Origin of the sequence: Mesorhizobium sp. M0663 (genome assembly GCF_040320585.1) — a bacterium.
In the GTDB taxonomy this organism is placed as follows: domain Bacteria; phylum Pseudomonadota; class Alphaproteobacteria; order Rhizobiales; family Rhizobiaceae; genus Mesorhizobium.
Genome location: NZ_JAMYPX010000020.1, coordinates 57672 through 114559, shown reverse-complemented (window position 1 = coordinate 114559; position 56888 = coordinate 57672). Strand labels below are relative to the sequence as shown.

The 56888-nt window shown below is 60.3% G+C and carries 50 protein-coding genes and 4 pseudogenes (1 of these 54 only partly in view); 35 read left to right on the top strand and 19 right to left on the bottom strand.

Annotated elements, in window-relative coordinates:
* From NKI54_RS26480 to NKI54_RS26465, 4 genes and pseudogenes are all read left to right on the top strand, one after another.
* A pseudogene (locus tag NKI54_RS26480) lies at nt 1-791 on the top strand (zinc-binding alcohol dehydrogenase family protein) (it extends 233 nt beyond the left edge of the window).
* A gap of 99 nt (nt 792-890) precedes the next feature.
* A pseudogene (locus tag NKI54_RS26475) lies at nt 891-991 on the top strand (EamA family transporter); the annotation flags it as partial.
* 133 nt (nt 992-1124) lie between these two features.
* The gene (locus NKI54_RS26470) at nt 1125-1352 is read left to right on the top strand and encodes a CopG family transcriptional regulator (RefSeq protein WP_352458399.1); all 228 of its coding nucleotides are present in this window, start codon (nt 1125-1127) and stop codon (nt 1350-1352) included.
* Nucleotides 1349-1786, top strand: coding sequence for a TA system VapC family ribonuclease toxin (locus tag NKI54_RS26465; protein WP_352692704.1), 438 nt, complete (start codon nt 1349-1351; stop codon nt 1784-1786). Before NKI54_RS26470 ends, NKI54_RS26465 begins: the two co-directional genes overlap by 4 nt.
* Nucleotides 1787-2075: 289 nt before the next feature.
* On the opposite strand, the gene NKI54_RS26460 is transcribed toward NKI54_RS26465, so the two are convergent.
* Together NKI54_RS26460 and NKI54_RS26455 are read right to left on the bottom strand one after the other, a co-directional pair.
* Nucleotides 2076-3203 carry an NAD(P)/FAD-dependent oxidoreductase gene (locus NKI54_RS26460; protein WP_352692703.1) on the bottom strand — a complete coding sequence of 376 codons (1128 nt, stop codon included), beginning with the start codon at nt 3201-3203 and terminating at the stop codon, nt 2076-2078.
* A 64-nt stretch (nt 3204-3267) separates the two neighbouring features.
* The gene (locus NKI54_RS26455) at nt 3268-4269 is read right to left on the bottom strand and encodes an SIS domain-containing protein (RefSeq protein WP_352692702.1); all 1002 of its coding nucleotides are present in this window, start codon (nt 4267-4269) and stop codon (nt 3268-3270) included.
* Between the two features lie 101 nt (nt 4270-4370).
* On the opposite strand from NKI54_RS26455, the gene NKI54_RS26450 reads away from it, so the two are divergent.
* The 4 genes from NKI54_RS26450 (at nt 4371) to NKI54_RS26435 (ending at nt 9059) form a co-directional block, all read left to right on the top strand.
* The gene (locus NKI54_RS26450; protein ID WP_352692701.1) at nt 4371-5237 is read left to right on the top strand and encodes a PfkB family carbohydrate kinase; all 867 of its coding nucleotides are present in this window, start codon (nt 4371-4373) and stop codon (nt 5235-5237) included.
* A gap of 163 nt (nt 5238-5400) precedes the next feature.
* Entirely contained in the window at nt 5401-6237 is an 837-nt protein-coding gene (locus NKI54_RS26445; protein WP_352692700.1) for an ABC transporter substrate-binding protein, read from the top strand.
* A gap of 76 nt (nt 6238-6313) precedes the next feature.
* Nucleotides 6314-7843 carry an amino acid ABC transporter permease/ATP-binding protein gene (locus NKI54_RS26440; RefSeq protein ID WP_352692699.1) on the top strand — a complete coding sequence of 510 codons (1530 nt, stop codon included), beginning with the start codon at nt 6314-6316 and terminating at the stop codon, nt 7841-7843.
* A gap of 88 nt (nt 7844-7931) precedes the next feature.
* Nucleotides 7932-9059 carry a LacI family DNA-binding transcriptional regulator gene (locus tag NKI54_RS26435; RefSeq protein WP_352692698.1) on the top strand — a complete coding sequence of 376 codons (1128 nt, stop codon included), beginning with the start codon at nt 7932-7934 and terminating at the stop codon, nt 9057-9059.
* A 717-nt stretch (nt 9060-9776) separates the two neighbouring features.
* On the opposite strand, the pseudogene NKI54_RS26430 reads toward NKI54_RS26435, so the two are convergent.
* The 3 genes and pseudogenes from NKI54_RS26430 to NKI54_RS26420 all read right to left on the bottom strand — a co-directional run.
* A pseudogene (locus NKI54_RS26430) lies at nt 9777-10655 on the bottom strand (metallophosphoesterase); the annotation flags it as partial.
* Between the two features lie 246 nt (nt 10656-10901).
* A complete protein-coding gene (locus NKI54_RS26425) occupies nt 10902-11297 on the bottom strand; it encodes an ISAzo13-like element transposase-related protein (RefSeq protein WP_352692697.1) in 396 nt (131 codons plus the stop codon).
* A 345-nt stretch (nt 11298-11642) separates the two neighbouring features.
* On the bottom strand, nt 11643-13199 hold the full coding sequence (locus NKI54_RS26420) for a family 16 glycosylhydrolase (RefSeq protein WP_352454197.1): 1557 nt from the start codon (nt 13197-13199) through the stop codon (nt 11643-11645).
* Between the two features lie 1608 nt (nt 13200-14807).
* On the opposite strand from NKI54_RS26420, the gene NKI54_RS26415 reads away from it, so the two are divergent.
* A complete protein-coding gene (locus NKI54_RS26415; protein WP_352692696.1) occupies nt 14808-15536 on the top strand; it encodes a class I SAM-dependent methyltransferase in 729 nt (242 codons plus the stop codon).
* A gap of 128 nt (nt 15537-15664) precedes the next feature.
* On the opposite strand, the gene NKI54_RS26410 is transcribed toward NKI54_RS26415, so the two are convergent.
* Genes NKI54_RS26410 through NKI54_RS26390 form a run of 5 tightly spaced genes read right to left on the bottom strand, consistent with a single transcriptional unit; the run spans nt 15665 to nt 21143 of the window.
* Nucleotides 15665-16546 (bottom strand): NAD-dependent epimerase/dehydratase family protein, encoded by an 882-nt coding sequence (locus NKI54_RS26410; RefSeq protein ID WP_352569949.1) that lies wholly within the window; start codon nt 16544-16546, stop codon nt 15665-15667.
* Between the two features lie 6 nt (nt 16547-16552).
* Nucleotides 16553-18169, bottom strand: a complete 1617-nt coding sequence (locus tag NKI54_RS26405) for a Rossmann-fold NAD(P)-binding domain-containing protein (protein ID WP_352569948.1) — start codon at nt 18167-18169, stop codon at nt 16553-16555.
* Nucleotides 18170-19348 carry a glycosyltransferase family 2 protein gene (locus NKI54_RS26400; protein WP_352692694.1) on the bottom strand — a complete coding sequence of 393 codons (1179 nt, stop codon included), beginning with the start codon at nt 19346-19348 and terminating at the stop codon, nt 18170-18172. It abuts the gene before it with no gap.
* On the bottom strand, nt 19336-19857 hold the full coding sequence (locus tag NKI54_RS26395; protein ID WP_352692693.1) for a glycosyltransferase family 2 protein: 522 nt from the start codon (nt 19855-19857) through the stop codon (nt 19336-19338). The genes NKI54_RS26400 and NKI54_RS26395 overlap by 13 nt, the downstream gene beginning before the upstream one ends.
* Nucleotides 19854-21143 carry a glycoside hydrolase 5 family protein gene (locus tag NKI54_RS26390; protein ID WP_352692692.1) on the bottom strand — a complete coding sequence of 430 codons (1290 nt, stop codon included), beginning with the start codon at nt 21141-21143 and terminating at the stop codon, nt 19854-19856. Before NKI54_RS26390 ends, NKI54_RS26395 begins: the two co-directional genes overlap by 4 nt.
* A 334-nt stretch (nt 21144-21477) precedes the next feature.
* On the opposite strand from NKI54_RS26390, the gene NKI54_RS26385 reads away from it, so the two are divergent.
* The 11 genes from NKI54_RS26385 (at nt 21478) to NKI54_RS26335 (ending at nt 34244) form a co-directional block, all read left to right on the top strand.
* Nucleotides 21478-23139, top strand: a complete 1662-nt coding sequence (locus NKI54_RS26385; RefSeq protein ID WP_352692691.1) for a glucosamine inositolphosphorylceramide transferase family protein — start codon at nt 21478-21480, stop codon at nt 23137-23139.
* Between the two features lie 686 nt (nt 23140-23825).
* Entirely contained in the window at nt 23826-24644 is an 819-nt protein-coding gene (locus tag NKI54_RS26380; RefSeq protein WP_352692690.1) for a glycosyltransferase family 2 protein, read from the top strand.
* Nucleotides 24632-25777, top strand: coding sequence for a glycosyltransferase family 4 protein (locus tag NKI54_RS26375; RefSeq protein ID WP_352692689.1), 1146 nt, complete (start codon nt 24632-24634; stop codon nt 25775-25777). The genes NKI54_RS26380 and NKI54_RS26375 overlap by 13 nt, the downstream gene beginning before the upstream one ends.
* Complete coding sequence (locus NKI54_RS26370; RefSeq protein WP_352569943.1) at nt 25777-27753, top strand: putative glycosyltransferase family protein; 1977 nt, start codon at nt 25777-25779, stop codon at nt 27751-27753. Before NKI54_RS26375 ends, NKI54_RS26370 begins: the two co-directional genes overlap by 1 nt.
* A gap of 100 nt (nt 27754-27853) precedes the next feature.
* Nucleotides 27854-28498, top strand: a complete 645-nt coding sequence (locus NKI54_RS26365) for a hypothetical protein (RefSeq protein WP_352692688.1) — start codon at nt 27854-27856, stop codon at nt 28496-28498.
* Between the two features lie 14 nt (nt 28499-28512).
* Nucleotides 28513-29790, top strand: a complete 1278-nt coding sequence (locus tag NKI54_RS26360) for a glycosyltransferase family 4 protein (RefSeq protein WP_352692687.1) — start codon at nt 28513-28515, stop codon at nt 29788-29790.
* A complete protein-coding gene (locus NKI54_RS26355; RefSeq protein WP_352692686.1) occupies nt 29781-31115 on the top strand; it encodes a lipopolysaccharide biosynthesis protein in 1335 nt (444 codons plus the stop codon). The genes NKI54_RS26360 and NKI54_RS26355 overlap by 10 nt, the downstream gene beginning before the upstream one ends.
* Nucleotides 31116-31128: 13 nt before the next feature.
* Nucleotides 31129-31398: a hypothetical protein gene (locus NKI54_RS26350; protein ID WP_352569939.1), complete on the top strand. Its 270-nt coding sequence runs from the start codon at nt 31129-31131 to the stop codon at nt 31396-31398.
* A 40-nt stretch (nt 31399-31438) separates the two neighbouring features.
* On the top strand, nt 31439-32620 hold the full coding sequence (locus tag NKI54_RS26345) for a GNAT family N-acetyltransferase (protein ID WP_352692685.1): 1182 nt from the start codon (nt 31439-31441) through the stop codon (nt 32618-32620).
* A gap of 93 nt (nt 32621-32713) precedes the next feature.
* Nucleotides 32714-33004, top strand: a complete 291-nt coding sequence (locus NKI54_RS26340) for a hypothetical protein (RefSeq protein WP_352569937.1) — start codon at nt 32714-32716, stop codon at nt 33002-33004.
* A gap of 70 nt (nt 33005-33074) precedes the next feature.
* On the top strand, nt 33075-34244 hold the full coding sequence (locus NKI54_RS26335) for an FAD-dependent oxidoreductase (protein ID WP_352454214.1): 1170 nt from the start codon (nt 33075-33077) through the stop codon (nt 34242-34244).
* Between the two features lie 127 nt (nt 34245-34371).
* Here the strand turns inward: NKI54_RS26335 and NKI54_RS26330 are convergent.
* A pseudogene (locus tag NKI54_RS26330) lies at nt 34372-34608 on the bottom strand (methyltransferase domain-containing protein); the annotation flags it as partial.
* Nucleotides 34609-35121: 513 nt separating this feature from the next.
* Nucleotides 35122-37080 carry a polysaccharide biosynthesis/export family protein gene (locus NKI54_RS26325; protein ID WP_352692684.1) on the bottom strand — a complete coding sequence of 653 codons (1959 nt, stop codon included), beginning with the start codon at nt 37078-37080 and terminating at the stop codon, nt 35122-35124.
* Between the two features lie 1112 nt (nt 37081-38192).
* Here NKI54_RS26325 and NKI54_RS26320 point away from each other — a divergent pair.
* Both NKI54_RS26320 and NKI54_RS26315 read left to right on the top strand, forming a co-directional pair.
* A complete protein-coding gene (locus tag NKI54_RS26320) occupies nt 38193-39014 on the top strand; it encodes a LuxR C-terminal-related transcriptional regulator (protein WP_352576775.1) in 822 nt (273 codons plus the stop codon).
* Nucleotides 39015-39350: 336 nt separating this feature from the next.
* Nucleotides 39351-39617 (top strand): hypothetical protein, encoded by a 267-nt coding sequence (locus NKI54_RS26315; RefSeq protein ID WP_352454217.1) that lies wholly within the window; start codon nt 39351-39353, stop codon nt 39615-39617.
* A 114-nt stretch (nt 39618-39731) separates the two neighbouring features.
* On the opposite strand, the gene NKI54_RS26310 is transcribed toward NKI54_RS26315, so the two are convergent.
* A complete protein-coding gene (locus tag NKI54_RS26310; protein WP_352454218.1) occupies nt 39732-40490 on the bottom strand; it encodes a LuxR C-terminal-related transcriptional regulator in 759 nt (252 codons plus the stop codon).
* Nucleotides 40491-41040: 550 nt separating this feature from the next.
* The gene (locus NKI54_RS26305; RefSeq protein ID WP_352454219.1) at nt 41041-41697 is read right to left on the bottom strand and encodes a Crp/Fnr family transcriptional regulator; all 657 of its coding nucleotides are present in this window, start codon (nt 41695-41697) and stop codon (nt 41041-41043) included.
* A 646-nt stretch (nt 41698-42343) separates the two neighbouring features.
* Here NKI54_RS26305 and NKI54_RS26300 point away from each other — a divergent pair.
* Both NKI54_RS26300 and NKI54_RS26295 read left to right on the top strand, forming a co-directional pair.
* Nucleotides 42344-43186 (top strand): D-glutamate cyclase family protein, encoded by an 843-nt coding sequence (locus NKI54_RS26300; RefSeq protein ID WP_352692683.1) that lies wholly within the window; start codon nt 42344-42346, stop codon nt 43184-43186.
* 143 nt (nt 43187-43329) lie between these two features.
* On the top strand, nt 43330-44187 hold the full coding sequence (locus NKI54_RS26295; protein WP_352692682.1) for a protein-L-isoaspartate O-methyltransferase family protein: 858 nt from the start codon (nt 43330-43332) through the stop codon (nt 44185-44187).
* A gap of 231 nt (nt 44188-44418) precedes the next feature.
* Here the strand turns inward: NKI54_RS26295 and NKI54_RS26290 are convergent, their stop codons facing one another.
* A complete protein-coding gene (locus NKI54_RS26290) occupies nt 44419-45036 on the bottom strand; it encodes a glutathione S-transferase family protein (RefSeq protein ID WP_352692681.1) in 618 nt (205 codons plus the stop codon).
* A gap of 95 nt (nt 45037-45131) precedes the next feature.
* A complete protein-coding gene (locus NKI54_RS26285) occupies nt 45132-46205 on the bottom strand; it encodes a pyridoxal-phosphate dependent enzyme (RefSeq protein ID WP_352692680.1) in 1074 nt (357 codons plus the stop codon).
* 87 nt (nt 46206-46292) lie between these two features.
* Here NKI54_RS26285 and NKI54_RS26280 point away from each other — a divergent pair, with 87 nt between their 5' ends.
* The 8 genes from NKI54_RS26280 (at nt 46293) to NKI54_RS26245 (ending at nt 53032) form a co-directional block, all read left to right on the top strand.
* Nucleotides 46293-46775 carry an Lrp/AsnC family transcriptional regulator gene (locus NKI54_RS26280; protein WP_352692679.1) on the top strand — a complete coding sequence of 161 codons (483 nt, stop codon included), beginning with the start codon at nt 46293-46295 and terminating at the stop codon, nt 46773-46775.
* Nucleotides 46776-47044: 269 nt separating this feature from the next.
* Nucleotides 47045-47707 (top strand): TetR/AcrR family transcriptional regulator, encoded by a 663-nt coding sequence (locus NKI54_RS26275; RefSeq protein WP_352569923.1) that lies wholly within the window; start codon nt 47045-47047, stop codon nt 47705-47707.
* Between the two features lie 111 nt (nt 47708-47818).
* A complete protein-coding gene (locus NKI54_RS26270) occupies nt 47819-48682 on the top strand; it encodes a TauD/TfdA dioxygenase family protein (protein ID WP_352569922.1) in 864 nt (287 codons plus the stop codon).
* A 24-nt stretch (nt 48683-48706) separates the two neighbouring features.
* Nucleotides 48707-49654 carry a carbohydrate ABC transporter permease gene (locus tag NKI54_RS26265; RefSeq protein WP_352569921.1) on the top strand — a complete coding sequence of 316 codons (948 nt, stop codon included), beginning with the start codon at nt 48707-48709 and terminating at the stop codon, nt 49652-49654.
* Nucleotides 49644-50480: a carbohydrate ABC transporter permease gene (locus NKI54_RS26260; RefSeq protein WP_352692677.1), complete on the top strand. Its 837-nt coding sequence runs from the start codon at nt 49644-49646 to the stop codon at nt 50478-50480. The genes NKI54_RS26265 and NKI54_RS26260 overlap by 11 nt, the downstream gene beginning before the upstream one ends.
* 323 nt (nt 50481-50803) lie before the next feature.
* Nucleotides 50804-51793 (top strand): ABC transporter substrate-binding protein, encoded by a 990-nt coding sequence (locus NKI54_RS26255; protein WP_352692676.1) that lies wholly within the window; start codon nt 50804-50806, stop codon nt 51791-51793.
* Nucleotides 51794-52188: 395 nt separating this feature from the next.
* Complete coding sequence (locus NKI54_RS26250; RefSeq protein WP_352570003.1) at nt 52189-52842, top strand: aromatic-ring hydroxylase C-terminal domain-containing protein; 654 nt, start codon at nt 52189-52191, stop codon at nt 52840-52842.
* 16 nt (nt 52843-52858) lie between these two features.
* Nucleotides 52859-53032 (top strand): hypothetical protein, encoded by a 174-nt coding sequence (locus NKI54_RS26245; protein WP_352692675.1) that lies wholly within the window; start codon nt 52859-52861, stop codon nt 53030-53032.
* 43 nt (nt 53033-53075) lie between these two features.
* Here NKI54_RS26245 and NKI54_RS26240 read toward each other — a convergent pair whose 3' ends face one another.
* The gene (locus NKI54_RS26240; RefSeq protein WP_352636382.1) at nt 53076-53588 is read right to left on the bottom strand and encodes a phosphatidylglycerophosphatase A family protein; all 513 of its coding nucleotides are present in this window, start codon (nt 53586-53588) and stop codon (nt 53076-53078) included.
* Between the two features lie 235 nt (nt 53589-53823).
* Between NKI54_RS26240 and NKI54_RS26235 the strand changes: the two genes are divergently transcribed.
* From NKI54_RS26235 to NKI54_RS26225, 3 genes are all read left to right on the top strand, one after another.
* Nucleotides 53824-54450 (top strand): CDP-alcohol phosphatidyltransferase family protein, encoded by a 627-nt coding sequence (locus NKI54_RS26235; RefSeq protein WP_352569917.1) that lies wholly within the window; start codon nt 53824-53826, stop codon nt 54448-54450.
* A 68-nt stretch (nt 54451-54518) separates the two neighbouring features.
* Complete coding sequence (locus NKI54_RS26230) at nt 54519-54953, top strand: antitoxin Xre-like helix-turn-helix domain-containing protein (RefSeq protein ID WP_352570002.1); 435 nt, start codon at nt 54519-54521, stop codon at nt 54951-54953.
* On the top strand, nt 54950-55432 hold the full coding sequence (locus NKI54_RS26225) for an RES family NAD+ phosphorylase (protein WP_352569916.1): 483 nt from the start codon (nt 54950-54952) through the stop codon (nt 55430-55432). Before NKI54_RS26230 ends, NKI54_RS26225 begins: the two co-directional genes overlap by 4 nt.
* A gap of 51 nt (nt 55433-55483) precedes the next feature.
* Here the strand turns inward: NKI54_RS26225 and NKI54_RS26220 are convergent, their stop codons facing one another.
* Both NKI54_RS26220 and NKI54_RS26215 read right to left on the bottom strand, forming a co-directional pair.
* Nucleotides 55484-56503 carry an LLM class flavin-dependent oxidoreductase gene (locus tag NKI54_RS26220; protein WP_352569915.1) on the bottom strand — a complete coding sequence of 340 codons (1020 nt, stop codon included), beginning with the start codon at nt 56501-56503 and terminating at the stop codon, nt 55484-55486.
* A gap of 161 nt (nt 56504-56664) precedes the next feature.
* Nucleotides 56665-56871: a hypothetical protein gene (locus NKI54_RS26215; protein WP_352569914.1), complete on the bottom strand. Its 207-nt coding sequence runs from the start codon at nt 56869-56871 to the stop codon at nt 56665-56667.
* Between the last annotated feature and the right edge of the window lie 17 nt (nt 56872-56888).

Sequence of the window (56888 nt, the reverse complement as noted above, 5' to 3'; positions counted from 1 at the left end):
AGAGCAAATCCTCGTCAATCCCTATCTTTCCTGCGGACATTGTGGCGCCTGCCGCCAGGGCAAGCCGAACTGCTGCATCGCGATTGAGGTGCTTGGCGTGCACCGTGACGGTGCCATGAGTGAGCAGATTCTCGTGCCGGCGCAGAACTTGATTCCAGCGGCCGGTCTGTCACCGGTCGAGGCGGCCACGGTCGAGTTTCTGGCCATTGGTGCTCACGCGGCGCAGGTCCATGGCGGGGCCGGGCATTCGCACCTTGGTTATCGGAGCCGGGCCGATCGGCCTCGGCACCGCGCTTTTTGCGCGCATAGCGCAACAGAACGTGACCGTCATGGACGTCGATGCCGAGCGGCTGGCCTTTGCCGCAAGGCAATTGGGCTTCCTGGTGATCGACGGGTCGAAGGGATCGATCATCGAAACGATAGCGGAGCGCACTGCGGGAACAGGTTTCGACGTCGTCTTCGACGCAACGGGAAACAGCCGTTCGATCCAGTCCGCCTTTGCCTATGTTGCCCATGGCGGCGTCATGGTGATGGTCAGCGTCGTGCCGGACGACATAACCTTCTCCGATCCAGAGTTCCACAAACGGGAAATGATGCTGATCGGCAGTCGCAACGCGACGCGTAGCGATTTCCAGCACGTCATTGCCTCGATCTGCGCTGGAAAAATACCAATCGACCAGCTCGTCACCCACCGCACCACCCTGCGCGACAGCCCACGCGATATTGCGATCTGGGCGCAGCAGAAGTCTGGTCTGATCAAGGCCATTATCGACGTAGGGGGATCTGGCTGACGTCGGCAACACAATCAAGATATGTCATCGCAGCCCTGGTGCTGCATCAGGAAGGGGGGAGTGGCTCGGTGACGCCAGGCTAAGCGTCGCGCTTGACACGTATTCGGCGTGGTTTTCCTCAGTGACAATTGTCCCTGCCGAACTGGTTTGGCGTTTCACTGATTGCAGCGGGCGCAGTTCTCGTCGCATACAAAGGTTGAAGCCGCGGAGCGACGATCCTTCCGGCACAAAACGTGTTCCATGCAAAGTCCACCGGCTATTCGCACCGCTTGAGTATTCGACGTCGCTATTCTATATGATGCGTGATGTTTGATGCGCGCCAAGGAGGGCGATATGAGAACCACACTGGCGATCGATGACGATGTCCTGGTCGCGGCCAAGGCCATGGCCCGGCAGCAGGATCGCAGCCTCGGCGAGGTCATCACCGATCTCGCACGGCGCTCGCTGCGCCGGCCTCAAGCCGGCGGCGAGCGTAACGGGATTCCTCTTCTGTCGCCTCGGCCGGACGCACCTCCTGTCACGCTTGAGACGGTCAATGCCTTGCGAGACGAACTGCTTTGACGTTCCTGCTCGATGTCAATGTGCTGGTCGCGCTGATCGATCCTGGCCACGTCGCCCATGACGACGCGCATGGCTGGTTCGAAGTGACCGGTAACGCCGCATGGGCTACGTGTCCCATCACCGAAAACAGCGTCCTGCGCATCGTCGGCAACCAAAGATATCCTAATTCTCCCGGTTCGCCCGCCATCGTTGCGCAAATCGTTACCAAGTTGCGGGCTCTGCACGGGCACAGCTTCTGGCCCGACGATGTGAGCCTGGTTGGCTCCGGCGACATCGATGCAGCGAAAATCCTGACCTCGGCACAGGTCACGGATACGTACCTTCTCGCGCTCGCCAAGGCGCGTGGCGGCCAACTTGCCAGCTTTGACCGCAAGCTGTCAGCGGCGGCCGTGAAGGGCGGGAAGTCTGCACTGCACCTGATTCCCACAAGGTAGACCGCCGGGCTCTTCGGTGCAGTCTGCCTTTCGATCTTCTTGGCTTTGAATTGAGGATTCCGCAACTTGTCGCGCTCAGCGCACTCCAGTGGATCGCGAGCGGCTATCTGACCATAGTTTGCGGGGCATTCATCTCTCCCCTGCGCGTTCGCGCTTGGACGCGCGGCGCTGACACTCGTCGCCGTCTCTGTCGCCGTAAGACGACAACCCGATCACACGATCATGTCACCCATCTCTTCCCCAGGCCCGCTGCCCATCTGGACAGTTCGGCCTTGCCCCAATTGCCCTTTCAGCTGAAACGATTAGGGCGGAAGGTCGCAAGCATGGGATGCGGATTGCCTGAGGCGATTTCTTTGGCAAGCAATTCGCCGACGATCAATCCAAGCGTGGCGCCGCTGTGGCTAAAGGCGACGTGAAGCCCGGCGACGGTCTCGACGGAGCCAAGCACCGGCTCGCCGTCGCCGGGGATAGGCTTCGGGCCGACAGCATAGGTAGCGAGTTGGAGCCGCGGATTGCCGTCGAGCACGGCACTGGCCTCGTCGAGCAGTCCTTTGATGGTCTTGTCGTGCACGGTGTAGGTGCCGTCCGGGTTGACCACGACTTCTTCCTCCGACCATGCCGAATCCAAAACAAATGCGCCATCCGGCGTCGGGCGCACCGCCACGCGCGGCGTATTCAGCACGGCACGGAGCTCGGTCTTGGTCGGCTTGGTCTTCAAAAGAAGTGAAATCGGCGTGGCGTCGGGGACATGGGCGCCGATCTCCGCAAGCATGACAGGCGTCGCTGGCCCAACGGCAAGGACCATTGCATCCGCCTTTATCGGCGCACCATCGGCAGTGACGACGCCACGCGCGCGACCACCTGTGGCATCTATCCGCACGCGTCCAGCGTCCTGGATAAGCTTGCCGCCGCGGGAGCGGAATTCATTGAGCAGCAGATCGATCAGGCAGGGCAGGTCGACCCATCCTTCGCCAGGATTGAAGATTGCGCCCTGCGGGGTGATTGCATTGGCATTGACGCCGGGCGTCATTGCACCAACTTCGGCAGGGCCGAGCAGAAGCGCGTCATAACCAATTTCCTGCTCCAGCTGGCAGATGGACGCGATCTGGTTCGCCTCATCATCCGCATCCCAGGTGAGGCCGCCGTCAAAGCGAAGCCACGACGCGGTTTCCGGCCTTGTGGCCGCCAGGGTCCGATAACGGTCGATGCCTGCAAGCCTCAAGCGGTGATAGGCAGTGTCGGCACGTCGCGCTGAGTTCAGCCAGGAAAGTGAACGGCCGGATGCACCGTTGGCCGGCGCGCCGTCATTGACAATGGTTACATCAAAGCCAAGACGAGCGAGGTGCAGCGCGGAAGAGGTGCCGAAGATGCCTGCGCCGACAACGACGACTTGGCGCGGTTTTGCAGATGCAGTCATAGGGAAATCCTTTTACGCAGAAGCCGGGCTGGGAGTTGTTGGATCGCTGCAGAGCGCGGCGGAACTAGTAGTCCGTTAGCTTCTTCATGTAGCGCCGGCCATCGAGCATCGGCCGGCCACGCAGGCCGGCCAGCTCATAGGCAAAACGCCATAGAGTGTCGAAAAAGACCAAGGGCACGAGATAGGGTTTGATGTCATCGGACATACCGCTGAGGTCGAGTTCCGCTCCATCTAGCACCAGGATGTTTTCCCGGCTTCCATGTTTGAAAAGGAAGTCGCGGGCGCGTTCGGATAGGCTCCGCGTTTCGTCCAAACCCAGCAAGACCACGAAGCAAGCATCCCGGTCCACCACCTCAAATGGGCCGTGAAAGAACTCGTTGGCGTGTATGGCCTGCGAGTCGTACCACTGCATCTCCATCAACACGCAGATGGCGTACGAATAGGCCGCACCATAGCTGGCACCGCTGGCCAGTGTGTAGATCGCATTGCGCGGCGCGAAACGGGGGGCGAAGGCCTGAAACCGGTCGGCATAGGTCCGGTGCGCACGCTCTATCGCCGGCTGAAGATGGCTCAGGCTCATCAGCACATCGGCAGTTAGCCCGGCATCCTCCCGAGCATCGATCAGGCCGGCGAGCAACATATAGAGCACGCCGTAGTTGCTGCAGGCTGAATCGATTACTTTGCCTGTCGTGTAGGAGGCCTGGTAGGCGACGGCGTGGTCAACCGCCCGCGCGAGGGGCGATATCTGGTCGAGCGTCATGCCGATTGTCGTTGCGCCTCGATCCTTTGCATGATTGGCCGCTCGCACAGTTTCGTGGGTGGTGCCGGTCTGCGAGCAAAGGACAACGAGCGCGTCGGGTCCCAGCCGTCGCGGGTCTCGGCAGACGAACTCATCCGCGTTGTAGATGTCGCAGGCGAATGTGCCGCTGTGACGGTCGACGAAGTATTTGCCTGCCATCATGATCGAGAGCGAGCCGCCGCACGCCACGAGGAATAGGTGCGAAAACTGCCTGCCCGCCGTAGCGGTCAGGGCGCGTTCAACGTCGGCGGGGAGGGCGAAAATCATGAGGTTCCTCTTCTCGTTGACAGAGCTTGGGCCGGCGCACAATTGACAATGGCGGGCCATTGTGCGAACGTTATCACACCCTTTAAACTGAAAGTCCTGCGATGGTCAAGATTGCCGCGATGGGCGACAACGTGGTCGATTGTTATCTCGCTCGCGGCGAGATGTATCCTGGCGGAAATTGCCTCAATGTCTCGGTCTATGTCAGCCGCTTCGGCGGGCAGTCGGCCTATGTTGGGGCGATCGGCAAAGGCCGGGCAGGGGACTTGATTCACGCCGCACTCAAGTCCGAGCGCGTGGACGTCACCCGATTGCGGCGCCTTGAAGGGCCGACCGCCTACTGCCTCATAGGTCACCGCAACGCCGATCGGATTTTCCTGGACTTCGATCTCGGCGTTTCGGTGTTTACGCCGACGCAAGAAGATCTGGATTTTCTCTCGGGCTTTCAGGCCGTCCACATCGGCCAGTCCAGCGGGTTAGACCCGTGGGTTGCCGCTGTATCGAGTAAGTCCCTGCTGTCTTACGACTTTTCTACGCGGCGGGCACCGGGACATCGACGCGAGATTGGGCCCTATTGCTATCTGGCTTCCGTCTCGGGTGACGGTCTCGACGACAACGAATTGGCCGCAATCGCAGCCGAACTCCTTGGATATGGTTCAAAGTGGGTCCTTGTGACTCGTGGCCGAGCCGGCGCGGTGCTTCACAGCGACACCGCCTCTTACCGCACCCAGGCGCGGCTGGTCGAACCAGTCGACACCCTGGGCGCGGGCGACACCTTCATCGCCAGAACGCTATTCGGCCTGCTTAAGGAAGAGGCGCCTCAAGACATTCTCGGCCAAGCCGCGGAGGCGGCGGCCGCTACCTGCCAGTACTACGGGGCGATCGGCCATGCGACAGCAATCGAGTTAGGAAAGATGACGCCGGAGATCCTTCGCGGAGCTCGGCACGCTCAAGACTGGAAAACCGTCTAGCAGCGAAATTCTCCGAAACAATTGACGCGAGAAATGGACAATGCTAGAGGAAATGATAACGTTCTCACCTATCTGACCAAAACGCCACCTAAAGAGCGTTTTGATGGATGAGTCGTCGAGTGGGACCGCAGGCCGACTTCGGCCAATCGTAAGAGGAGAAGACATGCAAACGAATTCGAGCAGGCGCCAATTTGTGAAATCCGGTCTGGCGCTGACGATCGCGCTGGTGACAGGACTTGGCACGTTGGCCGCATCAACGCAGGCAAAAGCGGCCGACAACCCCTACAACCTCATTGACCCGACGATGATCAGCGTCGGAACCATGGGCGATGCGAAACCCTATGTCTTCACCGACGCCAACGGCAACTTCACCGGCTTCGACGCTGAACTCTTCCGCGATGTGGCGCGCCGGCTCGGGTTCAAGGAGGAGCAGGTCGTTTTCACCGGCCAGGAATTCTCGGCGCTGCTGCCGTCGGTTGCCAACGGCCGCTTCGACGTCGCTGTCGCCGCCATCGGCACGACCGCGGAGCGCAAGAAGACCGTGGATTTTGGCGACGGCTATCTCGCCGGCTACCTGTCGATCATTTCGGCTGATCCGGCTCTGACGAGCAATGAGAGTACCGCCGGAAAGCGCATCGGCGTGATCCAGGGAACGCTGCAGGAAATCTATGCCGAGAAGAATCTGAAGGGCGACATCGTCAAATTCCCCGACAACAACACTGCGGTGGCGGCGCTGAATAACGGGACGATCGATGGCCATTTCACTGACTATGAGTCGGCCAAGCAGTATGTGGAGCGCTATAAGAACCTGAAGATAACAATGAATGTGCCGTCCTTCGATGCGCCGGCCGGGTTCGTGGTCAAGAAGGGCAACGATGCCTTCCGCGAGGCGCTCAACAAGGCGCTGCGCGAGGCCATGGACGATGGCACCTGGAAACGGCTGCATGAGAAGTGGTTCCCGGGCACTCCGATGCCGGATCAATATCTGCCCAAGAAGTAAATTCGCGCGTATTCATTTTCGTTTCCGGCCGGGCCCGTGAGCAACGGTGCCCGGCCGAGTTATAGATGGACTTGATATGAGCTGGTTCGATACCTTCGCCCGCAGCTTCCTTGATTTCCAGGCGATGGCAGAAGTTCTGCCAAATATGGTGATGGTCGGCCTCAAGAACACTTTGATCCTGGCCCTTGCCTCGACGTTTTTCGGGACGCTGATCGGTATCGTCCTCGCAGTCATGGGGATTTCAGAGAACCGGCCGCTGAAACTCCTTGCGCGGGTCTACACCGATATCTTCCGCGGGCTTCCTGCTATTGTCACGATCCTGATCATTGGCCAAGGCTTCGCGCGGTTGGGCCGAGATCTGTTCGGTCCATCGCCTTATCCGCTGGGCATTCTGGCGCTCAGCCTGATCGCCGGCGCCTATATCGGAGAGATTTTCCGCGCCGGCATTCAGAGCGTCGAGCGGGGCCAGATCGACGCCACCCGCACTCTCGGTATGACGTATGGCCAAGGCATGCGCCTGGTGGTGATCCCGCAAGGCATCCGCCGCGTCCTGCCTGCACTGGTCAACCAGTTCATTGGCAACGTCAAAGACTCCAGCCTGGTCTATTTCCTTGGTCTGCTCGCCTCCGAACGCGAACTGTTCCGCGTTGGCCAGGACCAGGCCGTGCTGACCGGCAACCTGTCGCCGCTGTTGCTGGCCGGCGTGTTCTATCTCGTGATCACGGTGCCGCTGACCCACCTCGTCAATTATATCGACGCGCGCATGCGCGTCGGCAAACGTATCACCGCTGTGCAGAGCGGCCTCAAGGAAGTCGCCGAGCTTGCCGAGGCGGTCGTGCCGGGCGCTGCGAAATTGCCCGCAGCGGCGCCCGCGCGCTTCAAGGGCGGTGGCATCGAGGTCAAGAACATCGACATGGCCTACGGCGCCGTCCAGGTGCTTCATGACGTCAGTCTGAAGGTCGAGCCCGGGACCGTCACCTGCCTCGTCGGTCCGTCCGGCTCGGGCAAGTCGACCTTGCTGCGTTGCCTCAACCGCCTCGTAGAGTGTCGAGCCGGTGACATTCTGCTCGATGGCGAAAGCATCTACAAACAGACCCCTGACCAACTCCGGCGGCGCGTCGGCATGGTTTTCCAGCAGTTCAATCTGTTTCCCGACCGCAGCGCCCTCGCCAACATCACCCTGGCGCTGCGCAAAGTTAAACGCATGTCGCGCGAGGAGGCTGAGAGCGCGGCCTTGGCGAGGCTGCATGAAGTCGGACTGCTGGAGCGCAAAGACCATCGGCCGGCCAATCTCTCGGGCGGGCAACAGCAGCGGGTGGCCATCGCGCGCGCCCTGGCTCTCGAACCCGAAATTATGCTGTTCGACGAAGTCACCAGCGCCCTCGATCCAGAATTGGTCAAAGGTGTCCTGAACTTGATGGCCGACCTCGGGCGGGGCGGGATGACGATGGTGGTCGTTACACACGAGATGAATTTCGCTCGCAAGGTCGCGAACCAGGTCGTGTTCATGGACGAGGGCCGGATCGTCGAGGCAGGCCGACCAGAAGACCTATTCGACAATCCGCAGAGCCCTCGTCTTCGACGCTTTCTGTCGGAGGTGCTGTGATTCAAATGGTGTGCGCAGCGGCGGGTTCTACGGTGTTCGGCCTTGCGGGGCGTGCCTAACTGCCGCTAGTTCGTCGCCACGACGTTGCATGGTCGGCGGGACTTGCTGGGTGACTCAAAGATCCAAAAACGCAACTATCATCGAAGTCGCTCGCCGGGCTGGAGTGAGCTCTGCCACGGCTGGGCGCGTGCTTGGTGACTACGGCTACAGCAGCCCCGAGGTTCAGGAGAAGGTGCGCGCCGCAGCAGTTGAGCTGGGCTACCGCCCCAATCGCCTTGCCAAAGGTCTGATCACCGGTAAAACGCAGACTATCGGCGTAGTGGTTGGCGACATCGAAAGCCCATTCTACGCCAGCGTGCTGCGCGGAATAGGGGATGTCGCGCGCCGCGGCGGCTTCGGGGTTATCGTTACGAACAGTGATGAAAATGCCGAACTCGAGCAAGAGGCGGTGCAACTGCTGCTGGAAAAGCAGGTCGACGGTTTAATTGTCTCATCGACCTTCGTGGACGAGCCGGATCACCTTCGTGAAGCAGTCGCGGCTCGCTGTCCCGTCGTGCAGTTCGACCGCATGATGGCGGGCCTGGAAACTGATTCAGTCGTGGTCGACAACGTTTCTGTAACGCATAGCAGCATCGCGGCGATGATAGCGGCCGGACACAGCCGCATCGGAATATTGGCGGAACTCGGGCCGGGCCAACGCGACGATGTTGGCTCGTTTGTGGCAAACGTTGATCTCTCCAGCGCTGATCTTCGCTACCATCATCCAAGCTGGCAGAGGCTATTGGGTTATCTCGAAGCCCATCGCGCCGCGGGCATTACGCCGGATCCGCAATTGATCCGTCGCGTGGCGCTCTATTCTAGCGAGGCAGCCCGCAAGGAGGCGCTCGATCTGCTGACAATGCGCAATGCACCGTCCGCTCTGTTTACGGCCGATGGTGTGATGTCGACAGGGGTTCTGGAGGCCATTTCCGCATTGAAGCTTGCGATTCCAGGAGACGTTTCGCTGCTCTGCTTCGACGATCTCGACTGGATGCAGTTCGTGGCCCAGGGTATCACAGCCATCGCGCAGCCGGCACATTTGATTGGAGCGGCGGCAGCGGAGCTTCTCTTGAAGAGGCTGGCGGAGGCCACGTTACCTTTCGAGCACCGTGTCCTTGCGGCCCGCTTGGTGGAGCGCAATTCAATTGCGGTTTATCTCACCCGCGAGCCCGTCTGATCCGGCCGCAACGGTCTATAGCTGGGGCTGAATTGCAACCCCTCTCTATATCGAGGTCGATGCCATACAGGGATATTGACCTGCCGTATGTTTCTTCGCTTGCCTACACGCCATCGGCCATCTGCGGCTCGGCTCGGCTGAATGACAGCCCACCGCGGAACGCTGGATTTCAAAGAGGAATGTGTTCGGCGTGGTTCGGCCGACTATGTCCAGGATCACGGTTTTGATCCGCTATTGCGTGCAACAGTCCTAGCATGCTGCCGGGCGCAGGCCCCTTCAGGAATTTGAGTAGTCCTGAAACGCTGGTTCGCGCCGCCTCATCCAATAGGAGTATGCTCGCCGATGGCCCAAAGGAGATCTCGTGCAACCAGGGCCATTTGCATGCTCCAAGATGCGTTCTGCTCGGGCGCCAACGACAAGCAGGGGGCTACAAGATGCCGTACCCATTCAGGTTTTCCCTTCCCCGAGAATGTGTCGAAGAAAGGTGTTTCGGAACGCCTGGCTCAGCTTCTTAAAGGCATTCTAGTGGATCGAGAGCTATCCGCCGACTCCGCCCGTCGGAGAAAGGGATGATAGACTGTGCCGCGTTCGTCTTGGATGCGATTGGAATACGGCATGTACACAACCATCAATACCCTCGTGCGAACGATCAACGGCGGACGGCAGGTCTCGTGATACAGCGGATGGTTCGTCTACAGGACGAGAGGACGTTTTCGGGCCGATATCGACGACCATGATCTCCGGCGACACGCCGAAGCGCACCGGCAGCCATGATACGCCCAAACCCCCGGATACGATCATGTGCCTCCCACCCTCGACGACATGCCCATAAGCGAAGCGCTGTCCGTAGGCTGAATTGATGATGGGGGGGCCAACGAATGGCAAGCGCACCTGTCCGCCATGTGTATGGCCGCATAACGTCAGGCTGACACGGTCAGGGACAGTAATGAAGATGTCCGGTTCATGCGCAAGGAGCAATATCGGATTGCCGTGGTTGGGTATTCCGGCCATTGTTCCAGGCAGATCGTCGACGCCCTTGTACACGCCGCGAGAAAACTGCATGGCCCACTGGTCGCCAAGACCCGCGAGCCAGAATGCTGGGCCATCCTGCTGACGGATAAGCGTGGCGGTGTTCTCGAGGACCGGAATGCCATTGTCGACGAGGGCTCTGCGGACACTATCGACACCGTGCCACCAGTCGTGGTTGCCGAGAATGGCGTGGCAGCCGAGTGGCGCCGAAAGTTTCGAAAGAGAATTCCCCCAAACAGTGTCGGGCACGATCCCGGTGGCATAGCGTGGCAGCACGCCCATCACGTAGTCGCCAAGGAGAAGGATGATGTCGGGCTGCAGGCTATTCGAAACACCAACGATCTCGTCGATCCTGGAAACCGGCATCCAAGGCTCGCAGGCATGGATGTCAGCGACCACGACGATGCGCAGGGGCTTGGCAGTGGTCGGCCAGCGCGGCGGAAGGAGCTTGTAGTGCGTGACACTCAGTCGAAACCGAGGCTCAATCGCGATGGCATAACTCGCCAGACCGAATGCCGCGAGCGACACGGCGCCAAAGAGCTTCAGGAATGAGCGCCGCGACGTCAGCACTTGTATTTCCCAGCACAACGAGGTCGGTTTTAGAGATCGCCACGAATTCAGTTGCGGCAGCCTGGACCAAATCAACCGCGTGAGAGGCCTCGCGGGCTCAATAGTTTCCCAAATTGGCGTCACCTGCAAGCATTGGTCTTTATTGCGCAGGGAAGGGAGCTCGGGCTAGGACCCGTCAACTGCTCCGAATTGCCACTGATCTCGGGCGGATGGTGCAGTTCCATTCCGGATGAATGCGTCGCCTTAGATGGCGAGCGCCTCCATCTCGACATCGTTCATTTGATACCTTTCGTCGGTCGCGGAATCGACCGCGCGCCCGCTTCGGGTCCGCTTGGTTGTCGTGACTGCGATCAGCTCGACCAGGGCCACGCGATTGAGGAGGCGCCGTCCGCGCCAGCTTTGCGTGATGCGGCAGAACAGGGGTGTTCGATGTTGCGCCACGTCGATGTGCCCGTCGGATGGTGATGCAATGTGGAGCGCAAGGCCTGTCTCGCGAGTGAGTTGTTGCAGTTCGACCTTCCACAACCGGCTATGGTCATCCAGCTTCGAGCCGACCGCTTCCCGCCTTTGACCTATCGCCTCGACAAGATTGCGGCGCTCTCGAGTTGAAGCCGGAGGGCGAACTTTCGTCGGCTGCAAACCGGCTTCTTACCGCTCTCGCAGTGTTTCCTGCTTGTATCGCATCATTGGCGAGAGAAAGTAGCTGATGATGCTGCGCATGCCAGTCTGGGATGTTCATTCGGACCCGAAGCTTGGTAACTCCAGTCTCCTCGGTTCGGTCCGAATGGACAACCTGCGCAAAGCTCACAACTAGAGCGGTTCCATCCCGATGGCATCGGGATGGAACCGCATCTCTTTTGCTTGAGCAGATCATCGCCGAAAACCGGGCTCCCGCCTTTGGTACGCTGACTTCGGTTCGGCACCATGGCTTTGAGGTGCTGTTCATCCAGTCCTTATTTGGCCATGGCAGCCCCGCGTAGTCCTTCAGGTCACATAGAACGAGGCTGCGCTGAGCGACAGATGTGGGGAAAGGCTGGCGAACTGTATTTGAGATGCGCCGCCGGCCCCGTCACTGTCGAAAGAGAGCGCCCCGGTTGCACTGTCGTAGATGATGTGATCGGAGCTGTCATGCGCGGCTGCACCAATAAAGAAAGCTTTGGATGGAAGCCCTCCCGGCTGAAGCCCGGCAAAAACGGTATCGCTGAGATGGAACGTATCCTGGGAGCGCTTGAAGTCGGTGATCTTGTCGACATTACCGGCTCCAAGAGCAGTATTGAACGAGAAGGCATCGTGGCCTCCGTAGCCGGTCAAGACGTCGGCGCCGAGGCCGCCGTTAATGACATTGTTGCCGGCATTGCCCTGGATGGTCTGGGCGAACTCGTTGCCGGCGAGGGTCATTGCTTTCGTGCCTGACGCGTTATTGGTAGCGAGGAGCTCGATCTCCGAGCCGGCGGAAAGCGCATAGCTCACCGAGGCGAGCACACTGTCGTTGCCGCCGCCCACCGCCTCAACCACCTTCTCGTTGGCATTATCGACATAATAGGTGTCGTTGCCGCCATAGCCAATCATCGTGTGGCCGCTGGTTCCGTGTAATACATCGGCGTCGCTGGTGCCGTACAAGGTGCCATCGCTGGTGCTGCCGGAAGAAGGAACCGTCCCGGTGCCAGACACGGGCTCGGTCCCGGTCGAGCCAGTGATTGGGGGAGTGACGTTGGCACCCGTCACCGTGTCACCGCTGCCTGCCTTCTGGTAAAGCTGAATCTGATCGACTTGCATCTGCATCGACGAAGGAGTCGAACCATCCAGAGCCGTATGCCATCCGGTCACGTTCGAATTCGCGACCCCATTGTTCATGATCAATTCCATCGGTTCATCCGGGATCGGCGCCTGTGCGCTGGTCACTTGCGCCATCTGATGCCCGTCGAGATACCAGGTGATCGATTGACCGGGCACCCAGTTGATGCCGTACGTGTGGAAGCCGGCCGTGAGGTCGGTCCCCGTATCAATGCTGTTTCCTACCCACCCTGACGGCGAGTGGAGGTGCCAGGAGAACATCTGGTCCGCCGGCCCCGAACCGGTAAATCCGCCCTCCTGCATGTCGATCTCGAAATTGTCGCCGCTGCTGCCGGCGCCATGGCCGGGCAACAGCCAAAGGGCCGGCCATGCGCCATCGCCGCTTGGCGCCTTCATGCTGATCTGAAGGTAGCCGCCATTGAATTCGAAGTTGCCGTAGCTGCTGACCGCGCCGGACGTGACAGGGTATGTCTGTGTGGTCCCCTGATTTATGCCGCTGATGGGCTGCTTGATCGCCGTGAGATCCAAGGCCCCGTTGCTCACGGAGACTTGGCTCGGCACATCGTAGTCGGCATAATATTGCGAGCCTGCGTTGCTTCCTCCTGATCCATTGCTATTCCATGGCCAGCCATTGGCGGCATTGCTGGTGATGTAGGTATGCCAGTCGCTGTCGAGCGCCGTACCGGAGAAGTTTTCCTCGAAGACGAGATCGCTAGAGGCAAAGCCTGCGGGGGCGGAAAGAGTCATTCAGTGATCCTCTTTGGTGTTGAAAACAGGGAATTCCACTGCCGCGCATCGCCAAGGCGCGCGGCAGATCGCATGCTCGCAGTTGGGCACTGCGAACGGAGTTTCAAAGTAGCGGAGATTTGGAAGTCCTCGCCCGGACATTATTGTCGAGCAAGCTGAACGTTGAACTCGCCATCCGAAGACGAATTTTGTCGAGGGTGCTGCCGCGCACGCAAGCTGTTCGGCGGTTCCAGCCGCAGCCAAATTGAAGTCGAGCGCAGCTCTTCCGGCACCGCCGAGCTGTTTAGTAAAAACACGGTGTATCCTTGGTTAGTTGTGTTTTTTTGTTGTAATTACGCCTGCGCCCTAAGTAAAACGCAGGCATTTCCGCTCGTTGGACTTATCCCGCTTACCGTCTTATACTATCAGGAAGTGATTAATCCGAGGACGATGTATCGAGCTAACACGAGCTTACTGCCATTTGCGGCGAGAATGAGGCTCAGTGAGAACTTATTAACACATTCTAATGTAGGACGTGTGTCGAACGGCCGCACCGAAGCGCCCTTCCGGACGTCCTACCAAAACCGTGTCCGTCGGCTGAAATGTTGCGCCGGTTTGAGCGCATGTGTTCGCGGGGTCGTTCGCATGTGAGGTCGTCGACAAGGATGGCCGGGATGTCTTCCGAGTTGCGTGGCGGACGAGCCGTCGAACCTATGGCTGGCGCTGCCGGTCCGATGTTCGACCGTGCCGTTTGCGCGGCCGATGCAGTCTCTACACGTATTGCTGAGGGATCTCGCCAGCGCCACGGCGGCGATGTCCCACATGATCTGCCTTCAATGATCGAAGGTGAGAGCTGGCCCTGCTATCGAGTGCAGGCCCTACAGCGCCGACAGGCCGTTCAATCGAAACGCCAGCGTGCCTGCATGTAACGCGCCGAACCTGCAACCGCATCCAGGGGAAGTGCGATCGCTTAAGCGGCTTGTTGAAGTGGCTGATACTTGACCCCTATGGCGCGGCGCGTTCTCGCCGCGTGGCGCCTGCCACGAGTCTGAACCGCGCAGCCAGTGGCCAAAGCTCCACCTGGGGCACAGTCGATTAGCGTGCTCTTTTGCTGCATGGTCGTCTATGCAGGTTGACCGTCGTTCAGAACGCAAAGCCGACAATGCGGCATCGCTTGTCCCTGATCGGCGAAAATTTCTGCCAGTCAGCCTCGCTGTGGGCCGAGAGGAGTTGGATTCCCATGAGCTACCTCAGATGGGCCGCGTGCCTTACGGGACCTCCCCGGAAGCTTCGCCGCCGGCGGCTTGACGCCATCGAGAGTGTCGTTACATTTGTAATGGCTAGGTTTTGTTTTTATCCGGTTGCGCCCACTGAGATGCGCGGTTCGCATGTAGCGTGTAGCCCCGAGGCAACGGAGGAACCCTGAGCGACCTCAAGACCGGTGCGGCTCCCTAACATTCGTCCATTCCCGAAATGTGAAGTGCGATCGACAGGACGACTTAGGATCCCCTTCTGGACCTGGCCTTGTGGCCATGCAGCGACCTCGATCGCTGGTCGATTTCAAGCCAAAAGAAACTATTAGTAACACCGAAATATTTGAGGCAACTTAATCTGGCTCAACCACAAAAGATGGCAGAGATGATGTCAAGTAATGACCTCTATACCGGAATAGATTATGCCGCTGCTAATCCGACTTGGCATGACGAAGATGGCGGTGTTAAGGCCGAGAACATCGCCAAGATCGTGCGCGCCAACAACATCAGTTGCCAGAAAATCGTCGATACAGGTTGTGGGACGGGAGGCGTTCTGGATGCTCTTCTTCGGCATGATATCTTCCGTGATTCAACAGCCATCGGCTACGATATCGCTCCCTACGCTATAAATTTGGCCAAACACCGAGAAAAAAACAACCTCAAATTTCACTGCGGCGACTTCTTTCAGACCGGCGAGAATTGCGATCTTCTTTTGTGCATCGATGTTTTCGAGCACGTTGATGATTATATTGGCTTCCTTCGAAGACTAAGAGGACGATCAAGATACTATACTTTTCATATTCCACTTGACATGAATGTCGTAGGACTTCTACGTGGTCAGCATCTTAAGCAACGCAAGGAGGTTGGTCACCTGCATTACTTTGATCAGGCAACGGCGCTAGCGACTCTGCGCGACACAGATTTTAAAATTATTGACGCACAGTACACTAGGACCGCGGAAGATATTCTGCAGATCCATCCCGAATGGAGAACCACTACAGCCATCCTCGGTAATGCCGCCCGAGGCATTGTCCGGACTATGGCCGGAGAGGACCTGTCGGTGCGCTTACTCGGCGGCGCCTCGTTGATCGTCCTCACGAGCTGAGGTGGTGTTCGTGCGCGTCGAGCGCGAACCGACCTTTGTGTGCTGGAGGCTCACGAAGGTGAAAGTTGCAGTGCCCGGGAAGTGTCAAAATGCTGTCACCCGCAGGGCCGGGCAAATCTCCCATATTTTTAACGTCGATCTCCGTCCAGCGAGAAGCTTCGAAACCTGATTCCGAGCTGCTTGAGCTGCCCTACCCCGGGAACCTCTGCCGCCGGGTGCACGAGCCCCAGGATGGAGTCGGATCGGAAGGGTAGGGGGACGTGCAGGGCCTCTCCTGCCCGGAGCATGCAACTGACAAGCTGCGAGGGCACCGGGACGGCACGCAGTGTTCTGCCTTGTGACGCGGCGATCTCGTTCATGAGCCGTCGGAACGGCACCGGTTCGGGGTTGGCCAGCCCTACCGGTTCCGGCAGGGGCATGTCCGACTCGGCAATACGCACCATGGCGGCTGCCATGTCTGCCTCATGCACGGTGAACTGATGGGAGCGCGCCCCGATGAGAGGTGTAACCGGCAGTTTGGTGAGTTTGCGCAGCGCGCCGGCCATCCCGGCCCAACCGGGGCCGTAAACCAGTCCGAGGCGGGTGGAGACGCCTCCCAGACTGCTGGCTGTGCGCTCACACGCCAGCTTGGCCTGGCCGTACAACTGTCGGGTTCCCTTGTAAGCGGACATCGAGGAGATGAAAATGACCCGGCGAACCCCTGCGTCGGCGGCATTGCGGAGGAGGTGCTGCGAGCCGGACACATTGACACCCCATACATCGCCGGCACTGATGAGACTCAGGTCCCATGCACTATGTATGAGCACATCTAGGTCGCTGAATGCGGGCCCCGACGGCGGGCGCTTAATCTCATATGGGCGCCATTCGGCGACGCCGGCCATTGCGGCGGCAGATGCGGAGGTCGCCCGGTTCGGGCGGGCGAACGCGATGACCTCATGCCCTTGCTGGGCGAAGGTAGCACGCAGGATGGACCCGACATACCCAGTCGCTCCGGTGATGCCGACCCGCATTGATGCTCACCCCGTCAGTTCCATCGCCTCGCAGGCGATGCGATGAGAATTGGCCATCACAGTCAGCGTAAAGGTAGTCGCCGGAACATTTGGGAAAACCGAACCGTCGATAAGATGAATCCGGTCCCAACGCGCCAGCCGCCCGACGCGGTCTGTCGTCGCACTCCGGGCGTCCCGCTCACTAGCGTGGGGAAAGCTGCCGCCAAAGTGGTAGCTCTTGGCCCCACCCGACCACAGCATTTGCGACGTGACCGGCCACAAATCAAGGTAAGGTGCTGCCCTATAGATGCGCTTTATTACGTCAGGCAGCGTCGGAGGCACGTCTTTGCCCCTGACGCTGGTCTCGCTGAACCCCTCGGAAGTAAGGGTAATCCGGGGTAGCTCATCAGGAGCTGCGGGCACCTGGGCTGTGATCCGTATCTTGGGTGACGCCCAGGATGGCAAATAGCCGAGGCCTACCGTCAATCGGCTCAGCAGCCGATCTGTCGCGAAGGCGGCGGCGGGATGTTGGAGGAAGCCGGGCAGCGCATCGTAGTATGCGTGGTTGAACGGGTAAAAGTGAACCTGTGAGACGTCGAAGCCTTCGTCGTCCCGGCCGATGACCATGTTGAACTGGTTGAGTGTGAACTCGCGCCTTGTACGTGGGTCGGGAGTCGGCTTCACGGACATCATTGGAAGAACGAACTGAGCCGATTCCGAAAGATGGACCGGCTGGTCCGATCCGAGCGAGCCCAGGATCAGCCGAGTGGTGCCGATAGCTCCGCAACCCACGAAGACCCGGTCGGCTGCGAATCGCTGGATCCGGCCGCTGGATAGCTCCCGAGCCTCCACGACTGCCGTGTCGGCCTCCTGGCCGACTCGAACCGCGAGCAGCCCGCTGTGGTAGTCGATCCTCCCGCTGCGCCTGAAGCGGTCGAAGCTGTGCGAGGCCGAGTAGATCAGCGACCGCGGGCACCCAGTCATGCACAGGCCGCAGGGCTGGCATTCGGGCGCCGAGAAGGCGAGCCGCGCGCGCCCTATGGTTATTCCGGTGGAGCGTACACGATCGCGGTGCCGGTCGTAGTTGGCCAGCACCATCTGCGTCCGCGGTGCCAGCGGCGGAAGCGGGTGCGGAGATCCGATGAGCGGAAACCACTCATCGAGATCGTCGGACTCTCCGGCGAACGGAATGTGACCAAGGATCGTCCGATAGTGCTCTTCCATATCCGAGAAACCGAACGGCCATCTCTTGAATGTGGCAGCGCTGAAGGGCATGATCTGGGCCCCCCAGACGTTGCTGAACCCTCCGTAGGCGCATGAGATCACAGCAGAGTTGACTCTACCCTGGGAGTGGACTCCGTCGAGTTGGCCCTTGTTGACAAACGGAAAATCGGATCCGTAGCTTCTCTTTTCAGGGAGCGAATCCGACTGTACGCGCTTGGGTTGCAATCCGATCCGGCGGACGTCCTCCTCATCCCAGTCGCCGACACGCAGCTTGGACAGCCTGGAGATTACCTCTTGCGTCTGGACGTCCAGCACGGTGCCCGGATCGAACACAGTTATCTTCTCGTCAGACTTCCCGGACAGCGCCAACACGGCGGCGGCTGCAGCCGGACCCGAACCAATGATTATCGAAGAAGGCATTCACTTCTCTCGCCCATTGGCTCGCGCGGCTGTGTTAAATACCTGCCTGGTGGCCTGTCGGCGCTGCCGGCGCAATCGCCGCGCCCGCTCGACATGACCGGCGGCGTGGCCTGCCGCGGCCAGACCTATGCCAATGATTATGGCCGAGGACCGGACCAGCCCGTGGGGGTCACCCTTGGCGGCTTGCCAAATCCCTCGCGGTACGCCCTTGGTCAGCGCGTACCAGACGAAGCGGGTTTCCGCACCCAGAGTTGCGGCGTCGCCCATCTGGGCAAGAGCCTCGATCTTCCCCTTGTTGACGAAGAAGCAGCGGCGCCAGAAGTACTTCCAACTCGGCCGTGAGGCGGGTACAAAGTGGCGGACGGTCGCTGCCGGTTCGTAGATGACAGCCTCACTACCCTTGATCTGCGCCACGCGGTGGCACATGTCCATGTCGTCGTGATTGTCGGAGTGGAACCCTCCCACCTGCTCAAGGAGGGTTCGCCGCACCGACATGTTGGCACCTATAAGATGAGCCAAGGGGCCTCGGCTTGTCGGAAGACCGTCATAAGCGCATCCGAACACCCAGTCGAACTGCACGGGAAACCAGGCCGGGCGGCTAGACTCGAAAACCGGTAGGGGGCGCCCGCCGACGGCGCCGATGCGCTCATCCCGGTACGGGTCTGTGAGAATCCCGAGCCAGTCCTTGTCGGCCGCTGCATCGTCATCCAAGAACGCCAGAATGTCTCCCGCAGCTGTCTCGGCTGCCGTGTTTCGGGCCGACCCCAGGTGCCCGTCGTACTTGTTCTGGATCACCCGTATCGGAGGGGTGGATGCGGCGAAGCCAGCCCAGTACGCGGCACAACGGTGAAACAGGATTTCATTGTGGTCGATGCATACGATGATCTCGCAGGGTTGCAAGGTCTGCTCCTGAACCGAGGCCACCGACTGAAGCATCAGCTCCCATCTGTCCTCGGTGTAGGCACAGATAATCACCGAGATCGTGGGGGGGCGCGGGACCTGCCGGCGTTCGCTGGTGACGCCATGCTCGGTCTGCCCGGTTTTCGATCCAGGCTGACCGGTTGTGGCAACGGCAACGTCATTACCGCGGCGGGCGAAACCGATACTTAGGTTCCGGACGTGGCCCCGCTGGCCAACGCCAATCGGCGTACAGGATTGCGCAAGCATCAGAATACGCATCTAGGAATTCTCCCGACTTGAACTGCCAATGTCTGCCCCAAGCTCTTCGATAGACGATGCGATAAAGCCAGACTTCCACGCGCTGGATTCGGCTTACCCGGAAGCCGGCTCTCAGCATAAAGAAACCACGAGGGCCGAGGTTTGCGCCACAGAGGCTCGAGGCGGCCGCCGACGCCAAGCACGCGCGGGTCGGCGTAGGGCATCAGCAACTCGTCCAGCCAGCGCTCATCGGCGATCGCATCGTCATCGAGAAACGCCACGACCGGCGCGGGCGCCAATCCGGCTCCCGTCGTGCGACCGCCGCACAGTCCACGCACGTTGGTATTAGGTGTGACGACGACACCCTCGATCTCGCGCCGGGCGCGCTCCAAGAGCGCCTCATCGTTGTCGACGACGAGGACGATCTCGCGGGCCGGGCAGGTCTGGCGGCGCACCGACGCGATGGCCGCGTTCAAATCGTCCCAGCGATCGAGTGTGTCGGCGCAGATCACGACGGAGGCTTCGGTCATGGCAACTGCCGGCTGGTGTCTGAGGCCGGGCTGGTTTCGCGTGTCTGCGTCGCCCGAGCCGTGGCGGCTTTGAGGATGTTCCAGAGCGGACCTCCGTCGTTGTGAATATCGAACTTGTCATATTCGTCGACGGGATAGCGTCCGCTGTCCTGCCGCGACACCAGCCGCCACACCATCCAGCCGGCGCAGTTGCGCTCGCGCGTCAGCGTGTCGAGCCACATCGCGTAAGCCTGGGCAAAGTTCTGATTGGAGCGGGCATAGCCGAACTCCTCCAGAAGCACCGGCTTGCCGGCGCGAACTGCCAACCGGCAGAACTCGGTGATCAAGCTGTCGAACTGCTGGACGGTGAGCTTGTAATAGAGCGGGTAGCCGTGCCAGGTCCCGAAATCGAGAGTCGGGATCGTCAGATCCGATAGCTTCGACTCGACGTTAGCGTGCCCTGAGGTGACGAGATGGTTCGGATCGAGCGACTTCACGTAAGCCGTCATTTCGGTGGTCCAAGCCAATCGTAAGGCCTCCGGCTGCGCATTGCCTTCGTTCATTAGCTCCCAGGCCATGATGGTCGGATCATCCCGGTAGGCGAGCCCGGTGAGCGGGTTGACTCGCTGCACGATGTGGCTGACCCAGGTCCTGTAGTCGCGCTTCGTGCGCGGATCCTGGAAGAAAAACTCCGACTTCTCTTTGCTGAGGTCGGTGTCGTACTGGCTCTGCACGCCTGGGGCGTCCCGGCTCCCATACCAGGCCCGCATCTGCTGGGCGCCGCCTGTGAAGGCCCAGAAATCCAGGACGGCGATGATCAGCCTCAGGCGTCGCTTGCCGGCCTCGGCGATGAGGAAATCAACCTTCTGCATGCCGTCGGCGCCGTCATTGATCGCCATCCTGTTTTGGCTCGGGTCCCAGTAGAGCAGGTACGTGCCCTTGACCGCGAGATTGCTGGCTTCGCCTTCAAGCCGCCAATCCCAGATCGTAGGCTTGCTTCCGTCGAGCGACCCGATCACCGGCTGGAGGAAGGTGCGGACCACATTGGCGCCCATCGCCACCGCGTCATCGAGAACGCGGGTGACCTCATCCGGCGACCCGTAGGTCAGATAGTGGTTGTTTACGCCAGTCACGAAGAAGGGCTTGCCGTCCAAGGTGAAGTTCGTTCCGGAAGTCTTGATGAAGGACGTTGCCGACGGGTCATCCGCGGCGCTCACGACTGCCGGAACGGACAGCAACGCGCACACCAGCACCCGCAGTCCGGCGTTGCGCAGCCTATTTTTCACTCGTTGCCAGCCAACAATCACCCGGGCATGTGGCTCTCGCCGGGCGCCGAGTGCAACAGCCCCGAGGGATTACCTCCTCTGACCTCGCACAGCCCGGGCGTCGTTCGGGCATAGTGGTGCTTGGCCGATTCCGGTCGCTCGAGTATGGACCCGTGCTGTCAGACATCGCTCCCAACCAAGAGTTCGGCTCCTCTTATTGGCGAGTCCCCGCGGTAGTAATAGGTGGGAAATATTCTCGCGCTGTGACACGCGCCATCGCTTTCCATCTACCTCCCTGGCCCGCGGGCCCGCGGCGGAGTCTTGGTAAGGCGGATCGCCGCAGGCGGTTCTCGTCAAGCTGTGAGCCGGCGTCCTTTTGAAATCCGCGGTCAGAACAACAATGCGCATTTGCCTGAGTCTCGATCCATCGCGGCTACTTCGGTGGCACCTCTGGCTGGCAGAAGCGCTTGCTGAAGTGCCCGGCAACGAGGTCTCCTGCGCTTTGGCGGCCGGTCGCCGCCCGCTGCCGTTGACCTGCCGTCTGCTGCTCGAACTCGAACGACTGGTCTATGGCTTTCGCGGGAACGGCGCCACTGACTCCGTCGAGGCGGCGCTGCGGTCCCTGCCGCCGCCTCCGTCCGACCAAGTGGACGTGGTGATCGATTTGAGCGGAGAGGAGACGCGCCCGGCGGGGCTGCGGGTGCTGACGCCGCTCTTCAACGGCGTACCCGGCGAGATCGGCGTCATGGCGGCCGTGGCGAATGATCAGGACCTTCTCGTCGACCTGCACGACACGGCGCGCCCGTTGCGGCCGTGGATGGCCCGTCCGGCCAGTGTAGACCGTGGAGTGTTCTCAGCGAGTCTAGACAGCGTCCTCTCCTGCGCTGTGCTGCTGATCCTCAAAGCCTTGCGCGAGGAAACCGGTTCAGCTGCGTCCGGTGTCCCCGGTTCACGGACGGCCGTGCCTTCACTTGGCGCATCCTCGGCCCTTGCAAGGGCGACCGGCACGGTGGCATCGAAAGCGATCAGGTTTTTGGACGTCCTGGCAAGAGGCGGCAGGATGTGGGGGGTTGGCTGGCGCTTCGATGAATCGGCGAGCCTGCTCGACAAAGGCGAAGCAACCTTCTCGGTGCTCACCGGAAGCACCGACAGCTACCTTGCCGACCCGTTCCCGTTCCGGCGCCAGGGGCAGGATTTCATTTTTGTCGAACAGTACCTCTACTCGAAGAACCGGGGGTGCATTGCGGTCGTGGCAGCGGACCGGGACGGGACCGTCGGCGCACCCCAGATCGTCTTGGAGGAACCGCATCACCTCTCATACCCGTTCGTGTTCGAGCAGGACGGGCAGATCTGGATGATCCCCGAATCGGGGACGGCCAGGAATGTTAGCCTCTACAGGGCAGTGGAATTCCCTTACCGGTGGACGCGGGAGGCCTGCCTCATCGAGGGGATCGAGGGCTACGATACCACGCCTCTCTGCCATGAGGGCGGCTTTTGGTTTTTCGTCAGCCCAAGGCGGTGGAGGTCCACGTCTTGGGATGTCCTCAGCCTCTACCGTGCCGAGAGCCTGACCGGGTCTTGGACGCCCCATGCCGCCAACCCGGTCCTGATCGATGCCAGGCTCAGCCGCCCCGCAGGCGCCGTCATCCGACACGGCGGACGCACGCTACGCCCGGTCCAAGACTGCGCGCGCGGCTATGGCAGCGCGGTGACGTTCTGCCAGATCGATGCGCTCGGGGCGTCGGAGTTTGCCCAGACCCCGGTCGGTCGCATTTGGTCCGGAGCGTTGGGGTGTCACACCTACAACCGCCGGTCTGGCTTGGAGGTGATCGACCTGTTCGGGCATATCCGGGGTTTGCGAGAGGTCACGACCTCCTATCGTTTGCTGGTACCCGACGCGCCGGTCTCGGGACCGCGTGGGCAGTCCCTCTCTTGGGCGGTCTCGTCCGGGTCAGCCACCCGTAGCCAGGTGGTCGAGCGCAAGGTACCCCGCCTGAGAAGGGCCGGGCGCGCCCGACCCTTCTCGGGCACAGAATAAGCTCGGAAATCACGGCCGAGTGAAGGAGCGAGCCCACCTGCACATTGCAGCTTCTGGCCAGTGGCAATGTCAGCGTTGTCTGGACGTTCATTTCTTCGCGCCGACGACCTTCGCTGCCTTCTGCACGGCTCGCTCAGTAGAAATTGTCGCTTGTGAGCTAGTGCCGGCCGCGGGTCGATGGATGTCCTCGCTGGCGTTGAAGGTGGCCCCAGAGGTCTAAACGGGTTTGGCAATGCTGCCAACACAGCTGCTGAAGATGATCGGTGCCGCTGCCGCACTATCCGCGCAGGTGGTATGGGCTGGAAATACCTGAAGGGATACCCCAAAAGAGCTAATCATCTATTGTCTTTTCCTAACCATCCATCGTCCTTCCATTTCAGATCTGCATCAGTAATGCTCGCATAACTAAGATTAGGGGGAGGCTGCAAGCGTACCGATCTTCTTTCATCTCATCTTCATTTTATTATGGCCGGGAGTCCGCATATGGTTGGATCAAGCGCATCCGTGGATGTGGCGGTCATTGGAGCTGGCCCTCACGGCTTGTCGCTAGCCGCGCATTTGCTTGCGCGTGATGCGGAGCACCGGACGTATCACCCGGCCCATCATCTCGCCCGATACCTATCGGCAGTCCTGGCGCGCTTTCAGCCCGCCCCCTGGGTCCCATCGTACGACCTCAAAGCGCTGCCATGAACGCCCGTCTTTCCAGCATTGTCGCCCCCATCGGTGCCGCATCGCCGCCTGACCCGATCAATTTCGCGCTGCGGCGATCGTTGAGTCTGCCCCGAGTCAGCTTCGTCGTCCCGACGCTCAATGAAGCCAAGAACCTCCCTTGGCTTCTGCCGCGCATCCCCAACTGGGCGCATGAGATCATTATCGTGGATGGTCGTTCGACCGACGACACGGTCGCGGTCGCGCGCCGCCTGCGTGAGGACGTGAAGGTTGTCATGGAGCCCCGTCGGGGCAAGGGCGCTGCACTGCAAGCGGGATTCCTGGCCGCCACAGGCGACATCATCGTCATGCTGGACGCCGACGGCTCCATGGTCCCGGAGGAGGCGATCGTGTTTGTCAGTGCGCTGATGGCCGGCGCGGATCTCGTTAAGGGTTCACGCTTTATCCAGGGCGCCGGCACCGGTGACATGTCGCTGTTCCGGATGTTCGGCAACACGGGGCTGACCCTGTTCGTGCGGCTGCTCTATGGCGGTTGGTTCTCCGATCTATGCTACGGATACATAGCTTTCTGGACCAAGCATGTCGCCACGCTGAACTGCGATTGCGACGGGTTCGAGATCGAGACCCTCATCAACGTGCGAGCCTTGAAGAACCACCTCAATATCGTCGAGGTGGCGAGTTTCGAGGCTCCGCGCATCAGCGGTGTGAGCCATCTGCGCGCCATCCCGGACGGCTGGCGCGTCGTGAAAACCATCTTGCGCGAGAGGGTGCACCCACAGCACAGGCGGAGCGCCACAGCCTGTGATGACGGTGGACAAACCCGATGCGAATCCTGATGGTTGCCGCCCGCTGCTATCCTCTCATAGGCGGCATCGAAACTCACATCCAGGAAGTCGGTGCCCGCTTGGTGGCGCGTAGCCACTCGGTCGACGTGCTCACCACCGATCCCTCGGGGGAGTTGCCGGTTGAGGAGGAGATGCGCGGCATGCGCGTGCAGCGCGTGCCGGCCTGGCCGAGGGAGCTGGACCTCTACGTGGCGCCCCGCATTTATACCGCCATCCGGCGCGGGGTTTGGGATCTGATCCATTTCCAAGGTTACAACAGCTTCGTGGCGCCGATCGGGCTGCTGGCGGCCGTCCGCGGGGACCTTCCGTTCATCCTGACCTTCCACAGCGGCGGGCATTCCTCCCGGCTGCGCAACGCCATGCGCGGCACGCAGCACGCGCTGCTCCGGCCGCTAGTGGCCCGGGCCGCGCGGCTGATTGGCGTCTCCGAATTCGAAGCCAGCTTCTTCAGCGCGAGGATGGGCGTGCCGCGGGAACGGTTTGTGGTCATCCCGAACGGTGCCGCGATGCCGGTTGCGAGCCCCGGCGTCAAGGTCGATCCGCACCTGATCGTCTCGGGCGGCAGGTTGGAGCGTTACAAGGGCCATCACCGGGCGATTGCGGCCTTGCCCGAACTGATCCGCCGGGTACCGGATGCCCGACTGCACATCGTCGGAAGAGGCCCGTACGAGGGAGAATTACGACGCCTCGTCGCGACGCTCGGCCTCGAAAAGCGGGTCACCATTGCGGGAATCCCCGGATCCGAGCGGCAGAAAATGGCAGACCTCCTGGCGAGCGCCGCGCTCTTCATACTGTTCAGCGAATACGAAGCCCATCCGGTCGCCGTGATGGAAGCCCTTTCACTTCGCCGTCCGGTCCTCGTCAGCGACACGTCCGGTCTGCGGGAGCTGGCCACCAAAGGCCTGTGCCGGGCGATCCCGTGCAACGCCGGTCCGGGAGAGCTGGCCGCCGCCATGGCCGAGGAACTCGAGTCCCGTCGGGAGGTCCCGGATTTGGCGCTGCCCGACTGGGATGCTTGCGCGCACGCGCTTAGCGACGTCTATTATGATGTCCTCGGCAACCGATCCACTGTCCCCTTGCCCCCCGGTGGCCTGACATCCTGGTCTCCTGCGAGGAGAGTATGATGCTGATGTTGCCAGCTCATTTCACCGCAGGAACCAGGATCAACCCGCTCCAGGTCGGGATCCGATTCGTCTTGGCCGTTGTCGGTCCCGACCTTCGCGACGGCAGCGCCGATGCCCCATCGCAACGCGCCAGTTCCGGATGGATCGCGGCTCTATGCCTAACGATCGCCGCGGCTCTACTCCTGGTCGTGGCCGGGCACGCAGCCGGGCGCCGGGACTATGACGTGGCGGCGCCGCTCTTCTGGTCCGGTGTCGTTCTCCTGGTCGCTCCGATCAGCCTTCGCATCGCCTGGCCGACAACAGCCAGGGGTGAGCGCCTGGTGCTCCTGTTCCTGCTTGCCGAAGCCCTGTTCTACTGCAAGGTAGTCTATTCCCCGACAAGCTTCAGCGGTTACGACGAGGTTTTGCACTGGATCGCGGCCGAGGATCTCATCACGGCCCGGCGGCTGTTCCTGTCCAACCCGCTTTTTCCTATCGGGTCAAGCTACCCCGGCCTGGAAATCCTGACGACCGCGATCGTCGATTTGACGGGACTGCCCTTGTTTGTGGCGGGAGCGCTCTTGTTGGTCATCCTTAAGGGCACGTTCATCGGTGCACTGTTTCTGTTCCTTGAAAGCATCGCCGGATCGCCGCGTATCTCGGCCGTCGCCTGTCTGGCCTATATGGGTTGCTCAACCTTCTTCCTGTTCGACTCGATGTTCTCTTACGAGAGCCTCGGCATGGTGCTGTGCCTGCTGACTTTCGCGGTTGAAGCAGCGTCCAAGGATCTCGTCGGGCAACCGAGGCTGAAGTCGCTCGGGTTGATTGCATTGCTGTTGGCAAGCCTCGCGGTCACGCATCACCTCTCGGCCGCCTTCGCCGCCATCTATTTCGGAGCGCTAGCGGCCCTCGAGGCTTTGCGCCGGCAAGACTCCCTTCGGATCAAGACCAGCATTGCCGTGGGTCTCGCCGCCATCCTCGCCATAGCCCTGCCGATCCTGTGGGTGCAGGCCCGTGACGTCCCTCTCACAGGCTACCTCGGTCCGGTGATCGAGTCCGGCTTCGACACATTGCTCGGGAAGATCCGAGGCGCGCCCACCCCGCCGTCGGAGCACCTCGGAGCGCCGGACAAGGCCCTCTACATGCGGCTCACCACTTTGCTGGCGCTCCTGCTGGTGGCGCTCGGACTGGCAACGGGATTCTTTCGGTCGCTGGCCCTGGCAGCGCCGAGCGGTGCGCGATCCGGTTGGCGTCCCATCCACGGCATTCTCAAACGCCGCTGGCGCGACAGCCGCCTCGTGCTGCTCAGCTTGCTGGCCTTCGGCCTCCCAGTCTCGGTGGCCTTCCGACTGACCGTCGCCGGCTGGGAAATCGGCAACCGCATGGGAACGTTCGTGTTCATCGGCGTTGGACTGGTCGTCGCGGTGAGCATCGTCCACTTCTGGCAGGGTCGCGCGCCACGCGGGTGGCGCCGCATCGCGCCTGCCGTTGCCTTGGTGATCATGGTCCTAGGCGGCGTGACGAGTTCTTCGATTAATCCGATCCATGGGCGCTACAGGGTGGGTGCAGATCAGGAATCGATCGAGCCGATGGGGATCGAAACGGCACTCTGGGCCAGGGAATGGCTCGGTGCCGGCAACCGGTTCACCACCGACCGTATCAACCGTCTTCTGCTTGCGGGTTACGGCCGGCAGGACGTCAGAGTCACCATCGTCAAAGGGATCGATCCCGCGCGCATATTCGATGCCGAGACATTGGGGCCCGACGAGTTTTGGGCGTTGGCGCGAAGCGACATCGATTTCCTGCTCATTGACCTTCGCCTGACCACGGCTCCGCCGGTGCTCGGCTTTTACTTTCAGCCGTGGCAAGCCCAGCAGGGAACTCCGCTCTCGGGCGCAGCGCTGCTCAAGTTCAATGACGTCAAGGGCGTCACCCGCATCTACGACAACGGCTGGATCGTCATCTACGATGTGAGAGGATTGCATGAGAATTGGTAGCAAGTGGGACCTTCTGGCCGCGTGCCTGTGGGCGGGGGCCGCAGTGGCTGCCGTTTCGGTTAGCGACAGCTTGCTCCTGCGTACTGCCCTGGGCGCGCCCATGGTGTTTTTCGTCTCGGGCCACGTGGTGCTGCGGGCCATGGGTGTCAGGACCACCTCCGCCTTGCAACACCTGGTCTACGCGGTCGGAGCAAGCCTCGCCGCCGGCATTGCCGGGGGCTTTGCCCTGAACGCCGTAGGCTTCCTTACACCGCTCGGGTGGGCGCTGTGGTTCTGGGCCGTGACGGCCGCCGCGGCGCTGCTGGCGGCCGGGCGCCGCGACACTCCCGATCTGCCAGCCTGGCCGGCACCAGCGCGGATCCGGTTCTGGCAGGGGGCCGCGCTCATGCTAGCGCTGCTTGTGGCGACCGGAGCCTACGCGGTTGCTGTCTGGGACGAAGCGGCCTACCGGGAATTCAAATACACCGCGTTCTGGTTGTTGCCGTCGGCCAGTGGCGAGTCCGGCCAGATCACCGTCGGCATCAGGAGCGCCGAGACCCAACCTCAGCGATTCGACCTGGAAATCACCCTTGATGGGCAGCCGTTCGCCATCTTCCGATCGCTCACCATCGCGCCGGGCGACACCTGGACACGGAAAATCTCGGTGCCCGTCTTGGGAACTCGCCAGACGGCCGAGGCGCGGCTCTATCGACCGGAAGACAACCGGCTCTATCGCAGCGTTTCGACGATGGTGCCGCGCATCTAGAACGAGGCTGGACCATGCGCATCCTGCTGCTATCACAGTTCTATCCTCCGGTGATCGGGGGAGAGGAGCGGCACGTCCGCAATCTCGGCGCGGCGCTGGCGCAGCGGGGCCATCATGTCAGCGTCGGGACTTTGATGCATCCTGGATCGCCTGAAACCGAGCTGGACGGCGCGGTCCGCGTGCATCGCCTGCAGGGAACGCTCCAGCGCCTGTCGGGCCTTCACACCGATCCCGAGCGGCGCCATGCACCGCCCTTTCCAGATCCCGAATTGGTGCTTGCCCTGAGGCGGCTGGTCGCTCGGGAGGAGCCGGACATAGTCCACGCCCATAACTGGATCTACGCGTCCTTCCTGCTGCTCAAAGGTTGGAGTAGGGCGCGCCTCGTGGTTACGCTCCACGATTACGGCCTTGTCTGCGCCAAGAAGAACTTCATGCATTTGGGCGCCCGTCTCTGCAGTGGCCCAGCGCCGGCCAAGTGCCTGCCCTGCGCCGCAGGACATTACGGGGCGGTGAAGGCAGTCGCGACCACTTTGGGCAACTGGGCGTCGAGTTTTGCCGCTCGGCGCGCGGTGGACCGTTTCATCGCGGTGAGCCACGCGGTGGCGCGCCACACCGGACTGACCGAAGGCCGCGCCCCCTACGAGATCATCCCCAACTTTGTGCCCGATGATGTTGCGATGCTTGGCCCGGAACATCCCTGTCTGCGTGAACTACCCCGGGGTGAATTCATCCTGTTCGTCGGTGATATGATGCGCCTCAAGGGCATTGACGTTCTCCTGCAAGCCTATGCCGGCCTGGAACGGGCGCCGCAGCTGGTCCTGATCGGGCGCCGGGTCGCCGATACGCCAACAGAGTTTCCGCCGAGCGTTCGCGTCTTCAATGCATGGCCGCATTCCGCCATCATGCATGCGTGGCGGCGCTCACTGTTCGGGGTGCTGCCGTCGGTCGGGCCCGAAGCCTGCGCGACGGTCATCATGGAAGCGATGGCTTCCGGCAAGGCGGTCGTCGCAACCGGCGTGGGCGGCATGCCGGATCTCGTCGATCATGGCGAAACCGGGCTTCTCGTGCCGCCCGGTGATGCGCACGTCCTTGCCCACGCAATGCAGACCCTTCTGCAGGACCGCGCCTTGCTCGCTCGCCTGGAGGCGACAAGCCTCGCCCGAGTCGGGCGCCTCAAGGCAGGAGCGGTCGTGACTCGGATCGAGCAGGTCTACCGGGACGTCGTGTGCCCAGCCGCTAGCAGGTCAGCGGTACCGGCGCAGCAAGGTTCGGGGGAGCCATCATGCCAATAGGTCTCGTGGGGACAGCCATTATTCGCGTCCGGCGAGAGCTTCAAAAGAGCGCCGCGCTCGTTCTGAATTCCGGCGCTGTGGCGATCGGAACGATTGCAACGGCCGGTCTTGGGTTTGTCTATTGGTGGCTCGCGGCCCGGCTGTTTCCGCCGGAGGTGATCGGCAAGGCCTCCGCCCTCCTGTCCGTGATGGCGCTCGTCGGCCTGCTGGGCGAAGCCGGGCTCGGGACCCTGCTGATGGGTGAAATCGTACGGCACCCCGGCAAGGGGCGCGGCCTCGTGGCCGCTGCAGCATCCGTCGGGGTGGCGCTGGCGGTCGGCCTGGCCTTGTTGTTTGTCTTCGGGGAGGCGTACCTCAACAGCTCGACCGGGCCGATCGGCGGCTGGTTCGAGGGTGTTACGTTCGTCCTCGGCTGCTGCCTGACCGTACTCTGCGCGATGGTCGATCTGGCGCTCGTCGGCAACCTGCGCAGCACCGGCAGGATGATCCGGCAGGTGCTGTTCTCCACGTTCAAGCTGATGCTGATCGCCGTCGCCGCTGCCGCTGGCTACACCTCCAATGCCGCGCTTCTTCTGAGCTGGGTGGCCAGCCTGGTGGCGTCCTGTATCGGCGTCGATCTCTTGACCCGGGGCGGTGCGCGTCGCCTCGTTGGGCCTCCCGATTTCCAGCTGCTCCATACGCTCCGAAGCAAGGTCTTCGACCACTACGCGCTCGATGTCGCCTCGCAGGCACCAGTCGTCATCATGCCCTACCTTGTGCTGGTTCTCCTGTCGCCGATCACAAATGCCGCCCTCATGCCGTTGTGGATGCTGGTCTTCACGGCCTCGTTGATTCCAGCAGCCATGGCCACGATCCTGTTCCCTGTGATCAGAACAAGCCCGAAACAATCCAGACACGACATCCTTGTGTCGCTGTCGGCGTCATTGCTCTTCTCGCTGGCCTGTGCCGTCTTCGTCTTTACCTATTCGCAGGAGATCCTTGCGGTCTTCAATCCGGTCTATCCTGAGATCGCCGGTTCGAGCCTACACTTCCTCGGCTTCAGCCTGTTGGGATCAACGCTCAAATTTCATGCCTGTACGCTGGCGCGGTTGGGCGACAGGATGCGCAAGGCATCTCGCTGGTTCGCGCTTGGCGGATTGCTGGAGCTGTGCTTCGTGGTCGCGGGGGCGAAGCTTGATGGACTTCAAGGCCTGGTCCTAGGCTGGACGCTCGCGGTCAGCATCGAGGGTGCATGTGCCGCCCTGATTTTGGCCTTCGCGATGAAACTGGATTCTGCGGCCGGCCCCGCGCACGACCGACCGACCGCGTCGCCGCTCCAGACTTGAGGAGACACCGATTATGGCGCTGGATTGTCGACTGCAATTGGATGGCCGGTGGGCCATCGCGATCGGACTCGTCGGCGTCGAGCACTTCGGCTGGCCGTGGGTCAAAACGCACTTCCGCATCGGGGCGGGAGCGCTGCGGGTCCAACTGTTCTTCATTTTGAGTGGCTTCTTCAGACTGGAGCAGCCTGCGGGCGAAGTCATCCGCAAGTTCTTCCCTATAATTCGATCGGCGACCCGGACAAGGCACGCTACCTTTTGGGATTTCAAGCAGAACATTCTCTAGCAGCAGGACTGGCTAAACCTTTGTTACATAGGCACACCCAATGACGACGGCGAATATTGCTCTGCAAATTTTCACCGATATGGACGCGGTGGAAGCTCAATGGAGAACATTAGAGCAGCATGCGGATTGTACCGTATTCCAATTGTTTGATTGGCAGATGGAATGGTATCACCACATCGGCTCCAAAGAGAGACTGATCCCGGTGATCGTGCTGGGTCTCGACGATACCGGCGTGGCGGTTTTTATTCTGCCATTGGCGATCGAACGCCATAGTCTGATCCGCCGGCTGGTCTGGTTTGGATCGGAATTGTGCGATTATAATTCGCCCATTCTGGCGATAAATTTTAGCGATCACGTGAAACCTGGGCGATTCGGCCGCCTGTGGAAAGACATAATTCGGGCGATTCAAGACTATCCTCGACTTCGTTTCGACACTGTTGAATTTTACAATATGCCCGGTGTTGTCGGCTCTCAACCTAATCCCTTTCTCGAGTTGCCGGTCTTGCTGGCTAATTGCGCCGGACATGTCGCAACCCTCCCGGAAGCGAACTGGAATCGGTTTTATGCGTCAAAGTTTTCGAATTCGACGCTGCATACCCACCGGCGCAAGGCCAAAAATCTCGCCAAGCAAGGTGGCGGCGCGATTCGCTTTGTAGACGTGCAAGATCAGGCCGAGATCGAGTGCACCATTGCAAAGCTGATCGAACAAAAACGGAGCAGCTATGCCCGAATGGGTGTTCATGATATGTTCGAACGTCCGGGTTTTCGCGAATTTTATTTGGCGATTGTCGCCAATCCTCGGTTGCGCGAGGTCATCCATGTCACGCGGCTGGATGTGGATGGGATTCCGGTGGCGACGGGTCTGGGTCTCCGGTTCAATTCCAGTTATTCACTGGTGATGTCGAGTTATCTGGAGGAGTTTGCCAAATACAGTCCCGGGCGTCAGCATATTCAGGAAATGATGCAATATGCCATTGGCCGGAAGATTCAGAAATTCGATTTCACGATCGGCGACGAGCCTTATAAGCTTTCGTGGTCCGATATCAATTTGCTTCTGTTTTTCCATTTTGACAGCAGAACTTTGCTCGGTCGTACTGTCGTTGCGGTGCGAATGGCGATCCATTATATAGATACATGGTATGCCAAAACGCCGTTAGTAAAGCCGCCGCTACGGCAGGTTTTTCGCAAGACAAGACGATCCTTGCATCGCATGTTTCTCTGACTGGACTATCGTGAGTTTGAACTCGGTGTGGGATACATCATAGCGCTTCGCGAAAAAGTATGGTATAATGCGGTTTATCTGCGGGAGACGATGATGTATAGTGCAGATATTGGGATTGTAGGAGGCGGTCTGGGGCGGCTCTATCGCCGCCGCGACGCTCGGGCGAGCCGGATTTCGATCGTCCTGATCGACGTGCATCATCCCTGTGCGGAGGATTTTTGCTGCGAGAAAATTGAGGAGAAGCACTTCAAGTTGCTTCGCGAGACTGGCGGGTCGATGGAGGGGATTGCGTCAAAGCTGTTTACCGAACTGTGGATTGCGCGGTTTGGTCGCGTGATAAACAAGCGCGCTAGTTTGGTTTTGCAGCAAAAGACGGAGTCTTGAATTTTCTTCGACACCGTTTGGTGCCGTCATGATCGTGCTGTCAATGAAGTGGTGAGCGGAGGAGCGGGAATTGAATAATATTGATGTAGCGGTCCTCGGGGGTGGTACCGCCGGCTCGTTAGCCGCTGCGATGCTTGGCCGGATGGAGATTTCGACCATCCTTGTTGATATCCATCAAGTCTATCCAGTGGAGTTTCGCTGCGAAAAACTCGATGACGATCAAGTCGACTTGCTCAAAAAAACCGGGCTGGCGGATGCCGTATTGGCGGCTGCGACACCGATGACTGAGATATCGGTGGCCCGTCACGGTTATGTCATCGGTAAAAAGCATGGGAAACACGGCGAGCCTTGCGAATATGGGATGGCTTATCAGGATTTGGTAAATGTTATTCGCCGCCAGATTCCAGATAGTGTCCAATTCATCTGCGCTAAAGTGACCAAAATAATGACGAGCTCCGACCGGCAGAAAGTTACCCTGTCAAATGGTGACACATGGTCGACCCGATTGATTGTGGTGGCGACCGGCTTAAACAATGTCGTCCGGGGTGCGATCACGCGATCCGAGATCAGTAAATGCCACTCGATCAGTGTTGGTTTTGATCTCACTTCTAAAGCTGGTTTCAAATTTCAAGCTTTAACGTATTTTGCGGAAAAGCCAGGGCCCATGGGTTATGTGAGCATGTTTCCGATTGGTTCAAGAATGCGCGCCAATGTGTTCGTCTACCATGGTGATATACGCCATCCGTGGTGTCAGGAAGTGCGCACATCGCCGTTATCTGCATTGTATGCGGTAATGCCCCGATTGAAGCGTCTCCTTGGTGATGCTGTCGTGTCAAGCGATATTCAGATTCGACCCGTTGATCTTTACGCCGCGCAGAATCACGAACAGCAACCCGGTCTGGTATTGGCTGGTGACAGTTTTGCTACCAGCGATCCGGCGGCGGGTACCGGTCTCAATAAAGTGCTAACCGACGTTGATCGGTTACGCCATCATATTCCGACATGGTTAGCCACACCCGGAATGGGGGTCGAGAAAATCCGGACATACTACAATGACCCCGTCAAAGTTGCCTGTGATGAATGGTCGCTTGCTGAAGCATCTTACAACCGATCACTGGCGTCCGATACAACGCTTTTATGGCGTATTCGTCGGATGGGCAGGATTGGTCTCGACATGATGGGAATCTCGATCCCACAACTTCGCTTGGCGGCAAGCGCAGTTCGTTGGGGAGCAGGCTGAACTTGGCGGTATCGACAGCGTTGTTGGCAGCAACGAGCTCATTAACGCCCCATGGCCGAACAGCACAGCCTGCTTTCGAGGCCAATCCCCGTAAACGCGCGTGACAGCTCACGATAGCTATATTCCTTCAGGTGGAATCCACATGCAACTTTGTCAAAGTGTACCGAATGTCGTGAGGACCCGTGACCGCGTGTGTAGTGATGCAGTAGTAGGCACCGCCAGGTACAAGAACACGGTATAGCTGCGAAAGCTGCCTTACTGCGTCGTCGGGGTGGAGGTGCTCCATCAACCGACCACTAAACACAAAATCAAGACTATTATCGGCGAAAGGTGGATGGATACCATCGATCTTGGCAAATTGAAAATTGGCAGGCTTCTCCCAGGTGGCGGTAACGCGTCAGTTACGTCGATTGCATCTGATGAGCAATTATTGCACATGCTAAGGCTAAGCTTACAATACTGGCCCCCAATTCGCCGAAACGCGCGCCTTTCTGGACAAAAAAGCTTGCTGTACACTTTACCATGGAGGCTGAGCCGAGCGTCTTGATCTGAATTCAGCAGCTGAGTAGCCAGAGCCTTCTCGATTTGATAGTGCGCAAATTTCGCTCGGGCGCACGCGCGTCGTGACAAAATTCCGAGATCTTTGACCAATCCCCCTTGATTGGCACCTGCATCCCGTTCGATGTCATCTCACTGCAACTTTGTCAGTGATCCGAACTCCTGAGCGGAGGCGGACATGCAAGCGGAGGCGGACATGCTCGATCATGAATCGGTTCAAGCTGTCGGCGACGGCGAGTCGTCGGTTCGCGCTTCCCACTTCGTGCCGACGAGTTCATCCACGCAGACCAGCCATGCAGACCAATGTCCTTGCCGGGCGTCAATTCGGACCGATCCTCTCCTCCCTCACCACGCGGGCAGGCTCGACATCGTTGGGATTGCACGCTGCCGGCAAGCTCTCGCAGCTCGGCGACACGGTTGGGACCGACGAACCGGCCGGCTCTCTTGGCTCGCTTTCGCCTATGATGATGTTGACGAGGTCGCCTGGCTTTAACAGGGTCATCCCAACGGTCTCGATGCTGACCGGCCCGGCAGCCGATTGCCGCACGATTTGATAAGTTACGCTGTTTGCGTCCTTCGCAAACTGGGCGCGGGTCACCGGCAACGTGTACAGGACGCCTTCGCTGGCGTTCAAGTCGCGCTGATTGGCCGCGATCTGACTCTCCATGGTCTCGATCTCGACCTCCAGATCGATCCTGAGGTCGGCCCTGGTCCGCAACACCTCAGACTCCAGCGAAGCGAGGCGCTGCTTGGCGGCCGCGTACTGGTTGAGGGCGTCCTGCCGGCGCTGTTCCGCGTCGGACAATTCGCCCTGGACTTGATCCATCACGGTCATGCTGACAACTTTGCGGTCCACGAGCGTGCGCATGCTGTTGACGCGCTCCTGGCGCAGCTTGATGAGTTCGTTGAGCGACTCCATGCGCCCATACGCGACAACGTCCTGCTTGGCCGCGTCCAGCGCACGCAGGGTCGCGCGCTCACGATCCTTGCGGGCCGTGGCGACGGCCTTGCGCCGGTCGCTCTGCTCGTTGACGAGTTTGGCAGCTTCGGTCGCGCCGGCCAGCTCCAGCAACTGGCGCGGGATTGTGGGTCTCGTACCGTCGCGCTCGGCCTTCAGCACGGCCGCGCGCGCGAGCAACTTCAACATGGCGTCGATTGCCCCGCTCCGCTTCTGGATCTCGCGTACGGCTTCGATCTTCTGCCACGGCTCGCCCTCGGCCCGGTCCAGTCCGCCTGCTAGCGCGATCGCGTGCAGGACGGTCATGCCGGCCGCGTACTTGAACGAGCCTGGATTCTTGACCGGCCCCAGCACGTAGATGGGCGGGCGTTCCAGCGGCAGGACGTTGACCAGTCCCTCGCGCCCCAGCAGTTGATTGAAGGTTTCCACCAGGTCGGCCTGTACCTGTTGCGTAGACCTGTTGGCGACCGGAATGGAGCCAAGCAAGGGCACGGAAATCGTGCCGTCCTCTTGGATAATATATTCGCCGCTCAGTTCCGGACGCTGCAGGATGCCGCGCAAGGCCGAGGGCGCGCGCCCCCACTTGTCTTCCTCGACCTCGACGCGCTCGTAGAACGCGACCTTGAGGCGATCGCCGACGCCAAACAGGTATCCGGTTGGCACGCTTGGTGCCTTGCTGCGGGTTTTGGGGAGTTCGGCATTGGTTTCGACACTCCGTTCGACTGACGCCACGCCCGCCGCATTCGGTCCTGACGCGATCGCACGGGAAGGTTCGGCCATGGCTTGAACCGGTTGTTCTTGCCAGCCATTGATGACAGCAGATACCTTCTGCATCACGGCTCCCGCGGCTCCGGAGACATCCTCGGCCTTCTGCATCACGGCTCCGGAAACATCGTCGGCCGTCTCCATCATGGCCCCGGAGACATCCTCGACCCTCTGCACAACGGTTGCGGAGACTTCCTCGACCTTCTGCGCCACGGCTGCGGAGGCAGCCTCGACGTTTTGTACCACGGCTGCGGAGGCAGCCTCGACCTTCTGCGCCACGGCTGCGGAGGCCGCCTCGACGTTTTGTATCACGGCTGCGGAGGCATCTTCGACCTTCTGTCTCACGGGCTGCATCACGGGTCGGGAGACTTCCTTGACCTGTGCCACGGCTCTGGAAACAATCTCTAGTGCCCCTAAGTTTTTGGCCGCGGCCCCGCCCAAGGCGGCGACCCCGGAGAGCCCGAAGACAAGCAGGATGGCCTTCAATCCCCTGCGCTGGGCCGCCTGTGACGAGGGAGCGACGGGCTCGCAATTGAATTCTGTATTAACGGCCATGGCGTGTGGCTTTCTCTTTCGATGGTGGCCATCCCGCCCGCCCGATGCGTCCGATCCGGTCGAGCAAGGCTCGACCGGATCGTGACCCTTCACCGCCGGCAGCACAACTGTCCCTTTGTGGGCACTCCATTCGGATAAAGGAGAATCTGGGGCAAACTCGTCCAACCGGATTGCTGCGCTCCAGGAGAGCTTCCTCGATGGTGACAGGACAAACGCGATCGAACGAAACGGAGGGCCGGAAACTTGGTTTGCCGACGTGCGTCTCTGTGGCTCCGACATGCATTGGCAGGATAGCTGGGCCGTTTCCCGCTATGTTGTCCGGGCCCAGAAGAACGACGCGACGAAGCCGTCAGTCTTGGCAATCCTATCGGGTAATCATAGCGAAACTGGCCGCATCGCGTTTCTTTCGTCGGCTCTCACGTCTGGCTAGAATTCCGGCCCCGACAAAGCAAGATCCCTTGCAGCGTTACCCTAAATCGGCCGCGGCAGGCAACGCGTCCATTGCGGGCCGCAGGGGTGCTGCAAAGGAGCGACTTGGCAGACTTCCCCATTTTTTAAGCCGAAAAGCATCTGCGCTGTGTGTCAGTGCTGCGTCGCGCGCTTGACTCACACCCAGTTCGCTTCGCCACGGCCGGCCGCGGCACGCATTGCCTCAGCTGCTGAAGCTCGGCGTGTGCGGCGTTTGCTCAGATCAGCGTGCCCGCGTCAGTGTCGGCTTCACCCGGCCCTGCGCGACATCCCCGAGTGGTCGACTGCCGCGGGGCGGCTCGCCTGAGCCCGCCGCTCGCCGCATAAACCGCGACGCTCTCCCGCCAGATCGGGGGCACCACCACGCCCACCGGAAAATAAGCCCTGGCAATCCTCACGGCCGCGCAGTCCTTTGCTACGATGGCCGCCTCCCTGAGCTGCTGAAACCAAGAGCTCGTGCCCTTGACCAAAAGCCCCAGGTTGAAGAATTCGGATACGCCTCGATGATGCTGCCCTACGCCTAAAGATGGTATTTGGGTGTAAGGGTTCCGAGCGTAACATTAAGAATAAAAGAAACTGTGCGGCTGGCGCTTTGGAGCATCCCAATCGACATGTGTATCCCAATCGCGCCGAGCGAGAATGCGATGATGACAAGAAAATCTTTCATAACCGTGCTTGTCGAGCCGAGCGAGTTGCTTCGAGAAGCGCTTAGTCGAACCCTGAATGCGGCAAATTTTCGTATTCTTTTCTCCGCGGCGACTGTTCACGATCTTCTGCAGAAGCCGCTACCCCAGCACCGTTCCATCTTGCTCATCATAGATGTCGGCGATACTGATGCGGATGCTGAGTTCGCACAAATTGCAGACTTTAAGGCGATCTACCCGACCAGCCATGTCGTTGCGCTAGCCGATCACTGTCGAACGACCAATATAATCTCAGCTTTTCGTGCCGGGGCTAACGGGTATCTGACAAAGGTCGCTGCTTACGACACGTTCATTAAAGCTCTCGAATTGGTTACGCTAGGGCAAATCGTGTTGCCTACGGAAACTTCGATGGTAATTGAAGATATCAGACAAGGGTTGAGAAATGATGCTGTAGCTGCTGAGTTACCGAGCGCTGCAGTTAAAGTGGAGATTGAAGGTGAAGAACTAGTGATTTTGTCAAATCGGGAGAAGTCCATTCTGCGTCGCTTGATCGGAGGGGAATCCAACAAAGTCATCGCGCGCGAGATTAATATCGCCGAGGCTACAGTGAAGGTACACGTCAAGGCCATCCTTCGAAAGATTCGGGTTCGCAACCGAACACAGGCCGCAGTTTGGGCAATGAACCATGGTATGCTTACTCCAGCGTCTGGCGACGGCCCGACGGGGAACGACACGATAGAACCTCAGTCAGCTCACCATCCGCATGACCTGCCTGAAGCACAAAACGGATACCTCTTTCTCGATGATGATCATCCAATATGACCTGCGATAGATCTTCGTTCGGGCTGGCGCATCCATGTGCCAGACTTCGTTGCCGATCAACAAGGCATAGGGCTCAAATCGTTCCCGGGCTGGGCGAAGGAGCGCGGTGGAGACCGCACGCATCATGTGGACGGCGCCGATGTGACCACGACCCGGCCCTTTGTATTGGCGGCGGTCGTCTCAGATCCGGTTTCCTTACGCGTTGTCGCCTGTACTCGATAGCGTCGATTGCCGAATTAGATCGCCTCAAACGGCGCGAACTCACTGCGTGATTTGATAACAAATTGCAAAGCTCACGGATTTTATTGCCATTTTGAATCTGAGGAATTCATCAAAATGGGCCAAGCGAAGACTGTTTCTGGATTGTCATTCAGCGAAGTCCGGATCGGAACGGTTGAAGGCGGAGAATCCGGGGTGCTGGTGTGGAAACGCGACCAATTGGTGGCGGTCCTTACCCAAATCGACGAGGAAGCATATTCCACGAAAGGCAAATGGTTCCTCGAAACGGGATTCGGGCTGCTGAGCGGGCAGCACAAGAATTTCGATACGATCGAGGAGGCCATAGGATGGGTAGGAAGACACACCTTCCCCGAGCCTGCTTAGACAGCCGATTAGCCGCCGATTCCGCCCTTCGACTTTCACAGTACATGTTTGATAAGGCGAATAGCCGAACATGGCCACAGGATTCACCCAAGGTGGGCAGTGTTATACTTGGGCTCACTCTTCAGGCAGAGTTCCTTCTGAGAGAAGATCGTTGACCTTGCAGGCGACTTCCGTGCGGTTGGTCGCCTTTAGCTTCTTCATGATATTGCGGATGTGGACCTTCACCGTGCTTTCGCGCAAATTCAGTTCGTAGGCGATGATCTTGTTCGCCTTGCCGCGCCGGAGCGCTAGCGCAACCTCGGCCTGCCTAAGCGTGAAAATGCCCGCCAAAGGCTGCGTGTCGCGGCGGCCCGACTCTATCAGGTGCCGCATAGCAAGGACACTGCTCGCCGGCACGAAGATGCCTCCCGCTGCCGCGAGGTTGATTGCCTCGACACAGACATCGATTCCAACAGAGGTCGGAATGTAGCCGCGTGCACCGCATTCGAGAGCGGTCAGTATCTGGGCAAGGTCTTCTGTCTCGGCCAGGACGACCACAGGGACCGATTTGAACTCGGATGAAATGTGCCTGATCTCGTCAGCGAGGCCATAATCTGTAACCTTCCGACTGCCAAGGTTGAAGAGTATGGCTGCAAGGGGAGGGGCAGAGCTCTTTCCGACGCGCCATTCCTCGACGGAACGCCACGCGGTGACATCCATACCGAGTTCGTGGTCCACGAGAGCCGATGCGAGACACTCGCGGTCTAGTGCCCTTCCGTCCAGAATGAGGAGGCATTCCCTGCCTGTCTGCCCGCGGACGGTTTCCGTTCCACCGGACGGGACTCCGGATCGATTTGCCGAAGTGTAATTGTGCAGTCCTGCTGTGGAGCCCATATCAATACCCGCTCTTCCACACAAGCCGCCTTGCGCCGGCCGATATGGTTTCCGCATTCTCTGGCATTGAAAAACTTGGTATTGCGCCTTGTGAAACGTCGAGGCTCGATTACTCCATTTGCGTCCTGTTTAGTTCCCGACCCAGCAGACACCCAACTTGGGTAAGTGTAGGGTTTATTTATAAGCAGTCTCTAACATAGGTTGCTTTTTTCATAATTTTCAGGGAACCGGCGCCAAGCCGGACCAAAAGGGCTGCAATCCGCCTGAAGACGCATGCACAGGACCACTTGGCCATCTCACCTAGCAGGCAGCCGAATGTTGATCGGCTGGTACCTGCGGCGATTCCCGCGGTAGACCAGAACTCCTGAAGGTGCCGTTGACATGGTTAGCGCACCGCGCTGATAGCCATGGCTCAACAATTTAGCTTGAGCCCCACCCGTGGATCTGCCGCAGTAAAAGGGGCTCCGCGCATATTTCAGCAACACACCGGCCTCGGTGCGACAGGCCGAGTTGCCGCCCGTCATGATAATCTCTTCAAGAGAGATAGCCGCTACCTGAGATACTCGCTGTCGAATCCGGCTGTTTCGACCAGCTTCTTGCGATTGATCACCTCTACATGGCCTGACTTGAAAGAGACGAGATCGGCCTTGCGGAGCTCCCTTAACGTTCGGTTGACGTGAACCGTGGTCATGCCGAGTATGTCGGCCAGTTCATGCTGGGCAAGAGGACACTCATACCTTCCATGCGCCGACAGCCCAACCCTGGAGAGCCTCACCTCCAACTCTAGCAGGAAGTGGGCGGTACGCCTCATCGCGTTCCGCCGCCCGGTATTCATGAGATGTTCGGCAAGGATGGCGTTCAGGCGCGCCAGGGAGCAGGCGATCTTCTTCCCGATTCGGCCTTCCGACAGGATGGCCTCGACCAGTTCCTTACTGGAAATTTCATAAACAGCTAGTTCGGTTATGGACGCCAGCGACGCAAGACGGGGTCCGTCCAAGCCACGGAAACCGACGACATCCCCCTTGAGGGGAGTGTCTATGATCTGCCGCTCTCCGTCCGGCAGTGCCTGATAAAGTATGCCCCAGCCCGATTTTACAATGAATATCTCACTGTTGTCGTCCTCCTGCCGGCATATCACCGAATGGGGTTTATAGATTTTTGCGGTAACACCGAGAAAATCGTTGTTCCCCCACTCGTCCTTCGACAACGTTCCCCCTATGGGATGCGAGCACATGAACTCCAATAGTGTCTGCATGAAGAATCGCGAACTTGCTTCTGGTTCCACACGACTTGCAATAGTTTCTCCCGAACAAATCGACAGAACGACCTCTTACCCTAGGGGCGGGGTTGCATACTGTCCTCGTCTGTTTGAATGAGGTAAACTGCAATTAATTTAAGGGGTTCAGCGGCGGTGAACTCTCCCGTGCAGCCGGACAACAGGCTCCGAAACGCTAATCACATTGCGGTCGCAACACTATGGCTTGGCTATGGAACGCAAAAGCTGACCCGCGATGCGGATGGCAATTACAGGTCAAGCAAAACGTCGCCTTGCGGGCGGCTGCAGCACGCCAGGACGTAGCCTGCCGATTTGGCTTCCGATGTCAGCCCGCCTAAGTCATGAACCGCGATCTTGGTTTCCTGCATGAGGCAAGCCGACGGATAGAAACGATCGGCTGCCGCGAGTGTCAATGAGAATAAATATGAGCAAAAGCTAATAAAAAGCGCCATCCTTCGCCGGCCAATAAATACGATTTATCAATGAGGAAAGATTCTGATGATTTGACAAGCGGCAGACCCGCCGATGATCTTACGCGCTCTCGACGTGTCGTTGAAACGCGCATCCGTTGGAAGCCATGGCTCGCCCGATCACTTTACCGATCTACGAGGATTTGCGAATGGTCGATGCGGGCAGATTGCGCAGACTCGTCAGGATGGGTGCCTATGAAGGGCATACAGGAGGGCTTGCGCGCGGCAAGCTCCAGGCCAACGTCGTGATTGTGCCGCGCAGCTTTGCCGCCGATTTCTATCAGTTTTGTGTCCGCAATCCGAAACCCTGCCCTTTGGTCGGTGTGAGCCGTGCGGGCAGCCCATTTCTGACTGCGCTGGGCGATATCGATATCCGGACCGATGCACCACAGTACAGCATCTATCACTTCGGCGAGATGATCCGCCAGACCACAGACATCATCGACCTGTGGCGAGATGACTTTGCGGCCTTCGCGCTCGGCAGTTCGCTGACCGTCGAGGCCGCACTTGTCGAACGAGGCGTGAAACTCCGGCGTATCGGCCGTGGAAAAACCGCCCCCAAGTTCCGCACCAAGATCGAGACGTCCCAAGTCGGACCGTTCGGTGGCGAAATGGTCGTCTCCATGCGTCCGATACGGCATAGCGAAGTCGACAAGGTTCGCGTGCTCACCGCGCGCTTTCCGCATGCGCACGGGTCTCCCATCCATGTCCGAGAGCCCACGACGGTCGGCATCCGAAATTTGATGGCTCCCGACTGGGGTGATGCCGTCGAAGTCTTGGACGGGGAGATCCCTGTATTCTGGGCGAGCAGCCTGACCGCCCAAGACGCTCTTGCTCGTGCCGAACCCGCGATCTCCATCACAGTCTCGTCGGGCCATATGCTGATCACCGACGTGGATGCACGAGCGCTGTCTCGGCCTAATTTCGAACTTGGCGCGAGCTTGCAATGATCGTGCTCAAGTCGGAGCTTGCGTGATCCAACGGCTCCGAATCACTTCGACTGCAGGGCGGACGCGAGGATAGGCGCCCTTTGCCGCCGTTCGGTTTTCTGAGAGCATGACTCGGGTACGCGCAATCCGGGAGCCGATATTCCATGCCGACCAGAACCGATGCTAGTGAAGCGCGCCGGTGGTTTGCCGAAGACCTGCGTGTCGCATCACCTGTCTTGCACAACCCTGCGGTCATCGAGGCCTTCGCAAAGGTTCCGCGCGAACAGTATCTTGGCGACGGGCCATGGCGTATCCATTCGAGATTGCAAATCGGGGCGGTCCATACCAGCCCTTCAGATGCACTTCATGAGATTTACCACGACGTTCTGGTCTTGCTTGACGAAAAACGCGGACTAAACAGCGGCTTGCCGTCGCTTTGGGCATTGGTTTTCGACCATGTGAACATCGCTCCCGGTCAGACTGTCCTTCAGGTCGGCGCCGGTGTCGGCTATTTCACCGCCATCCTCGCTGAACTGACGGGTTCTGAAGGACGCGTGATTGCATATGAGATCGACGAAGAACTAGCTCGGCGCGCGCAAGGCAATCTTGCTCATTATGCGCACGTCGAAGTGACGTCGGGTGATGCAACGCAGGCGGTTGATCTGCCAGACCTCGATGTCGTGATCGCCTTTGCCGGAGTGACGCACGTGCCGGAACGGTGGCTTTCAAATTTGTCCGACGCTGGCCGGATGGCATTGCCGTTCACGGGTGAAGACCGACGAGGTTTCATGATGCTTCTGGAAAGGGCTGGCGATACGTTTCCCGTACGATCACTTGTGCCATGCGGGTTTTACCCCTGCAGCGGAGCCAGGCGCAGTGACGAAGAAAAGGCCTTGAAGGCTGCCCTCAAGGCTGCGCGAGGCAAGGTCACCCGTCTCGCGCAATATCACCGAGGGCGACCAAAAAATGGCATCGAGAACGCTTGGTTGGTGACCGACACATACTGGATTTCGAAAGCCTAGAGATCGATATCGATCTTGCGTGTCACCGTCGTAGCGTGCGGCACGGCGTTCCACGAGCGATCTATGCCGTCGGGAGCAGTCCGAAACATCATTGCGTCCGAAATTTCCCCGATCCGCGCGCGCGGATCGCAGCCGCGGTCCTGGCCGGCTGCAGCGCAGGCTTTCTCTTGGCTTCGAGAATGCTTGGCTGATGACCGACACATACTGGATTCGAAAGCCTGGCGATCGATATCAATCTCGCGTGTCGCCGTCGTAGGGTGTGGCACGCATTGAAGGGCGTTCCACGAAGGATCTATACCATTGTGCCAGTCGTGGCCTTCCCTGCAGGAAGTCGGGCAGTCCGCGGAATTCCAGCCAGCTTAGAGAAGTGGCTAGCGCGATGTGGCCGACATGGAGCGGCGCGTCGAATTCGACCTCACGTTCCACGAAGTCATAGGATTCGATAAGCTTCATCGTCATGCCTGCGCCCAAGGCGGGATAACGCAGATGTTCAGGGCGGCGCTCGTTTTCCCAGCGAATGGAAATGCCTGCGCCGCACATGCCGCCGGCAAGCGCCTGGAGGCGCAGGGCGGACCATTTGGCCCGCCCTGTTTCGGGGATGAGCCGACGACTGCTTTCGAGATTGTCGAGATAGTCGCAGATTACGCCCGAATCGAAGATCGCATAGCCGTCGTCGAGAACGAGAACGGGCACCTTGCCAAGCGGATTGATCGCAAACACATCATCGTTGCGATTGATGGGGCTCGTCTCCTGATGAATGACGCGCAGACGTCCGGCAAGCCCCGCCTCGTGGGCAAAGACCAGAACCTTGCGCGCGTAGGGGGAGTGGGTCTGGTAGATGAGTTTCATGGACCCGTTCTGCGTTGGGTCTGGAATGCGGGCATATCGAGCAGTCCGTGGCCCAGCCGCTCTTCTGTTCAATGATCCCGGGTCCGGTGCCATCGTCATGCGTCCTTCTCCAGTTCGGCCTCGGTCACGATGATCAGCACCCGGCTTGATCCGTCGAGCGCAAGCTCCTGCGACAGGCCGGAAGCCGCGACGGCGGTGGCGAGGCCGGCGAGGCCGGCGGCACCCGACGGGGTTGTGCCTGGACCGTTTGCCTCACGAAGCCGGCTCTTCGCGTCGGCAAGCGCCGCTTCGGACACGGTTATGACCCGAGCGTTGCCTTGGCGGAGTACGTCGAGCGCCGATGCGGCTGCTTCGCCACAGGCGAGCATGTCTGCCGACGTCTTGAGATCGCCGGATATCCGAACTGACCGTGCTTGCGACAGCGCGGCCGCGACGCAGGCTGCGGCCTCTGGTTCTACCACGACGATCATCGCCGGAGGCATCAGCCAGTCCTTCAGCCCAGTCGTCAGGGCGGCGGCAAGTCCACCGACACCGGCCTGCACGAAAAGGTGGGTTGGCCTCAGATGGCCAATCTCGTCGACTTGGCGACGGATTTCCGCAGCAATCACGCCATAGCCAGCGACGACATCAGCGACCGCTGGATCATCCGGGTCGCTCGAGGTATCGGCCACCAGAATACCTTCTCCGGCGCGGGCTGCCGCAGAGGCCCGATCGACGGCATCGTCATAGGTGCCGTCGACCCACACGATTTCGGCGCCTTGGGACTCGATACGCCGCACCCGCGCCGCAGGAACGCCCGTGTGGAGGTATATCCTCGCCCTCCCGCCGGCAAACTTCGCCGCCGCGGCGACGGCAAGTCCGTGATTGCCGGCGCTGGCCGTGATTAGCGCCGGCAGCGGCGTCTGGGCCCGCTCTGGATCGAGCAGTTCATCGATATCCATCTCGGTAGTGCGAGCGAGAGCGCACAGACCGGCATACGTGCCGCCGAGGGACTTGAAGCTGCCCAGGGCACGGTGGCCCTCGTTCTTGGCAAGCACCTGGGTCACATCCAGGCTCGCAGCCAGATTTGGCAGGTCGAGCAGCGGTGTCGGTGCATAAAACGGCGACAGGCGCTGTAACAGCGCTGCAATGAGATCGGAGCCAAAGCCCGGCTGTGTGTCCGTGGTCATGAGGCGAAATTCTATTCCGGAAACGATGGCGCTTGGCGCCTATTGTCGTTGCCCAGCTGCCTGATTTCGTCATAGATGCCTGTCCAAATGACGAAAACCGCCGCCCTCGATCGCTTCGACCATGTGCTGCTGTCGCTGGTTCAGCGCGACAATCAGATCCCGGCGCGGCGTCTCGCCGAGCAGGTCGGGCTTTCCCAGAGCGCGGTCCTGCGCCGCCTGCGCCGGCTGCGGAAGGATGGCGTGATCGCGGCGGATATTGCCGTCGTTCTGCCGGCGGCCGTGGGCCTGCCGCTAACCATCCATGTGCTCGTTTCCCTGGAACGGGAGAGCGCTGTCGAGTTGGACGCCTTCATCGGCAAGCTCCGCGGGCGCTCGGAGGTTCGTCAGGCCTGGTATGTCACCGGTGAAGCCGATTTCGTACTCCTCCTGCAATTGCCGGGGATGGAGGCGTACGATGTCTTCGCGCGGGAAGTCTTCCACGCCAATTCGAACGTGAGGGCGTTCCGCACCATCGTGACAATGCGGGAAGTGGTCGGCGCAGCGGATGCGCAGCCGCTATTCACTGCCTGAGTTGCGGCGTGCCCCCGGCAAGCTGACTGCCCTGCTTGACCCGGAATTCTAGTCAAGGGCGCGAACCCGATTGAAGTTCGATACACGCATCCCGTATCTACTCACCCGCCGCACCGAGCTAATCGCTGCCGCCAAGATGCTTCGCGAATGTCTGCACCTGGCGCAAATTACTTCCACTCGTGCGTAGAAGAATATCCATGTATGAAACGGGGGGGCAGCTCGCTCCCGTATACTGATCGTCCAACGGCGGCATGAATTTCGGAAGGGATATGAGAGCCAACACTTCAGGATCTCCCGGCGATGAGGCGCACTCTACCCGCAGCAGAATCAAAGAGGTCGCGGCCGAGTTCTATGTCCTGCGCGGCCACGATGGTTTCAGCTTCGGCGATATAGCGACGGCAATCGGCACGACGCGCGCCAACATCCATCATCACTTCGGCAACAAGCGTCAGCTGATGGAGGAATTGATCGCGGACTTCGCCGCCAACGCCGAGGCCCGCATCAAGCGCTTCTGGACGACCCCCGATATCCGGTTCTTCGACCGTCTCGATATGCAGCTCGAGGATCTGCGCCGCTTCTATGAACGTTTCAACGCTGAGACGGGAGCCCGCAATATGTGGAGCCCGCTTTCGCGCCTTCGCCACGACCTCCCAGTTCTCGGCGAACCAGCCGAACATGCCCTGGAGCGTGTCAACCGGGTCTATGAACAGAGCCTACGCCATGCGGTGGACCAGGCTGTGAAGGATGGAGAACTTTCTCCCGACACGCTCAGGGACGAACTCGTGCACATGCTGCGCATTACCCTTCTGTCCTGTCCACCGATGACGCAGGACACCGGAAGCTTCGACGAGGTCGCTAGGACCTTCGCAGCACTGGCGGCGATCATCCGCGCAGCTTGGCAGGATGCGGGGAAGGGCTCGCGCCGAGGCTAGACATCCAGTGGATCAAAGCGAGGGCGAGTTGACAGATGTTAGCCTCCGGGTTACTTACTTACAGGTAAGTCAGCCCGTGGCGGCGACGAGGCGCGTACAAGGGAGGATCACGTGCTACGCGATGACGAATTCACCCGTTTCGAGGTCAGCCCCTTCACTGGAGCGCTCGGTGCAGAAATCCGCGGGATCGATCTGGCGGGCGCGAGCGAGGATGCTTTCGAAGACGTTCGCCGCGCGCTCTACCAGTATCATGCGCTCGCCGTGCGCGATCAGGAGCTTGACGCCGCTGGCGTCCACAAGGTCGCGCGCCGGTTCGGGCCATTTAGCGGCAATCCGGTGCACACGCCGATCGACGGCTTCGACGATATCGTGCGCTTCGTGCGCGAGCCGGACGACACGGGCAAGGTGATCGGCGAGGACTGGCACATGGACCTCGCCTGGCTACCAAAGCCGCCAGGCATTACGATCCTCTACGGTGAAGAGGTGCCGCCGGTCGGCGGCGACACATGCTTCTCAAGCCTCGAGAAGGCATATGACTCGCTTTCGCCGCGGCTGGTCGAAATCCTGCAAGGGCTGACGGGCGTCCATAGCGGCCGCGGGGTCTTCGCCATCAACGCGGCCCACAGTCGGCTGGGCGTCAAGGCCGATGTCGAGGCGATCGAGAATGCCGTCGTCGAGCACCCTGTGATCTGTCGGCACCCCGAGACTGGCCGGCGCTATGTCTTCGTCAGCAGCGTGATGACCAATTTTAAGGGGATGACGGAGGAAGAAAGCAAGCCGATGATCGACTTCCTGATGGCGCGGGCTGTCCGGCCCGAGTTCAACTGCAGGCTGCGTTGGGAACCGAAGACGCTCGGCATGTGGAACAATCCCCACGTCCTGCACACTGCCATCAACGATTATCCCGGATATCGCCGGGTGATGTACCGAACGACGGTGGAGGGCACCGTTCCACTTGCCGCCAGGGACGGCTGACGCGCAACCGCTCAGGGAGGAGCAATGGCATTTGGTTCCGAGGCGTCCGTCGGCCACAGAGGGGAAGGGGCGGCGGAAGCGGCTGGCGAGACCAAGAGGCGGCGCTTCGCGTTTTCGCCTGCCTATCTCTATGCGACGCCCGTGCACCTCCTGGTGCTTGGGATCATCGTGCTGCCCTCCATCTTCGTCCTGTGGCTGAGTTTCGAGGCCTCGTCATTCGGCCAATCGGCAAGCTTCGTTGGGCTCGATAACTATATCCGCGTCCTCACCGATCCATATTTTTGGGGTTCGATCTGGAACACGGTCCTCGTCGTCGCCGTCGCGGTTCATATCGAACTTCTGCTCGGTCTCGGCCTGGCTCTGCTTTTCGCCTCCGGGCTTCCCTTCCAGCGTGTCATGCTCGTCGTGGTGCTCGCTCCTTACGCTATCAGCGAGGTGACGGCGGTCGCAATGTGGCGCTTCCTGTTCGATCCAGACGTCGGGCCGATCACGCTGATGCTGCGATACACCGGGCTGCCGACGCTCGACTGGACGTTCATCCCTTCCCATGGCCTCATCCTCGTCGGCCTGCTGACAATCTGGCTGCACCTGCCATTCACATTCATCATTCTCTATGCGGCACGGCTCGCGGTTCCGAAGGAGCTCTACGAGGCTGGGCGCACCGACGGGGCCAACGCGTTCCAGCTCTTCCGCAACATCACGCTACCGCTTCTGGCGCCAGCGATCCTGATCGCGCTGCTCTTCCGCTACATCTTCGCCTTCCGCCTCTTTTCCGAGGTCTGGCTCCTGACCCAGGGCGGCCCGGCGCGCACGACCGAGGTCGTTTCCGTTTATCTCTATCAGGAAGGCTTCCGCTACAACTCGTTCGGCACGGCGGCCGCGACGGCGTGGATGATGGTCGTCATCTCGCTGCTGCTTGCGACTGGCTATGTATGGCGGCTGCGCAAGGAATCCGTGGCCAATGCGTTCTAAGCGTCTCGCCATCGGTGCCGGAAAGACGCTCGCTGTTGCGGCAATCGTCGTCTGGTCGCTGTTTCCGATCGGTTTCATCGTGCTCTCGTCGTTCAAACCCGGTCGCGAGATTTTCGCGGTTCCACCAGAGCTCTTCTTCGAACCGACCTTCGAGCACTACGCCTCGTTATGGCAGCGCTGGCCGGCCTTTTTCGACGGGCTCGTCAACAGCCTGATCATCACCACCGGGGCAACGGCGCTTGCCGTCATGGCAAGTTTGCTCGCTGGTTTCGCCTACTCGCGCTATCGAGGCGTCCGTTTCCTGGAGGGATCGGTGATGTTTCTGATCGGATCGCGGCTGATCCCGCCGATCGTCGTGACGCTGCCACTGTTCCCGATCGTCAATCGGCTCGGGCTCAACGACACCCATCTGGTGCTGATCCTGCTCTACGCGACCTTCTTCGTCTCGCTCGGCACGCTCCTGATGCGCACGTTCATTGACCAGGTGCCGCGCGAACTCGACGAGGCGGCTGTCCTCGACGGCGCGCGGCCGCTGACGATCCTTGTGAAGATCATCTTGCCGCTCGTAGCGCCCGGCATGCTCGCCGTCGCCGTCTTCGTCGTCGTCTTCGCGTGGAACGAGTTTCTGTTCGCCTATATCTTCACCGCCAACCACGCCAAGACTGCGCCTTTGGTCCTTTCTGAGATGATCAGCTCGATCGATGGCGTCGACTGGGGCGTGCTCTTTGCGGCCTCTACCGTCCAATTGCTGCCGGTTCTCGTCTTCGTGGTCCTGATGAACCGGTTTCTTGTCGCCGGGTTGACCGCCGGCGCGACCAAGGGGTGACGACGTCACCGAGAAAGGGAGGAAGACAATGCCTTTGCACATGACACGCAGAGCCCTGCTGACGACCGCGATGGCCGCCGGCGCGACGGGCGCATTTGGCCGGTTGGCCCATGCTCAGGTAAAGACGCTGAACGTGCTTTGCCATCGCGTCCACCAAACCAACCTGACGACCGGCGCCGCCGGCAATGTCATCAAGCCCTGGGAGGACAAGAACAACGCCCAGATCTCCTGGACGACGCTCGACAGCAATCCGCTCCAGGACCGGCTATTCCGGGAGGCGAGCCTGAGCGAGACCGATTTCAACGTCGGCTATCGACAACCGCATGACATCGCAGATCGCCTCGCTCTTCGAGCCGCTCGACGACCTCCGGAAAGCCGAGCCGATCGAGGATTTCGACGATATCGTCGAGGGCCTGCGCCAGTCGATGACCGTCGGCGGCAAGCTCGTCGGCATCCCGGTGCGCCATGCCACGCAGGGGCTTTTCTACAACGAGGAGCTGCTTCAGGAGGCCGGCATTTCGGCGCCACCGGACACGCTGGAGGAGCTGGTCGAGCAGGCGAAGAAGCTGACCTTCACCTCCAAGTCCAGTACGCCGGTCGTCGGCATGATCCTTGCGAGCGACCTCGCCGTCTTCCCGGTCATGTTCGCCCGCGCCTTTGGCGGCGATTTTATCGACAAGCAGTTCCGGGTGGTTCCCGATCCGGAGGCGATGGAAAAAGGCCTGTCCGTGCTCGCCGACCTCTTCAAGGCCGGGGCGCTCCCCCGCAGCTACGCCACGACGCGCAATGACGATATGGTGACTTGGATGCAGCAGGGACGCGCAGCCTTCGCGGTGCTGCCTTTCGCCCGCTACGCGCAGCTCAACAACAAGGAACAGTCGACCGCGCCGGGAAAGATCAAGGCGATCGAGTTCCCCGGCTCCAAGACCCTCGGCAGCGGTCAGGAAATGCACCCGGTCGTCGAATCCTGGGCTATGGCCATTCCCGCCAATTCGGCGGACAAGAAACTCTCCTGGAGCTATCTCCGCTTCGTAGCGAGCAAGGCGGCTACACTCGATATGGCGCGCAACGGCAATGGCCCCGTCCGCTCATCGACCTATGCCGAGCCGTCGTTCGCCGGGTCGCAGCCGCAGGCGAAGGTCGAGGCTGCCGCCCTTGCCAAGGCGAGACCAGCCTTCCCGGCTTTTCCCGAAGCCGCTCGCGCTCAGTCGACGTTTCTCGAGGAGGTTCAGCTCGCCGTCCTCGGTCGCAAGAACCCGAAGGAAGCGGTCGCCGCCATTGTCGACCGCGTCAAGCCGCTGATGCCAGCGTAATCGTATGGACCACGTCGCCAAGTCGCCTGGTACTTGCCAGGCGACCAACCGGCGAGGATCAGCACGGTCGTAAAGTGGTCGTCGGATGAGGCGATGTTCCATGGACCTGAATTCGATCGCGCGAGCTCAGGACTGCCTGGCAGTGCGCTGGCGCAGATAGCAGGTTCATCGCACCGCCGCCGATATCCCACTACGCGGCATAGGCAATGGCCGCTGACCGTCGGCGACTCCCCATGATCGAGGTAGATACCATGATGCCGCTTGTCGGCACGCATGGCCTACTGACTTTGTAGATGCTTTCGAGCGGCGCCGGGGACGCTTATCGCCTGCTACTCGATGTAGTGCACGGGCGCCGCCCCTCCGGGGGGACGTAATCAACCCTCGGACTTGCCAGCCTGTTTGCCTGGAAGCTTGCGATGGTAGCACGCGGGCATGCCGATCCCTCGTTGCTGGATAGCTATGACATGGAGCGCAGGCCGGTCATCGAGGCTACGTTGGCGCAAGCGCTCGCCCGCCTACAGAAATGGTTCGACGATCCGTCGAAGCGGTTGCCTCCTCCTGTTGCGATCGTCGAGGATTACGACGTGGTATTTGGCCAACGCTACACTGCAGGCATCGTGGCTCGGGAATCCACACCGGACGATCACCCGTTCCAAAAATCCGCCAAGCTGTCGGGTCGCCCTGGCACGCGTTTACCGCATTTCGCGGTCGGGCGCGCCGGCCGGCGGATTTCGAGTCTCGATTTGTGCGATCGCGATCTTCTTCTCCTCTGCGCTGACGAAGCATGGTGTCAGGCCGCTGACGCGATAAGCCAACGCCTCGGAATGCCGCTGACCTGCCACGCCTTGGGTGCCAATGACGATCTGATTGACTTGGACCATCGGTGGCCTTCCGCGCTCGGGGTTGAAAGCGGCGGTGCCGCCTTGGTCAGGCCGGACGGCTTTGTCGCGTGGCGGTCATCGCACGGTGTGCCTGATCCCGTACAGGTGCTGATCGAAACGCTTGACGGGTTTGGTTTCCGCACGCAGGCACACGAACACCATCGGTGAGCGGCGGCGAGTGCGGATGCCTCCTGCGTTCTGGCACGCCGATGTCGTCGCCGGGAATGCGGGCGATGCCAAGGGCGCAGACGGCCAGCGCACGAAGCCCGGCCGCTACGACTCCCTTGCCGATCCCATCGCCTGGAATGGCCGCGATCCTGTGGCTTCGCATCGGTCCGGTCTTCCCTTGTGGCGCTAAACTCCGATGAACCACCGTGGCCTTGGCAGACCGAATGTCGCCGTTACCGCAAATGGTCAATCAAACCGTTCAGCAGGAGCAGCAACGCCCCAGCGACGACAGCCGCGGCCGCGTCGTCCAGCATAATGCCGGCCCCACCCCTTACCTTGTCATGCATGATACGGATGGGCCAAGGCTTGACGACGTCGAAAAACCGGAAAGCAAGGAAGCCTGCTGCCCACCAGAGTGGGTCGATCGGAAGCATGGAAAGTGTCGCGGCGGCGCCGAAGGTCTCATCGATGACGACGATCTGCGGATCCTCCGCCCCGGTACGGGAGATAACATGCGATGACGCCCATACGCCAACGGCGAACAGGGCCGCATAGGCAAGCACGGTCAGCCAAGGCGATGCAGGTATCAGAGCTGCGGCAACAGCCACTCCAACTATTGCGCCGACCGTGCCCGGCCATATTGGAGATAATCCCGCGCCGACAGAGGTCGCGAGCAGGTAGGCGAACTTGGGTGGAAATTTATGCATCGAGTTTCGGCCGGCTTCCCACGGATCGCAAGCGATCATAGTCACATCGTTCGGGTGCTGCCGCCAGACTGCCGTTCGATTTGCTCCGTCAGCTTGGCGAGCGCCTTATTCCGCCGGCCGCATTCGCCAAAAAGAAATCGCTGTTGCGGCGAGTTGAGAATGTTGCTGAGCCCGGTCTCGGCCCGCTTTGACCAATTGGAACGGTAGCGACGGTGGAACAAACCCGCAAATTGCTGGTAAAGCTCGGTGAAACGACATCATCAGAGGAGCCGCCATGATCGCCGGTCTCATGAAAAGTCGCATCGACCCGCTATGGGAGCAGGCCGCCTCTCCGCTGATCGGGATCGGCATGACGCCGAACCAGGTTACGGCTAGCGGGCTCGTGCTCGTCGCTTTGTCGTCGGCCGCCTATGTCTATCACCATTCAAGTCTTGCCTTTGGCCTTTGCCTGGCGTTTGCCTTCACCTTCGATGCGCTGGACGGTGCGGTAGCCCGCCGGACAAATATGAGCACCAAGGCCGGTGGCTATTTCGATGCCGTCGTCGACCGTTATCAGGAATTGGCCGTCTTTGCGGCAATCGGCTGGGTCGCCGATCTGTGGGCGATCGCAATGTTCGCGTTCGCCGGCGGGATACTCACAAGTTACGCCAAGGCACGGACGGCGCTGGAAATTCCCGTAGAAAACCATGGTTGGCCGGATTTCTTCGAGCGGATGGAACGTCTGGTGTTCATTTGCGTGCTGCTCGCCGCGGACGGAGTCGCGACCGCCATGGGCGCGGCTTCGCCCTGGATTCTGGCGGGTGGGTTCGCGCTGTACGCAGTGCTGGCCAACGCCACAGCGCTACAACGGATCAGTCGTGCATTTGCGATGCTTAAACGAGCCGACGGCAACCAGCCGTGAGACCGCAAGAACGTTTGCATTCAGCCTCATGTGAGGCTATATACTGCTTCATATGAATGGAAGCAGAGATGTTAGCATTTGGAAATATAGCCGACGTGCTGGGGCTGTCGCCCAAGGAAACGGCTGCACGGTCGCCATTCGGGCTGATGGCTCGAATTGAAGGCGGATTGCCCATCGGCGCGCTCGAACGCGTCTCACAATTGCTGGCACCGGCCGATGCCCAATTCAAATACCGCCTCGTTCCAAAGGCAACCTATGAACGTCGCAAGAGGGGCGCTCTTCGACTGTCTTCGGAGGAGGGCATGCGGGTGGCACGGGTGGCTCGTGCATGGGACTTGGCCCTCGACGTCTGGAAGATCGAAGATGAGGCTCGTGACTTTCTATTTCGACCTCATCCCATGCTGGAAGACCGACGCCCGATCGAAATGGTCATCCGAAACGAGATCGGCGCCGAGCTGGTGATCGATATCCTTGCAGGCCTGAAATACGGCACTGCCGCTTGACGGCGCAGATACTCGATCGGACGCTGCCGTGCTTCAGGATCGGCGATCCTGCCGGCATCCATCCGTTCTTTGACGCGACGGGCTCGACGATCGCGCCCGGCCGCTGGAACACGCCTGGCAGCCCAGTGATTTACACCAGCGAGCACTATTCGACAGCGTTGCTGGAAAAGCTGGTGCACGGCAGCGGCAGACTGCCGCCCAACCAGCACTACGTCCAGATCATGGTTCCGCGCGGGCTAAGCTACGAGATATTTTCGCAGCCGTCGCTGCCGGGGTGGGATATGATGCCGGCAAAGGTGAGCAAGGAATTCGGCGAGACGTGGTATGTCGAGCGCCGCAGCGCGATCTTGATCGTGCCAAGCGTCGTGGCTCGCCTCGACAACAACGTGTTGATCAATCCGACCCATCCGGAGTTTGCCTTGATCACAGCCAGCCTGCATCAACCCGTATATTGGGACAGTCGCCTGTTCGGCTCCTGAGCAGGTCAGGAGGGGCAGGTTCCTGCCTGTGGCGTCGATTGTTCAAACTCGTCAGCGCCAGGCCAAGCCTGGGGCGACATGGGTCAGAATCGCCTCGATGACATGGGCGTTGTAGTCGACCCCGAGCTGGTTGGGGACGGTAAGCAGCAGCGTATCGGCCTCGGCGATGGCTTCGTCGCCCTTTAGCTGCTCGATGAGGATGTCCGGCTCGGCGGCATAGGAGCGGCCGAAGACGGCGCGCCTGTCTGCCTCGATGTAACCGAACTGATCTCCGCTCTCATTGCCGCCGAAATAGGCGCGGTCGCGATCGTCGACCAAGGCAAAAATGCTCCGGCTGACCGACACCCGCGGCTCGCGCGTGTGTCCGGCCGTCTTCCAGGCCTCACGAAAAGCCCGGATCTGTTCGGCCTGCTGGATGTGAAACGGCTTTCCGCCTTCATCGAATTTGAGCGTGGAGCTTTGCAGGTTCATCCCCAGCTTCGCCGCCCATTCCGCCGTGGCGTTGGTGGCGGCGCCCCACCAGATGCGGTCGCGCAGGCCCTCCGAGTGTGGTTCAACGCGAAGCAGGCCGGGCGGGTTGGGAAACATCGGCCGCGGATTGGGCTGCGCAAAGCCTTTGCCCAGCAACACTTCGAGCAGCACTTCGGTGTGTCTGCGTGCCATGTCGGCATCGCTCTCGCCCTCTTGCGGGGCATAGCCGAAGTAGCGCCATCCCTCGATTACCTGCTCCGGCGAGCCGCGGCTGATGCCCAGCTGCAGACGCCCTCCGGCGATTAGGTCGGCGGCGCCGGCGTCCTCGGCCATGTAGAGCGGGTTCTCATAGCGCATGTCGATCACCGCCGTGCCGATCTCGATTCGGCTGGTCTTCGCCCCAACCGCTGCCAGCAGCGGAAAGGGCGAGGCGAGCTGACGGGCGAAATGATGCACGCGGAAATACGCGCCGTCCGCACCCAGCTCCTCGGCCGCGACGGCCAGCTCGACGGACTGCAAAAGCGCGTCGGATGCCGTCCGCGTCTGCGATTGCGGCGAGGGCGTCCAGTGCCCGAACGAGAGGAAACCAATCTTCTTCATGAGAACCAGCCTAAAGGGGAGCCAGGTGCAGACTATGCTGCGGCGCGCAGCAAAGCATCGCAAAATCGGTGCCGATGATCGCCTGCCTTGACGCGCAAAGCTTGAATCGGCGGTTGTTGATCAACGATGCCGACCGTGCCGAGCTGCCGTCGGACGCGAGTCTAGGAAGGTGCCGCGAACGCGAGCAATATCGCGATGAGGATCAACAGCGGTCCCATCCATTTGAAGTGAACCCCAAAGTTGGTCCACCATGCTTGCTGCTGGCCCGGGCGAGCTTGGAACGGGTCCGCGAGAAATCCGAAGCCGACGCCAGCCATCCACAACCCGGCGCAGAACATGATGAACTCGTCGATGTACTCCGCGACCACGCTTCGAAACTTTCGAA

What these genes read in the sequence shown, in the direction of transcription:
- NKI54_RS26240 (WP_352636382.1), bottom strand. Translation starts at nt 53,588, where the DNA reads ATGATCGCTTGCGATCCGTGGGAAGCCGGCCGAAACTCGATGCATAAA.
- NKI54_RS26280 (WP_352692679.1), top strand. Translation starts at nt 46,293, where the DNA reads ATGACGAAAACCGCCGCCCTCGATCGCTTCGACCATGTGCTGCTGTCG.
- NKI54_RS26295 (WP_352692682.1), top strand. Translation starts at nt 43,330, where the DNA reads ATGCCGACCAGAACCGATGCTAGTGAAGCGCGCCGGTGGTTTGCCGAA.
- NKI54_RS26340 (WP_352569937.1), top strand. Translation starts at nt 32,714, where the DNA reads ATGTATAGTGCAGATATTGGGATTGTAGGAGGCGGTCTGGGGCGGCTC.
- NKI54_RS26345 (WP_352692685.1), top strand. Translation starts at nt 31,439, where the DNA reads ATGACGACGGCGAATATTGCTCTGCAAATTTTCACCGATATGGACGCG.
- NKI54_RS26380 (WP_352692690.1), top strand. Translation starts at nt 23,826, where the DNA reads ATGAACGCCCGTCTTTCCAGCATTGTCGCCCCCATCGGTGCCGCATCG.
- NKI54_RS26300 (WP_352692683.1), top strand. Translation starts at nt 42,344, where the DNA reads ATGGCTCGCCCGATCACTTTACCGATCTACGAGGATTTGCGAATGGTC.
- NKI54_RS26415 (WP_352692696.1), top strand. Translation starts at nt 14,808, where the DNA reads ATGGCAGAGATGATGTCAAGTAATGACCTCTATACCGGAATAGATTAT.
- NKI54_RS26470 (WP_352458399.1), top strand. Translation starts at nt 1,125, where the DNA reads ATGAGAACCACACTGGCGATCGATGACGATGTCCTGGTCGCGGCCAAG.
- NKI54_RS26410 (WP_352569949.1), bottom strand. Translation starts at nt 16,546, where the DNA reads ATGCGGGTCGGCATCACCGGAGCGACTGGGTATGTCGGGTCCATCCTG.
- NKI54_RS26370 (WP_352569943.1), top strand. Translation starts at nt 25,777, where the DNA reads ATGCTGATGTTGCCAGCTCATTTCACCGCAGGAACCAGGATCAACCCG.
- NKI54_RS26285 (WP_352692680.1), bottom strand. Translation starts at nt 46,205, where the DNA reads ATGACCACGGACACACAGCCGGGCTTTGGCTCCGATCTCATTGCAGCG.
- NKI54_RS26455 (WP_352692702.1), bottom strand. Translation starts at nt 4,269, where the DNA reads ATGATTTTCGCCCTCCCCGCCGACGTTGAACGCGCCCTGACCGCTACG.
- NKI54_RS26435 (WP_352692698.1), top strand. Translation starts at nt 7,932, where the DNA reads ATGGTCGGCGGGACTTGCTGGGTGACTCAAAGATCCAAAAACGCAACT.
- NKI54_RS26220 (WP_352569915.1), bottom strand. Translation starts at nt 56,503, where the DNA reads ATGAAGAAGATTGGTTTCCTCTCGTTCGGGCACTGGACGCCCTCGCCG.
- NKI54_RS26355 (WP_352692686.1), top strand. Translation starts at nt 29,781, where the DNA reads ATGCCAATAGGTCTCGTGGGGACAGCCATTATTCGCGTCCGGCGAGAG.
- NKI54_RS26325 (WP_352692684.1), bottom strand. Translation starts at nt 37,080, where the DNA reads ATGGCCGTTAATACAGAATTCAATTGCGAGCCCGTCGCTCCCTCGTCA.
- NKI54_RS26290 (WP_352692681.1), bottom strand. Translation starts at nt 45,036, where the DNA reads ATGAAACTCATCTACCAGACCCACTCCCCCTACGCGCGCAAGGTTCTG.
- NKI54_RS26275 (WP_352569923.1), top strand. Translation starts at nt 47,045, where the DNA reads ATGAGAGCCAACACTTCAGGATCTCCCGGCGATGAGGCGCACTCTACC.
- NKI54_RS26420 (WP_352454197.1), bottom strand. Translation starts at nt 13,199, where the DNA reads ATGACTCTTTCCGCCCCCGCAGGCTTTGCCTCTAGCGATCTCGTCTTC.
- NKI54_RS26350 (WP_352569939.1), top strand. Translation starts at nt 31,129, where the DNA reads ATGGCGCTGGATTGTCGACTGCAATTGGATGGCCGGTGGGCCATCGCG.
- NKI54_RS26445 (WP_352692700.1), top strand. Translation starts at nt 5,401, where the DNA reads ATGCAAACGAATTCGAGCAGGCGCCAATTTGTGAAATCCGGTCTGGCG.
- NKI54_RS26320 (WP_352576775.1), top strand. Translation starts at nt 38,193, where the DNA reads ATGATGACAAGAAAATCTTTCATAACCGTGCTTGTCGAGCCGAGCGAG.
- NKI54_RS26230 (WP_352570002.1), top strand. Translation starts at nt 54,519, where the DNA reads ATGTTAGCATTTGGAAATATAGCCGACGTGCTGGGGCTGTCGCCCAAG.
- NKI54_RS26365 (WP_352692688.1), top strand. Translation starts at nt 27,854, where the DNA reads ATGGTGTTTTTCGTCTCGGGCCACGTGGTGCTGCGGGCCATGGGTGTC.
- NKI54_RS26235 (WP_352569917.1), top strand. Translation starts at nt 53,824, where the DNA reads ATGATCGCCGGTCTCATGAAAAGTCGCATCGACCCGCTATGGGAGCAG.
- NKI54_RS26440 (WP_352692699.1), top strand. Translation starts at nt 6,314, where the DNA reads ATGAGCTGGTTCGATACCTTCGCCCGCAGCTTCCTTGATTTCCAGGCG.
- NKI54_RS26315 (WP_352454217.1), top strand. Translation starts at nt 39,351, where the DNA reads ATGGGCCAAGCGAAGACTGTTTCTGGATTGTCATTCAGCGAAGTCCGG.
- NKI54_RS26260 (WP_352692677.1), top strand. Translation starts at nt 49,644, where the DNA reads ATGCGTTCTAAGCGTCTCGCCATCGGTGCCGGAAAGACGCTCGCTGTT.
- NKI54_RS26360 (WP_352692687.1), top strand. Translation starts at nt 28,513, where the DNA reads ATGCGCATCCTGCTGCTATCACAGTTCTATCCTCCGGTGATCGGGGGA.
- NKI54_RS26375 (WP_352692689.1), top strand. Translation starts at nt 24,632, where the DNA reads ATGCGAATCCTGATGGTTGCCGCCCGCTGCTATCCTCTCATAGGCGGC.
- NKI54_RS26395 (WP_352692693.1), bottom strand. Translation starts at nt 19,857, where the DNA reads ATGACCGAAGCCTCCGTCGTGATCTGCGCCGACACACTCGATCGCTGG.
- NKI54_RS26255 (WP_352692676.1), top strand. Translation starts at nt 50,804, where the DNA reads ATGACATCGCAGATCGCCTCGCTCTTCGAGCCGCTCGACGACCTCCGG.
- NKI54_RS26400 (WP_352692694.1), bottom strand. Translation starts at nt 19,348, where the DNA reads ATGCGTATTCTGATGCTTGCGCAATCCTGTACGCCGATTGGCGTTGGC.
- NKI54_RS26245 (WP_352692675.1), top strand. Translation starts at nt 52,859, where the DNA reads ATGCCTCCTGCGTTCTGGCACGCCGATGTCGTCGCCGGGAATGCGGGC.
- NKI54_RS26405 (WP_352569948.1), bottom strand. Translation starts at nt 18,169, where the DNA reads ATGCCTTCTTCGATAATCATTGGTTCGGGTCCGGCTGCAGCCGCCGCC.
- NKI54_RS26265 (WP_352569921.1), top strand. Translation starts at nt 48,707, where the DNA reads ATGGCATTTGGTTCCGAGGCGTCCGTCGGCCACAGAGGGGAAGGGGCG.
- NKI54_RS26450 (WP_352692701.1), top strand. Translation starts at nt 4,371, where the DNA reads ATGGTCAAGATTGCCGCGATGGGCGACAACGTGGTCGATTGTTATCTC.
- NKI54_RS26310 (WP_352454218.1), bottom strand. Translation starts at nt 40,490, where the DNA reads ATGGGCTCCACAGCAGGACTGCACAATTACACTTCGGCAAATCGATCC.
- NKI54_RS26460 (WP_352692703.1), bottom strand. Translation starts at nt 3,203, where the DNA reads ATGACTGCATCTGCAAAACCGCGCCAAGTCGTCGTTGTCGGCGCAGGC.